Source organism: uncultured Sanguibacteroides sp. (assembly GCF_900543425.1).
Lineage (GTDB): Bacteria > Bacteroidota > Bacteroidia > Bacteroidales > Marinifilaceae > Gabonibacter.
Genome location: NZ_UQRQ01000008.1, coordinates 115,343 through 172,841, shown reverse-complemented (window position 1 = coordinate 172,841; position 57,499 = coordinate 115,343). Strand labels below are relative to the sequence as shown.

Below are 57,499 nucleotides of genomic sequence, written 5' to 3'. Positions count from 1 at the left end.
AATAGAGTACCGTCCCGGCACCCGGACACAGATCACGCTGGAAGGTTTCTACAAGACCTACGACAAGTATCCCGTGTCGCTCGCCGACAGCATCGTGCTTGCCAACAAGGGGACGGATTACGTTGCCGTGGGTGACGAACCCGTGAAGTCGCTCGGCGAGGGACGGGCATACGGGGTGGAGCTCATGATACGCACACAAGAATTTTTCGGCATCGTGGCTTCTGCCGCCTATACCTATTTTTACTCGGAATTCAAACAGATGGATCACAACTTGCGCCCGACATCCAAGTATATCCCCAGTAGCTGGGACAACCGTCATATCTTTTCGCTCACCGCTACCCGCAAACTGGGGCTTTGGGATGTCGGCATGAAATGGAGGTACACAAACGGGGCTCCCTTCACTCCCTACGACCGAGAAACGAGTTCACTGATCGTAGCGTGGGATGCCAAGAAGCAACCTTATCTCGATTACTCTCGTTTTAATAGCGAACGGGCATCCTCGTTCCATCAACTGGATATTCGGGTTGACCGGAGCTTCTATTTCAAGAAATGGTCGCTTATCTTGTATGCCGACATACAAAATATATACAACCACAAGACGAAAAGCCCCGATCTCCTTGTCCCGGAAGAGGACGCGAACGGAAGCTACCGGGTAGACCCCGATCGTCCGGGGCACTACCTGATGCGATATATAAAAAATGACACGGGGACATTACTTCCCTCTGTTGGCATAATTGTTGATTTCTAAAGTAAAATAAAATATAAGCCGATTATGAAAAACATTATTTTTGATTTAGGAGGAGTGGTAGTCGAATGGAACGGAGAACAAGTAATCGACTCATTTAAAGGGAATCCGACGTTGATCATGAACATCAAAAACAAGGGATTCTTCAAAGACTATTGGACTCAATTCGACAAAGGAATTCTCGGGCGAGAAGAACTCGTGAACAAAGTATCCGTGCTCACCGGAATATCCGCCAAAGAATGTGATGCTTTCGTGGAACACGTGAAACGCTCGCTGGTACCGATTCCCGAAACAGAAGCGTTAATCAGGCTATTGTCCGCGCAAGGCTACAAACTGTATTGTCTATCCAATATGTCGCTCGACTTTTACGAGTATCTCAAGACGCGGGAAGTGTTCAACTATTTCGACGGGCAGATTATCTCGGCGATAGAACACATGGTTAAACCGGACAGGGAGATTTACGAGTTGATATTGAAACGATATCACTTGAAACCGGAAGAATCACTATTCATAGATGATCTTGCCGCGAATGTCAAAGCCGCACAGGCTCTCGGCATTAACACGGTACATTTCTCGGATAAACAGAAAGGGTACAAGGAAATCAGGGAGAGGTTGGGGAAAAAGGTTTCAAATTTTTCTTCCTGATAAAGTAATAAAAACGACAACAGAGCATAATGCCGGTCAGGGTGAGCCCGAGAGGATAACCCGTCCAAACCCCTTCAATACCCCAATCCAGAACGAAGCCGCAAATGTAAGAAACGGGCAAAGCGACCACGAAGTAGCCGATAAAGGAAATGACAGCCATAGAAGTCACATCCGAAACGCCTCGCAGGGCATTGGCAAAGATAATTTGCAGACTGTCACCGAATTGGTAAAAAACGAGGATCACCATCAACACGGCAACCAAGTCTACCACCTCTCCCGATGAAGTATATACCAGTCCGATATGTCCCCGTACCGACAGGAAGAATATGGAAACGGTCAAAGCCAACAAAGCTAACAAGTGGATTCCCGCCATGGTTGCCCGTTTCACGCTCGCGATATCTCCCCTACCGTAAAAGTTACTTACCCGTATCGAAACCGCAGACCCGACACCATAATACACCATAAATCCAAGGGTGGATATAGAGGCTACCACCTGATGCGCCGCCAAAGCGACCGTGCCCAGCCAACCGATCATTACCCCGCTGATGCTGAATAACGCTGTTTCCATCCCCATTTGCAAACCGACCATGATTCCCATACGATTCAGCACCCGCAAGTCTCCCGAATTATACGCTGTCCGACGATACCCCACCAAATAACGACGATAGGACAAACGCCGGAAAAACAAGACGGCGAACGCGACAAACATGAATACCCGGGATGCCAGCGTGGATATTCCCGCTCCCGTTAAGCCGAGTGCCGGAAGCCCGAAAGTCCCGTAAATCAGAATCGTGTTCCCGATAATATTCAGCACGTTGGCGGAGAGCATGATCCACATGGAAGTCTTCGTGTCCGTGATGCCGTCGGCAAATTGCTTGAAGCTGTTGAACATCATCACGAAAACCAACGAGGCTAACTGTAACAGGAAATAAGGCCGAATGAGCGGCAGTAACTCTTCCGGCTGTCCCATGCGATGAACATTCAAGAAAACCACTCCCATGATCAACGAGAGCAACACCCCGATCATCAAATTAGCCAACAGACTGTTGCGCAAAAGACCGCCTACCCGGAACTTATTCCCCCGACCGAAAAATTGCCCGATCAAAGGAGTCAACCCGTATGAGAAACCCAAGCCGAAAAGAATCGGGATATTGAACACGCTATTCACGAACGAGGAAGCCGCCAGATCAGCCGTACTGAAATGTCCCACCATAATATTATCCACCAACCCGACCACGACAACCCCTAGCTGTCCCAACACGATAGGCACGCCTATCTTAACCGTTTCCGAGTAATGCCGCCCGTATTTCCGTAACCAATTGCTCATGCTGTCCGTTTGAAAACACAAAAATAGAGATATATCCCAAAATATTCTAACTTTGCCCCGAATGATTGTTTCAATTTATAAGGCAAGACTCTGACAGGCGATTTTGAAAAAAATATTTAACCGTTGTCACCCGCGGGTGAATATTATTTGTCTCAAATGTAGGGATGGTATGTGAACAATGAAGATTAAAAAGACAAAAAGAGATGGAGGAAGAGACTAACATGCATTTATTCTCGACAGATGAACGTAGCAAACAACTGTTTACCACGTTTTATCCCGCGTTATGTCTTTTTGCCAACCGCATCTTGAATAATTTTGACGAGGCCGAGGATATCGTTCAAAATGTTTTCATTACCTTGTTACATAAAAAGGTGAAAATAAACAAAATAAACTCACTCAAAGCCTACCTTTACAGTTCGGTACATAACGCTTGTATTAATCACTTGAAGCATCAAGCATATATCACTGAAAAAATGAAAGACTTCGAGCAAGAAGTCTATGAAGAAAACAGTTACCTGCTTCAGCGAATCGAAAGCGAGATTATGGAAGAAATATTCAGTACCATCGAGAAACTTCCGGAAGAATGCCGGAAGGTCTTCAAACTAAGCTACATCGACGGTATGGAGGTTTGTAAAGTTGCCGAAACCCTTCAGATCTCAGAAAACACGGTGAAAACCCAACGCCTGAGAGCACGCAAATTCTTGAAAGAAAATTTAAAAGACTTGTTCCCCTTATTAGTCATTATTTTTCCTTGTTTTTAAAAATCTTCGAAAAAATAATACCCTCTGTCACCCGCGGGTTCAATTCTTTTGTCTTAAGGATAAGAGACGCCATAAAATGAGAAAAGAATCCGACATACAGAAAATTTCCGAACTAATCTTGAAACAGATGAGGCAGGAAATCACGGAAGAAGAAAAACTCTTTCTCGCCAATTGGTTGAAACAATCGAATAAAAACCAAGAATTATACGTTCGTATACAAAACGAAAACTATATACTGGAACAATATCGATTGAAACAAACGATTGACACGGACAAGGCATGGAAACACGTGACTTCCTTTCCCCGAAGACGCGTATCCCGCTATTTCGGGTACGCGGCAACCATTCTCCTTCTTCTCGGTACCTATTTTATTTACCGGATAGAAAGCCGCACGGAAATAAAGCCAAAAGATGTAGTTGCCATGAAACCGATTCAACCGGGAGTGGGCAAAGCCACCCTCATCGTGTCGAACCGGGAAGAGATACAATTGCACAAGAACTGCCAACTTGAATTAACGGATAATTCCGGGACAAAATACCGGAATGATTCTGCCACGTTATATTACCAAACCGGAACACCCGAGAATACAACCGCCCAAACGGATAATATCCATACCTTGGTTATCGGCAGAGGGGGAGAATACAGCGTCATGCTGGCGGACGGGACGAAAGTACATCTAAATTCCGATTCCAAACTCCGGTATCCGGTTACTTTCACGCGATCCGAACGCCGGGTGTATCTCGAGGGAGAAGCCTATTTTGAAGTCAGTCGGGATGAGCGACACCCGTTTATCGTGGAAGGAAAAGATTTTGCCGTACAGGTACTCGGTACAAGTTTCAATATATCCAACTACAAGGATGATGACGTGTCGCGGGTCGTGTTGCTGGAAGGTAGTGTACAAGTTAAAAAAGCAAACAAAAACTATAAACTGAAACCCGACGAAGCCCTCGAAATAAGCGGGGACGACATCAGCATCAAAAAAACAAACGCCAGAAACGCCATATCGTGGAAAAATGATAAATTTTATTTCTCCAACGAACGGCTGGAAGTCGTCATGATGAAATTGGCAAGGTGGTATGATGTGAACCTGTTCTACACGAATCAAACCATTAAAGATTACCACTTCACGGGTTTCATTCCCAAATATGCCGATATCACAAAAGCATTCCGCGTGTTGGAACTGACCGCTGATGTAAAATTTGAGGTAAAAGATCGAACAGTGACTATTATGAGGATATAATAATACAAATTAAATAGCTTATTATTAATTATTTATTGATTCGAAACACGAATCAATTCGGGTGTTGTGTGCATAAATCACACGTATGTAAAAACTTAAAAAAATTACCATGAAGTACAAATTGTTATTATTGCTCTGTTTTTTCACAGTAGCGTTCTTAACTGAAACAGAGGCTTCTGCCAGAAAGAAAAAGAAAGAAACGGCAAAAACTCCTGTCAAAAAAGAAAGTGCTTACGACAAGCTCTTTAAAAAAGACCACACACAAGCAAAAGGACTCATCAATTTACATCGGGTCGATAATAAATTGTATTTTGAACTTCCCCTTCAACTTTTGGGAAAAGACATGTTACTGGGATCGACCGTAACGGAAATCAGTGATAACGGGGATGCCATCGTGGGACAAAAACCCAAAGAGCCGTTGCACATACAATTTACCATGATCGATTCCACGATTCAATTAAGGCAAATTTTCAATTACTCGATCACACGCTCTGAAGATAAAAACATAGCCAATGCCATCGAGAAAGCCAACATCGGGGCTATTATCGGGGTTTACAAGGTTGAAGCCTACAATCCGGACAGCACGGCGGTGGTCTTCGATATCACCAAATTGTTCGTGGGTGATAACAAAGACCTCGAACCGATCGATGATTACGGTGCCAATACTTACGGGGGATATCTGGTCAGAAGCAGCCGCTTCCAGCAAGACAAATCTTTCCTCGGGGAAATCAAGGCATTCGAGGATAATGTCCTCGTGAGGAGCCACCTCTCTTACGAGTGTGATATCCGCGGAGGACAGAACTATTACGAATACAAAAAACCGCTTACGGTAGTAGCAACCCGGAGTATCGTACTCTTGCCGGAAATCCCAGCGAGACCCCGTATCGCGGATCCGCGAGTGGGAATATTCCCGACCATTAAAATCCAATACACGAACACCGACAACAAGGCTGTTAATGTTTTTTACGCCAACCGTTGGAGACTGGAACCATCGGACGAGATCGCCTTCAAAAAAGGACAACTCGTGGAACCGAAAAAGCCGATTGTTTTCTACATCGACGATAATTTCCCGGATATGTGGAAAAAATACATCCACATGGCAGTAGAGGACTGGAATCTGGCATTTGAAAAAATCGGTTTTAAAAAAGCTATCATCGCCAAGGATTTCCCGAAAGACGATCCGGAATTTGACCCGGACAACTTGAAATATTCTTGTATCCGCTACGTGCCGATCGAGGTTGCCAACGCCATGGGTCCCTCTTGGGTTGATCCGAGAACGGGTGAGATTATTAACGCTACCGTACTGGTGTACAATGATGTTGTTAAACTGATCAATAACTGGCGTTTCGTTCAAACGGCTCAGATCGATCCTTCTGTTCGGACGAAAAAAATGCCGAAAGAAATTATGGATGAGTCGCTTACCTATGTATTTGCTCACGAAATCGGACATACGTTAGGTTTGATGCATAATATGGCCGCTTCTAACGCCTTCCCGGTAGACTCTTTGCGTTCTGCTTCTTTCACTCAGAAATACGGAACGACTCCTTCTATCATGGATTATGCTCGTTTCAACTATGTAGCTCAACCGAATGATAAGGGTGTTAGATTGACCCCTCCTGATATGGGTGTTTATGATCTGTATGCTATCAAATGGCTGTATTCTCCGATCCCCGGAAATAAATCAGTAAAAGAAGAAGCTAAAGTATTGGAAAGCTGGGTTGACGAAAAAGCCGGCGATCCGATGTATCGTTACGGAAGACAACAAATTTACAGTCGTTACGATCCGAGTGCTTTGGAAGAAGATTTAGGAGACGACGCTATGAAAGCCGGTGATTACGGTATCAAGAACTTGAAATATATTTTGAAGAACTTGAATAACTGGATTACGGATGATCCTTCAACCGCTCATCGTCAAGATTTGTACATGAGTATTGTGAATCAATATTTCCGTTATTTGAACAATGCATTGGTGAATGTCGGTGGTATCTACTTGTCTGACGTGAAAGACGGAACTCCCGGAAAACGTTATGAAGCCGTACCGAAAGAGATTCAAAAGAAAGCCATGAATTGGGCGATCAAACAAGTTCGTAATAGCGATTGGTTGAATGATAAGGAGTTGACCTCTAAATTCCCCTTGGCTTTGAATATGTCTATTACCCTGAGAGCTGCTGTTGCCAAGAAGTTATTCGGATTGAATAAGAATGTAATGGTTTCTTCTCATGTGGCCGATAAAGCTTATTCCTTGAAAGAGTTCTATGATGATTTGTATGCCGGAATCTGGGAGCCGACGATTCAGGGCCGTAAGTTGACCGAAGGCGATAAGTTGTTGCAAAGAAATTTGGCAGCAGAGGTTGCAGCCGCTGTTAACAAAGTAGTAGGTAAGAAGAGTGGAGGATTGTTCGGGTTACAAGGAGAAAACTTGGAACTTGATGCTTATGCACCTTCTGTAGATGAGATTGTTGCTTACGGATTGGATGAGTCGGGATCTGTTGCCCGTTTCCAAAAACGTTTACGTCATATTGAAAATGAGTACGGAGCCGGATGTGTTGCCGCTCAAATGCAAAAAAATCAATTCGGTGATGTATACGGATACGGATGGCAACGTGAAATCCGGATCGACAATATCGATGAGACCGGAGCTTACAATACGGTTTTGATGGAAAAAATGATCTCTTTGTTAAAGAGTAAAATCCCGTCAGCTAATGCTGCCGATAAAGCTCATTACCAGGCTATCCTGTTATCTTTGGAAGCTGTGAAGAAATAAGATAATGGTATGTATTTCATAAAAACGTGTTGAGGAAACTCAACACGTTTTTTTTGATTTATATCAAGTCAACCTGAGAGACTGACTCTTATTTTTGCATCGTTAAAATGAATGGCGATGGAAGATCAGAAGAGCTTACGGGTGCGATTGTTTAAATTGACAGGGCCTATTTTTATCGAGACCTTGTTGATCATGTTGTTGGGTGCGATGGATACCTTTATGTTGAGTCGTTATTCCGATGATACGGTTGCGGCCGTGGGGGTGGTCAATCAATTGTTGAATCTGGTCTTTTTGGTATTCGGCGTGAGTACTGTCGGTACTTCGGTACTTTGTTCACAATATTTGGGGGCAAAGCAGCATAAGAATGTCATACAGGTTGTGGGTGTTTCCTTGCTTTTTAACACGTTGATCGGTTTGTCTATCAGTGCCGTTTTATTCTTTCGGGCAGAATCCTTGTTGAAGATGATGAATCTTGATCCGGGCTTGGTTGCCGACGGTTTGGTTTATATGCGAATCGTGGGAGGTTTTGCTTTTTTGCAAGCGATTGCTTTAACTCTATCTGCCGTGTTGAGAAGCCATAACAAGGCTTTTTATCCGATGCGTGTGACCCTGCTGATGAATGTACTGAATATATTAGGTAACTATGCCTTGATTTTCGGAAAGTTCGGGTTACCTCAAATGGGTGTGGAAGGTGCGGCTATTTCGACTTCATTTTGCAGGATGATAGCTTTGGTTTTATTGACTTTTATTTTGTTTCGTAAAGTAGTGCGGGAATTTCCAATTGCTTACTTCCGTCCGTTTCCTTTTGATAAGTTAAAGAATTTATTACATATCGGTTTACCGGCTGCAGGGGAGCAGGTTTCGTACAGTTTATCGCAGGTCGTTATTACTTACTTTACGATTATGTTGGGCACGGGAGCTTTGACGGCCAGGACTTATGCCATGAATATTGTTTTATTCTCTTATGTTTTTTCGGTGGCCTTGGGGCAGGGTGCGGCTATTTGTGTAGGGCATTTGGTGGGGGCCGATCGTCCGCGTGCGGCTTTTGTGTTGCAACGTTATTGTTTGCGTCTTTCCGTTATTGTCTCCATCAGCGTGGCAATCGTCACGGCATTATTTAGTAAGACGATATTCAGCCTGTTGACCCGTAATCCGGAAATCGTTGGGATGGGAATAGTGATACTGTGTATCGATGTCGTGTTGGAGGTGGGGCGTGCCGTAAATATTCTTTCCGTAAATGTTTTGAATGCGGTAGGGGATGTGACTTATCCTTTTGTGACCGGTGTTATCGTAATGTGGGGTGTGGCTACTGCTTTAAGCTATGTTTTCGGTATTAGCTTGGGATGGGGATTAGCCGGCATGTGGATTGCCTTTACCCTGGATGAGGGTATCCGGGCTATTGTTTTTGTACGTCGTTGGAATAGCCGAAAATGGGTCGGGAAGAGTTTTGCCCGGGTAAAATCTCTGCCCAAAGACTCTTGTTCCCATGCAGCTTAATGCTTTATAGGAGACCTGCCCGTACCCGGCTAAGGGTTTCCGGGGTCATACCGAGACGGGAAGCAATATGGACGAGAGGGGCTCTTTTTATGATCTCCGGGTGTTCGTTTGCCAGCCGATGGTAACGCTCCCTGGCGGTTTCAAAACGGCATGCATCTGCTTTTTGCTGTGATTCGATAAGCGAGTTCTCTAATAATTTGCCGTAAAAGTGTTCAATCTCATGATTCTCTTTCATCAGGGAGTGTAACTTATCGTAAGGCATGGAGTAGATAACCGTGGGTTCTAACGCTTCTATGATTAGTCGGCTCGGTGTTTGCCTGAAAAAACTCTCGAGTGAAACAAATAGTCCGTTTTCATAGGCGAAGTGTTCGGTCAAATCCCGTCCTCCCTTGATGTAGTAAAGGCGGATCATTCCTTTCTCAACTAAGCTGTAGTACCGGCATACCTCTCCTTCCCGTAAAAATACCTCCTCCTTGTCCAATTCGAAGCGGACCAGAATATCGGCTAATGCTACCTGTGAGGCCGGGGATATATAGGCCGCCTGTGCGACCAACGATCGTATGATTTTAGACGTATCTTCCATGCGGGCAAAATAATGAAAAATTTCGGAAAATATCTGTTATATTTGCTCTATAAACTCCTACTAAGATGAAATTACTTATTATTGGACTGATTGTATTCTTGTTTTTGAATAGCTGCGAACATCCGCATTTTATTTCGGATCGTGATTATCGAATAGAGGTTCGGCGTGATTTCGATCGGAAAAGAGAGATGTTGATAAAATCTTCGGAAAATGTATTGGAAATTTTCGATACTCCCATGAATTGGGAAGAACGGGAAGCGATGGAGTTTCTGTATGCTTATTCTCCTTTGGTGGATATTTCCATGCAAAGCGGAACGTTTTTCTTAAAGAATATCAAAGCTTCACTACAGGCTAAAAAAGAGATGCCTTGGGGGAAACGTATACCGGAAGAGATATTTCGTCATTTTGTTCTTCCGATAAGGGGAGGGAAAGAGGCCTTGGATTCCTCTCGTTTGGTGTTTTATAAAGAGTTGAAGGGTAGGGTAATAGATTGTAAATCTATGGAAGAAGCGGCCTTAGAGGTAAATCACTGGTGCCATGAGAAGGTTATTTACAGGCCAACGGATGCGCGTACTTTTTCTCCTTTGGCAACCGTGAGCACGGCTTACGGACGTTGCGGGGAAGAGTCGGTGTTTACATTAGCGGCTTTGCGGGCTGTGGCTATTCCTGCCCGGCAAATTTATACACCCCGTTGGGCACATTGTGATGATAACCACGCCTGGATAGAAGTATGGGTGGATGGAGAATGGAAATATTTGGGAGCCTGTGAACCCGAACCCCGGTTAAATATGGCGTGGTTTACCGTTCCGGTACAGCGGGCCGTTTACGTGGAGGCGGATGTTTTCGGACGTTATAAAGGAGATGAAGAGGTGGTATATGCCACTCGGAACAGTACCGGCATTAACGTGACGGCTCATTATACGAAGACCAGACCGACGGTCGTGCAAGTTGTTGATTCTCTTCAACGACCTGTTGCCGGAGCAAAAGTGGAATATCGGTTGTTTAATTACGGAGAGTATTATTCGGTAGCAACCTTGTATTCGGATGAAGAGGGAAAAACCCGTTTGACGTTGGGATTGGGAGATCTGATTGTTTGGGGCTCTAAGGGAGAGAAATACGGGTTTGCAAAATACGATGTAAAGGAAGGGGATACCGTTCGCATTGTCTTAAATAAAGAGGTGAACAGTCATTACGCGGAAGAATATGTTTTGGTTCCTCCGGTAGCGGAACCTGTCGATGCTATTGCCAGTAGTGAGGAACGTGCTGTTAATGACAGAAGGTTTACGCGGGAAGATTCTATCCGAAATGCTTATGTCGCTTCCTTTATGCAGGAAAAGGAGGCTGAAGAGATAGCGAAAGAGTTGGGCGTTGATCCGGAACAATTCGTTCGGTTCGTAAAAATAAGCCGGGGAAATTACAAGGAGACTGTACGTTTTATCCGGGAGGTGCTTCCGGAACAAAGAGAAACAGCGATGGAGTTGCTGAGCGTGGTTCCGGAAAAAGATTTGCAGGATACCCCGGCTCGGGTATGGACGGCTCACTTGAATTCAGCCTGGAAGTACCGGGAGGCTCCGATGTTTAAGGAATATATCTTAAATCCGAGGATTCGTAACGAGTTTTTGACGGCTTATCGTCCGCTATTGACTGATTATCTGTCGAAGAGACGTATCTCTTCCGTGGCTGACCTGTTGGAAGAGATCAATAATATTCAGGTGATAGATTCGATCTATCCGGCTAAGATCATTACTCCGCCGGAGGGCGTTTTGCGTACGGGAATTACGGATTCCCGTTCAAGAGATATCTTTTTTGTTGCCGCTTGTCGTTCTTTGGGAGTTCCGGCACGGATCGAGCCTGTTTCGGGGAAACCGGAATACTATGATAATGGAAGTTGGAGATCACTTTCGGTTGCCGTATTAGATTTCGTCGGGCCGAAAGGGAGACTGATGATACGTTATAGGGGGGATGAGGTAAAGGACCCGAATTATTTTTTGAATTTCACAATAGCTCAATTGAGAGATCAAACGGTCCGTACCATAGATTTGGGAAGTAATGCCGCGGTTGATATGGGAGCCGGAGCTTCTCTGAAAACCATATTTGCAAAGCCGGTAACTTTGGAAGAGGGAAATTATCTTTTAATCACGGGTAATCGTAGGAGTGACGGTACCGTATTGTCGAATATGACCTCATTTCGGATAGATCCTGATGAAACAACTGTTTTGGACATGCATATCGCTCCGTGTAAAGAAGTGAACCGAATATTAGGATATATCGATCCTGATTTGGCTTGTGGTTTGGAGGAGAATGGTAACCGGGAATTTTTAGAATGGCCTTTGGCGGGTTATACGGCTTTGGCTTTGATAGAAGCGGATAAGGAGCCTACTAATCATCTGTTACGGGATGTTAGTAGCATGAAAATTGATTTTGAAGAGTTAGGAATACCGATGACATTTATTTTTCGGAATAAAGAACAGTGGAAAAAATTTGATCGATCGGCTTTCCGACCCTTCCCGACCGTTTTGAGTTTCGGTTATGATATCGAGGAGGAGGTGTGGCGTGCATGGGAAAAGGCCTTGGAATTAAAAACGAAACAATTGCCCTGTGTTATCGTGGTGAATCGAAAGGGAGAGGTCGTATTTATATCCCAAGGGTATAGAGTGGGCTTAGGTTCTCAATTATTAAAAATGATGCAATTAAAATGATGGGGTGGAATTTTGTGTATTATGAATAAAGGTTAAAAAGTAAAACAGATGATTAGAATTAATGTGGCTCTCCGGGTAAAATTAGAGAACAAGGAGAAATTGATAGAGATTTTGCGGGAACTTGCTGTTAAATCGCGGCAAGAGAACGGATGTATAGGGTACGATATTTTTTCAAATATGATGGAACCGGATCGGTTGGAGATTATCGAGACGTGGGCAAATGCCGATGTGCTGGAAACCCATCGCAATACGGAACATTTTACCCGCTTGGTACCTCAAATGCTGGCGTTAAGTGAGGAAAAGCGGACCGATAAATTTGCAATTCAAGTAAAAGACGAGTAGGAGATAGGGAAAAGAGGTTGTCCTCGATACTTCTTGCTTACCGTTCGCCGCTTTGAGGAGAACGAAGGTGAGGACGTGGACAACCTCTTTTCGGTTACAGGGGTTCTACAAGCATGTAGATCCGGGGATCGTTGTTTTGAATAAACCAATATTTGCCGTTTCGTTTTACCAGCGTAAACGCTTGGTCGGCGAAAACCCGGTAAAGATCGGGTGCGATATCGGTTGCATATTCGTCAGCTTCTTCCGATTGTGATTCTATAACGTTCATGGTCATAATGTCTTTATCGTATTGGAAGTCCATGTCCCATACCAGATACCCCCATTCTTCGCTATAGAAATTCAATTCGTTCATGTCCTCGTTTTTTCCGTAGTTCACGTAGAATTCAATATCGTAGAAATCGGGATCATTTTCATATACCAGATCGATAATATTCTGCATTTCCCCGCTGTATTCGATGACGACGAATCCGCCTACTTCCTTTAAAAATTCTTCCGTGGAATTTCCGAATCGACATGGTTTCTGCTCCGTGTAATCCAGGGAACCGACTTTTGTCTGTTCGCTCCAGATTTCAAAATTATCATCGGTTTCATTATAAACCAAGCGGGTGATATTAGTATTATTAACTTGAAAAGGTTTCCTGAACTCAAATCCGTCGTCGGTTATTTTTATCGGTAAATGCTGGGTGTAGAAAACATTGTTTTCTTCCCATTCTAAATTGATTCCGCATCCCCTCCAAAGGCAAAACTTCGTATTCGCTCCCTGAATATTCATTACACGATAAAAGGGTTTATTCGGATCGGGAAGCAATCGATTGTACATGGCTAATAGTTTTTCATAGGTAAGAGTACCCGTATTGGGTTCAAACTCAATGTAACTCTCCGGTTCAAATGTACTGCTGCGGCTTTTGAAATAGAGTAAACCGTTTTCTTTCCGATCAAATTCGAAACGGAAATCACCTTTGTTCAGACTATTTACTAATGTGGCAAAAACGGAGTAGGTGTCGAAAATCAAATCTACTTGCTGGGAATAACGAATGGCATAACTGCTCTCTTCTGTTATGATTTTTCCCTTCTTTGAATAAGTGATCTCTGCCCGGTTATTCTCTTTAAAAATAATTTTAAGGTAGATGTCGTCAGCCGATTCGTTGTAAATATAGTGTGTAATCCATCCCTCTTTGGCGGTGACCAATTCGTTTTGAATTTCGCTGATGCGTTGAGCGATTCTTGCCTCCGGGGAGAGTTCAAAAAGGTCGTCTACTTCGTTGTCTCGGCAAGAGACAACGAAGGCCGTACATATCAGTAGTAAAAAAGTAATTGTTTTCATAATTATTTCTTTTTTAGATTTAGCAATAGTCTTATTTCTCATGCCCCAGACGATGTTGTAAATCATTTCGGATATTTTGCAAATCGACACCGATCCGTTGCAGGTATTTTTCCAGGGTTAGTAATTTTTTCTGAATAATTCTTCTGCCTGCATTCATTTCTACAACATCTTGTACCTGAGATGGTTTAAGGCCGCTTGTCGATTGTTCGTTAAATACATACTCCAAATCTGCATACGGGCTGACGATCCAGAAATAGAAGAGTTCCGCAAAATCCTCTTCCGGAGCAGAGCAGGCATAATTGGAGACCATACCCAGTTTTATGGCGTCTTTTAGTTTCAATGATTTCCATCCTCCTTTCGTATAACTATTAGGAGTGATGTTACGGAAATCATCTGGAAAACCGAAAGTCTGATGAAGAATATGGGCATATTCGTGAAAAGCTGTTTCCAATTGTCCCGATATCCATTTCTCTTTTTGGATGTTGTAATCATTTACTTCCGTGAAGCGGATAAGGGTTCCCCCTTCGGCTTGTCCGGTGACTCTTGTTCCGTCCATGTTATAGGCCGGCGATCCGATAAGAAGAATCATGCGCGGAAAGTTTTTTACGACAAACTCACGCGAAGATCCGGCTTCCAGCGGACCAACCCAATACTCTTTTAAAAATTCGGCCATCGGTAATACTAACTCTTCTTTGACCGGATAGATATAATACCAGTCGTCCGGGATCAGGTTTTTTATATACCGGTATTCGACGATCGTGTTATAAGGTCGGAATAGTTCATTTAATTGTTTATCCAGTTCCGTGTTTGATTTTGTTGGAAAAAGGTCTTCTTCGGAGGGGAGTAACGAATCGTTGTCGGAACATCCGGTTAGCCCCAAGCTAGCAAAGAGTAAGGTAAAAAATATTATCGTTTTCATATGTTCATTTATTTATTGGGTTCAAGACCAGCTTCGATCGCATAGCTGGGGATTTGATAATCTTTGTTCGGTGCGATCTCCGATAAACGAATGGTGGTACCGTCTTGTAACAGATGTTCTACATCCAGGTTGTAACGTTTGATGTCGAACCACCTCATACCTTTCATCAGAAATTGAACTCGTCTTTCAAAAAGAATATATCGGATCATAGATTCCTGTTCCGTATCGGCAGGGTAGGCTTTTTGTATTGTAGCTCTGCTTACTTTAGAGCTATTATAGTTGTAATAGACTTTTTTACCCAAGGCGTGTAACATATCCAAAGCTTTGTCGAAATTTTCTTCTCGGGCATACCCTTCGGCTGCATTGAGTAGGGCTTCCGACATAGGGAATAGATCGTATGCCGAATAGAGGGTGTTCTTTTTTTCCGGCACAAAAAAGTACATGGGAGTATATATATTTCCGGAAGTAAGGTATTTTGCTTTCAAACGGAGGTCGTTTTGTTTGAACGGATTTTTCAATTCCGTATCTCGAATTTCCTCTGTTAATTGATAGATAAAAGCATAATTGACCATGGTGGCTGAAATTTGTACCAGCCCCACTTCATTCTGGGTGATATCGATAGGCCCTTCTTGGTCTTTGCTGTATTCGCTCCAGGAGCGCATTACCAGTAATCCGCCGAAATGTTGAATGGCTTGGTTGGCGTACTCGATGGCCTGTTTTACATCTTTTTTGTCCCTGTTGCGGAAAGTGTAGAAACGGGAGGCATATAAGTATATCGTCGGGAACGTAAAATGGTATTTACTCGGATTAAATAGTTTGGGATGTTTTTCCAATAAGCGGATTCCTTCCTGTAAATCTTTTTCTGCCAGTTGATATACTTCTTCCACGGAAGCTCTTTTGTAACGAATCACCAATTTGTCCTCGGGTTTGACAACGTAAGGAACACCTGGATCTGTCGGGGCCGTAGCCTTATCGTAATGTTTAGCAAATAGGTTGACTAACATAAAATGACTATAGGAACGGATAATTAAGGCCTCACCCCGGATGACTTCCGCTTTGGCGGACTCTTCCGGGAGGATTTTCAATTGATCCATGGCCTCGAGGGCATGGTTGATGTTGGCTATGGAACTGTAAGTAACTGTCCAATAAGATGCTGGGGCATCCTGATGTGTCTGGTTCTGGAAATTGCGACTCCATTTATACAAATCTTCTATCGTTTCCTGTGTACGGTTTACTCCCTTTACGGCAGTCACATCGTCGGAAGACATATGGGTAAACCTGAAGCCGTATTTGTTCTGGTAGGCTCCGGTAATCATTTGATAGACCTTGTCGAGGTTATCGATTTCCATGCGCTCGTCTGGTGAAACATCCAGAAAAGCGTTACATCCCGTGAAGCAAAGAACGGCGGACAAGAACATAGTATATAGATGTAAATAATATTTTTTCATCGTTTTAAATTTTAGTTCTGTTGATTCGTTTATTGTTTTCTTACTACATTTATCGTGGACTTAGAATCCTATATTCAAGGTGAATACATATTGGCGGCTAATCGGCATAATAGTACCTCCCGACCAGGAAAATTCCGGATCTTCACCTCCCAGTTTTTCTTTATCTGCCAGCCACAATAAGCCCACGTTTGTAGCTGAAAAACCGAGATTCACATGATCTATCGAGAGTTTTTGCATCCATTTTTGAGGTAAGGAATAGGATAGGGATAAGTTTTTTAGCCGGATAAAGGAAGCATCGGCTATCCATAGATCCGACATGCCATAAAGGTTGTAGGCAGTAGAAATATCCGTTTCATTGGAACGGTTATAGTAATCTTTATCCAAAATAGCAGGGATATGAGTGATTTTTTCATCTCCTGCAACCCGCCAACGATTTTTTAATTTGGAAGGTAAAGCTTCCGAATCATAATAACCGTAGCTGTAATTTTGCATAACCCGTTTTTTATGTCCGAATTGTCCGGTAAACAGGGCCGAGAACGAGAGATTTCCAAAGGTGAAAGTATGTCGCATACCGGCATTTGTGGTCGGTTCCAGATTTCCGCTGTAAACGAAATCGCTCCAGTCGTAGCTCTGTAATTTCAGGTAGTATACCTTTTCATTATTTTTATTGAAAAACATAGGTACTCCGTGGTCATCCAATCCGGCAAACCGGGAGGAGTAAATACCTCTTACCGGCCCGTTCAATACCGGAACTCCGTATGTACTTACAGCTCTTCCCACCCAGTCCTGACTGATTAATTTCACAATTTTGCTATGATGATAGGCATAGTTGATATTAAAGTTCCATCGGAATTTTTTAGATTGTATCGGAGTATAGGTTAGTGTGAATTCTATACCGTGTGAATTCATGTCTGCAATATTTCCCAGTTTCAGACGTTCTCCGCCCACTCCTGACGAGGGATAGGCTCCTATCAGGTCGAAGGCCTTTCGGTTGTAATAATCTATGACCAGATTTAACCGATCTTCCCATAATCCTACATCTATTCCGGTGTTGAATTCATGTTGTTTTTCCCAGGTAAGATCCCGGTTTCCCAAGCTAACAATGTCGATCTCCAGTTCGGAGAACGAGGGATGGAATGGATGACTGTTCACACGTGTACGGGCTAATAGAGTGGAATTTGTCGCATTACCGAGGGAGGCGTTCAATCCATAGGTCAAGCGCAGATTCAGTAGGCTTAACCATTCTATGCGATTCATAAAATCTTCTTCCTTTACGGCCCATTTGCCACTAATATTCCAGGTGGGTAACCAACGGGCGGAGCGGGCATGTCCCAAGCGGTTGGAACCGTCATAGCGAATTGTCCCATTAAAGGTATATTTTCCCTTGTATGAATATCCGTAATTTAGGAAAAAGGCGGCAAAACGGTCAAAGCCTTTGGCTTTTCCAAAATAGGAACCACCGACTGATTCCAGGTATTCCATGTAATTGGCCGAAGGTTTGGATACATTTCCTGCATCGAAAAAATGACCAAAACCATAATTCCAGTCTTTATCCCGATTAATGTAACGAATTTCTGCCCCGAGCAGGAAGGTAAACATGTGGTTTGAACCTATCCGAGGGTTCCAGTTTACGTTTGCATTCAAATAATAATTGAGCATTTCATCATAAAAGGCTTCGTATATACCTCCTTCTGGCAGGATACTGTACTTGATTCCGGAATTGTCTCCTGGCTTCTGGAATAGTAGGCCGTTGTTTGCTTGGATCAGGCCGGAATCATCCGGCCCGGTTCCGGCCCGATAAGCTTTTGCTTCGTTGGAATTTTCGTGTACTTTTCTATCCAGCTTGGACATATAATACCGAGCCGATACTTTTCCGGATAGGGATAAACTACTCGTGATTTTGTAATTAATATCGGCTGCGAAGGACATGTCCCTGACAGTTGCTTCAATCTTATTTTTAGATAATTCGTCCACGATGTTGTAATCGGCATAATTTTTTCTAAAAAATTCCAGATTCCCGTTTTCATCCCGGCAACGGATGGCGCGGCTGGTTTGTAAAGCATAGAGGAAAGGGTTATTGTCAAAATTGCGTTCGATGCGTCCCGTGTAGCGATCCACACCATTGACGTCATCCGTACTTTGTGAAGCACCGGATAATCGTTGCTTGCGAAAAGACATATTGGTGGAGGCTGTTAGCGTCAATTGCTTCGTGATATCGAATGTCCCCTTTAATAAGGCGGTGTAGCGGTCTACCTTATCGGCAATTGTCCATCCGTTGTCATGCAGATAACTGATGGAAGTATAGAAGGTATTTTGGGAACCTCCGCCGGAAATACTTAGTGTGTGTTGTTGTTGTACTCCTGTCTGAAATAACTCTTTGAACCAGTTGGTATTTGCCGCTTCATATTTTCGTAAAAAAGCGTTGGCTTCGTCGCTGTTATCGACCCAGTTGATCTCGTTTTTGGCAATTAAATCGAACATCTTTCCATAGGGACCGTGGTCTATTGCGGATTGAGTTTGAGCTACATTAATCCAGCCTTTTTCATAGAGTTCCCGGTTTACGGACATTTGCTCTTTGGAGTTCAAAATATTGTAATCGTTATACGAGGGAATGGGTTTGATGCTGATATTGGTTGAATAGTTCACGGACATTTTACCTTGTCGTCCTTTCTTGGTTGTGACCACGATAACTCCATTCATTGCTCTTGCACCGTATAATGCCGTTGCCGATACGTCTTTCAGTATTTGTAAGGAGGCAATATCGTCCGTGTTTAATCCTGCTACTCCGGAGCTGATGATGGTCGAAATATTCCCGGAATTCAAATCATCCATGGATACATTTACCGCATCCTCCAGTATGACACCGTCAATCACCCATAACGGTTTTTGGTTCCCGTAAATAGAAGAAGCTCCGCGAATTCGTAATTTCGGTGCACTACCGAAGGTACTTGATACGTTTTGAATCGACACTCCGGCAACTTGACCTTCCAGTGCTTTGGTGATATCCGGTTCGCCCGGTAGATAAATGTCTTTCATTTCTACTTTCGAAGCGGCTCCCGTGAAGAGCTTGCGGTCGATTTTTTGATAACCGGTTATCACGACTTCCTCCATACTTTGTACATCTTCTTTTAAAACAATCGTCATCGGTTTTTCCTTGTACATGACTTCTTGGGTTTTCATTCCCACGAAGGAGAAGATCAACACGATGGAGTCCTGTTTCGGGACATTCAGCTGGAATTCTCCTTTTATATTGGTTGTACTTCCCGTGTGACTTCCTTTTAAAATAACCGATACCCCCGGCAATGGTTCTCCTGTTTCGTCTTTTACGATACCCTTGATCATGATCATGGTTATTTTTTTCTCATCTTCTCTTTTTTTTATGATGACAAGTTGGTGATTTATTTCGTATGTTAAATCGGTTTTAGCCAGACAAATAGTTAGTATCTCTTTTAGTTCGGCCTGTTTTACATTGATTTTAACAGGAGCTATTTTGTCTATATCGTCAATGGAGTAGAGAAAGGTATATTCTCCTTTCTGTTCGATGGTTTTAAAAATTTCCTCCAATGTTCCCTTTTCCAATGAAATGTCGTATTTCACGGATTGAGAATATACCCCACCGAAGCTTTGACATATATTGATCAAAAGAAGCAGGATCGTTACTTTCATTTTTACAAAATTAATAGGCATATCTCCTCTGGAGCCTGAGCCGGGTTCTCGTTTTTTTTTCATAGATTTGTAATATTAAAAGTTAAACTTGATTGTCCCTTTGCTGGAGCAAGCGGACAACGATTAAATTTTAGTCGGGGAGGTGTTGGAGCATCTCCCTGTTTTATTTGTTTTTTACTGTAATAACAGTTCCGTCGATCGAGAATTTTACTTTTCCCGTTTTTTCTATCATAGACAACGTCTCTGAGATTTTTTCGTAACGATTCATAATGCCGGAAAACAGGATATCTTTCGTACCTTCTTCATATCGGATTTTTACGTTATACCATCGGGCCATATCGTTCATGATGGATTCCAATCGTTCCCTTCTGAATACAAAATTTCCTTTTGTCCATGCCCGGTAGGCTTCTGCATCTACCTGTTTCACGGTCAACTCTTCTCCGACTAAATCGGCTTGCATGTCAGGAGTTAATACAAGATTCCGGCTTCCTACATTTACTTCCACTTTCCCGCTTATTAAGGTGACGGTCGTGCGTGCTTCTTCGGAAAAGGATTTTAGATTGAAAGAGGTTCCTAATACCTTAATCGTTGTTTCATTCATTTCTACGATGAAAGGATGGATTTCGTCCCGGAAAACCTCGAAATAACCTTCGCCTTCTAATCGGACAATTCGTGTCTTTCCGACGAAACTTACGGGATAAATCAAACGAGATTGGGCGTTTAGCCATACATTGGTTCCATCGGATAAGGTTACCTGGAATTCACAACTGTTCGGGGTTTCCAGGGTATCCCATTTTTCTTCCGATTTGTTTTTGTTCGTAGTGTAGATAAGATTGTTTTTTATTTTTTTAATGCTACCTCGAGTACTGTCTGCTGTAATAATAAGGTCGGAATTCGTTAATAGAATGTTTTCACCGTTGGCCCGGCGGAGAACGGCCTGACGCTTACCCGGTACAAATTCAGAAATTGAGTACGTGTTATTTCTGTTTTCCCGCGTTGATATAAATTGTTGAAAGTAGAATCCCGCCCCCAATAATAAAATAATGCCAGCTGCATAACCGATTTGCTTTAATCTGATGAATCGTTTTCGGGGTTTTATCTGTCGTTTCAAGTTGTGCCATATGTTTGTCGAAGAAATCTGTTTGTATTGTTTATATCTTTGTTCCCACCCGGATTCTTTTAATAATCTGTCGGAAATGGTTTGATGAAAGGTCTTTTCTTTTTCCCATTTGTCCAACTCTTTTTGTTCTTGATCGGAAATGATACCGATCTTTTGTTTGTAGATCAACTCTGCTATTTTAATGTATTTCCGAGTCATTTTTTTCTTTTATTGTTTTATTAAAACAACTGAAAAGGAAAAACGGGTAGTCAAAATTCAATTTTTTTTTAATGAGATAAGTTATAGATCGATGGTGGTGTCTCTGATGATAATTGTGTCGTTTCAGGGGATGCAGGGAATTATTTTAAACAAAGAAGAGAAGGTAAAAGTAGTCTTGTAATTTTTCCCGAAGGAGTTTGTAGGCATTTTTTTTATGAAATTTTACGGTATTCAGAGAGATGTTTAATTGATAAGCGATTTCCGAATTGTCCAATCCGTCTAAATGAAGCAAACAAATATTACGACATTGTTCGGGTAGAGAGTCTATAGCTGTAAAGATCATTCTTCGGGTCTCTTCTTCAATAACCGATCTCATATAGTAGTGCTCGGTATCTATTTCTTGTAATGATTCCAAATTGTATTCGTTTACGATTCTTTGATGCTTTAGAATATTCAGGGCTTTGTTTCTTACGGTAGAATACAAATAAGCCTTGATAGATATTTCATCTGGAAAAATGGATCGATTTTCCCATAAAGCCATAAAGGCATCTTGAGTGACGGATTCACTCTCTTCCGAATTATTCAGATGGCGTTCTGCAAAAAGAACCAATGACTTGAAATATTGATCGAATACCTTTTGAAAGTTTATTCGAGAGCCATTATTTAGTATTATATTATAATCTTGATTCACGTATTGCCCTATTTGTTAAGATATCGTGACAAATATGCATATAATTTTTATATTATAAATACTTTTCATTTGAAAAACTAAGTGTAATCATCGAATCAATTCGAGCGTGGTGAGAAATGAATAAAAGCGAGAAATTTTTCTCGCTTTTATTCATCAGGATAGCAGTACGTTAAAGGATTCTGTCATGCTGGGATGCGTGTATATGAAATCCCGGAGCACCCTGTAGTCTTGTCCGGTTTTAATAGCCAAAGCAATCGTGTTGATCATCTCGTGGGAATCTGTACAGAAAAGGGTACATCCGAGAATCTGATTTGTTTTGGCATCTATAATAGCTTTTAGTACTCCCTCTGTTTCCCCTATTGTCAGGGTGCGAGGAATGCTGGCAACAGCTAATTTTTTTACCACTATTTCGATTTTGTTCTTTCGGGCTTCCTCTTCACTTATGCCTACCCGGGAAAGGGGAGGATCAATGAATACGGAGTAGCTCACCGGATTCCGGTCTGACGTGTTTCGTTTTTGATCTCCAAACAGATCATCACTAACGATCCGCGAGTCATCCAATGAGATATAAGTGAACTGTAGACCTCCGGTCACATCTCCCATGGCATATATATGCGGTATATTGGTTCTTAAATGTTCATCCGTTACAATAGCTCCTCGTTCATTGGTTTTTATTCCGGTACTTTCCAGATTTAATCCGGCCGTATTGGGTTTACGACCTGTGGCTAAGAGAACTGCATCTGCTTTTATCTCGGTCCGGGAGGTGTTTTCTGTGGTTTGATAGCTGACGATAGCTGTCTCTCCTTTGTCTTGAATCGAGGTTACTTTTACACCCATGTAGAATCGTATGCCTTTCTTTTCCAAGACCTCTTTTACATTTGCCGCAATATCCCTGTCTTCTTTGGGAATCAATTCGTTGAATCCTTCGAGAACAGTTACTTCGGAACCGAAAGAGGCGTACATGGAGGCGAATTCCAACCCGATATAACCACCTCCCACGATAACCAGATGACGGGGAAGTTCCGGTAAATCCATGATAGAAGTGCTGGTATATACTCTTTTGTTGTTTGCTATTCCTTCTATCGGAGGGACAACCGTTTCGGCTCCCGTGTTAATGAAGATATATTTTGCTTTCAGTTGAACATTACCTTCCGGTATTTGCACGGAAACCACTTCGGGGGATACGAACGAACCCGTACCGGTATAAACGGTGATATTCTTTTCATCCGTGAGGTTATGGTAATTTTTTTTCCGAAGTAAAGCGGTTACCTCATTTTTCTTTTGGACGGCCTGACGATAAAATGCCCGTTTTTCTTCAAAAGAAGCGAAATCTTTGTATTCAGCGATTTTAGCCTGATGTACTAATGTTTTGGTCGGAATACATCCGATATTGATACAGGTTCCCCCGTACATTTGTGCCGAACGTTCGATCATGGCTACCGTCCAGTTGCGTTTGGCTAATCCTGCGGCAAGTGTTTTACCTCCTTTGCCAAAACCGATAATGATTGCATCGTACTGTTTCATAATGAATTATTTTTGCGTTGATTTTTTAATACTCTTTGTGCAGATTCTGAAAGTAAGATGATCGCTCCCGCGAGAATGGCCGTGTCCTTAATTACTAAACGTCCGGCCCCGCTAAGTAAGGGAAATCCATATTCCCCACTTCCTAAGTCGGGAACCCATACTTCGGGAGTGGTGACGAGGAAAGAGAGGGTCCCAAGGGTCATGACAATGGCCAATAGAGCTCCGATAACTCCTATTTTCGGAAAAAACATGCCTAAAAATACCAATATGCCGATACTCATGATCAGGATTCCCAGCCCGTGAGAAAATCCATAAGTGTTATTTCCCTTATGCCAATTTTGTTTTAATTCGTTTCGCTCTCCTTCTTTCATCTTGTAGTTTTTATATTCCGGAGCCTGTTTGTTATAGAAGAAACTCATGAAAGGACTGTTGGCCACAAAGGGTACGATCCCTTCCGCTTCGTAGTTCCAGAATTTTAATCCTCCTATCCAAACAAAAATAATCAGAATAGCTATACGTGTTAGGTTGATTCCAAGTTGTTGAATCGAGGAAGCAATTTGAAGAAAGGTGTAAAATAGGTTGTTTAATTTTGTTGTCATGTTATTTCCGATTTTGATAGTTAAACTTACGATACAAAAGTCGGATGTTTTATCACGGAAATAAATGGCTATTTTGCCGGATATATTGTCAATTTTTCCCGATCTCTCTTTGTCGGTAGGTAGATATACTCTCTCCTGTCATGTGCTTAAAGAAACGGCTAAAAGCGGAAAGATCTTCAAATCCCAGAATATCGGCGATCTCCTTTGCACTTTTAGAGGTGTATAGTAACAGGCGTTTTGCTTCGGCTTCTATTCTTTCGTGAATAATACGCAGGGGGGTAGGCATATGATATACTGCAAAAAGATTGGAGAGGGTTTTGGGTGAGCGGAATAAAAGTTCCGCGTAATCCTGTACTCGTTTCTTTTCTTTAAAGTGTTGGTCCACCAATACATAAAATTGCCGAATCAGATTAAAATTTTTCTCTTTTTCCGAACTTATCTCGTATTTGTTCTTTGCTATCCGCGTGCAGGTGATGATGAAGCGTTTCAGGAGAATGCGTAACATCTCCTCCTGAAGATTATCGTGTATCCCGTATTCTCCGGCAAACTTTTCGGTAATATCCCGTAAAACGGAGGATTGTTCTTTGGTTAACTGTAATTTCATGATGTTGGAAGTCCCGTTGAACAAAAAGCCGTTACACGAAACTTCATTATCGTGTCCGTGTATGCAATAAAAATTACTGTTGAACAGTAAAGTTAAATACTCTCCGTCGACCTCCTTTATTTCTATATGATGTAATGGAGTCAAAGAGATGATCTCGTTCGGTTGCAGGGTGACGGTAATATGGTCGATTTCCAGTGTTAACGTTCCGTTTTGGATCCAGATAAATTTATAGAGACTGTTGTTTTTTTGAAGGGAAGAATCGGCATGGAAAGCATGAGTTAAACTCATATTTCCGTTTAAACGGGTACTGAAATGATATTCCATGATGCTTGATCAATTTTTTGTAAATATATGAATTTTTGAATACGGATTGAGAATTAGGGTTATAATTCTTATATCTCGGATCATTTTTGGATGGAAAGTATTACTTTTACGACTTGTTTTTAATAAAAATGAGACATGCGTCAAAATAAACCGACATCTTCAGAGAAAAAAAGAAGAGGAATGTTCTCCGATGTTTCTGCTCGAAAGCGTTATTTGGCAGCCTTACTATTAATTTTGGCGATGGTTGGAATCTCTGAGTTTTGGGGTGAAAAAGAGATCATTTTCCCGGAACTGGCGGCACTTGCCATTGGTATGTGGATTGTTGATAAAAGGGTATGGCGGGTAAGCCGGGTAGGCATGGTTTTATTGATGACTTTAGGTGCTGTTTGGGGTGTATGTCTCGTGCGTTACTCCGTCTTGCCTTTCCTGGTTAACCTTGCTTTTGCCTTCACGTTTGCCGCCATCGGTTTAATGGTAACACGTTCCAGTTTAATCCCGCTGATTTCTGCTTGTATGTTACCCGTGTTGTTGAAAACGGAAAGTTGGATCTATCCCGTGGCGGTTTTTGTGATGTCGTTAACCCTTGTATTGGGACAGATTATGATGGAAAAGTGTGGACTTCGGCGGAAAATTGTTTATGTGCCTCCCATGAGAGATCGTAAAAAAGAGGTGTTTAGATGGGGGTTGCTGTTATGTACTTTGCTGATGATTGCCGTTATACCGGTATATACTTCGCGTATATATTGTATATTACCGCCTTTGGTTGTGACCTACGTGGAGTTTGCCAATTCAAAGGCCGGTTTCAGGAATCGTCCGGTTCAAATTTTTTTATTACTGGTCATTGCCGCCACTCTGGGAGCTGTATTTCAGCTTGTCGGACACCTTTATTGGGGGTGGCCGGAGTGTATTGTGGCTTGTATCCTTTTTCTTTGTTTGTTTTTCCTTTTCGAGTGGTCCGGTAAATTTTTTGCCCCCGTCGGAGCGGTTGCATTGATTCCGATGATTATTCCACCGGAAGATTTGTGGTGGTTTCCTTTACAGGTGGCTTTGGGGGCAGCTTTGTTTATAACTGTTGCCATGTTACTCTTTCTGAAATGCTATAAATGGCCGAAACCTTATCTGATCGTGTGTTTATTACCCGCGTTTATCCGCCGTTCGCATCGGCGGAAGATAAAAGTGGTGGTGAGTAAATGAACATATAATAAAGTAAAAAAGCGGGATGGTTGTTTTTGACAAAATCATTTTATAGTATTTGTTCTCGAAAAATGTTATCGGTGTGTTCACCGGAGTCTTAAAACCGTAAATATCCGATAAATAAAGTGGAGGGTAAATTCCAAATCCCTCAAGAGACAGAAATTCACCCTCGTCAAAAATTTTATAAAATCGGTCGATCATTTACTACCCGGACGTTCCGGACGGGCCCATCTTTGTATCACTTTATTTCTATCTCTTTCTTTTTTAGGGATAGGTAGCGTGTAAGCGGCATCATTTTTTTCCAACACGTAAGTTAATTTATCCGTCGGATCCAAATCGGAAGTATACGTATGAACGATTCTCGGACACCCCCAACGGCGAAGATCAAACCATCTGAATCCTTCGAAACAAAACTCCACTCTCCGTTCGTTTCGAATTGCTTCTATCGCCAATGCCTGAGTTCCCATAGGAATTTCGATTCCATCTGCCATTCGATTTTTACGAATCGTTCGAATGTCTGCGGCTGCCTCCGACAATTTATTTTTCTCGGCATAAGCTTCGGCCCGATTTAAATAAGCTTCGGATAGGCGGAATGCTTGTTGAAATAAAGTACTTCTGTAAAATTTACGTGGTACTTGATTATTATCAAACCAAAAATCCAACCGTTTATCATTTTCTCCAAACAATTTCATAAGCGAGGCGGAGCGTACGTAGAAAGCTCTGTTTGCATTTGCCCGCCCGTAACCCCTTACCAACTCGTTACCGAAAGAAAATAATACTTCTGTATTTTTAGGATCATAAAAAGAGACAGCGTTATACGTGTTCAAATCGACCATTTTTGCTTCTGTATGCTTGAATACGGAATCAGCAAATGCGATTGTTTCGTCGTACTTCTTTTGGAATAACATGATCCGGGAAGCAAGAAGATAGGCTGTAGGCAGGTTGGGTCTGAAAATTGTTTTTTTGATGCCGCTCCGTTTGAACATGGCAATGGATAAGATTATATCCGATTCCATTTGATCGTACACTTGGCGTACCGTGGCCCGTGAAGCTGTGTTATCCTCTATGCCGACTTCAAAATTCAAAGGTACGCACATATCGGTTTGGGCACGCTCTTCATCTACATAAGGTAGTCCGTATAAATTGGCTAACATGAAATACGACCAGGCCCGTAAGAAATAGGCTTCTCCCATTAAATCGATCTTTTCATTCTCATCTCCTTTCATATCCGGAATATGATCCAGAATAACGTTAGCGATCAAAGTCCGATGATAGTATTCTCCCCACTCTTTCCCTTCTGCAAAAGTATTGTCTTTTTTTATTTCCGGATCCTGTTGCCAGGTATAGTAAGCCCAAAAATCCAATCGCCAGTCTCTCGAACCGTTCGTAACGATCATTTCATCCGTATCGTCCGTCATAATATCCAAAAATTGACAAAAGGATCCACCATTGTTTAATCCTTCTCCGAACAAAAATTCTTTAAAGGCCGTTACTGTTTTCGGAACGATCAGATCTTGAGAGCTCTCTTCTAAGAAATCATTGCATGCTGATAACATGACGATTCCCCAAACTAAAAATATATTTTTTATCGTTTTCATCTATTCGTTTTTTTAGTTTTCTATTTCAATTCTTATTAAAACGACACTCGAAGCGTTAAGGCATAATTCCTTTGCGGGGGAACGGTTCCTGCTCCCATTGTTACTTGTTCAGGATCTCTACCCTTTAATGCTTTGTCTTTGATGACAAAAGGATTGGATATATCTAAACTTAGACTGGCGGAACTCATTCTCATCATTTTTAAAAATAGGGTATTGAAATCATACCGTAAGGATAATGAACGGCAGCGTAAAAAGTCTCCCGAAACAACCCGTAAATCACTTTTGTTGTACATCTCCCATTTATTATCTCCGATCTCGAATTTTCTATCGGTTAAATAGATAACTAAATTATCATCCGATAAAACAGGTATATTCGTGTGTGTTTGATCTCCGGGTTTGCGCCAGCGATGAACCAATTCACTCGATAAATTTTGTTGAGGGTAGGGTAGCGATTGGCCGCTTGATTTATACAGGTCGTTCAAACGGATTTTACTACCCATGCTAAATGAGAATAATCCGTTTAACGTGAATCCTTTATAAGATATCGAGGTGGAAAATCCACCGGAGAGATCGGGAGTTCTTTGTCCGGAATAAGTTAAAGCTCTTTCTATGGCTTCCTTTTGACTGGACACGATCATTTCTCCCTTGTCATTTGTCTCTTCCTGTCCGTTGAATGTCGGGAAGCCATTATTATCCAATTCTTTGAATTGATACGAATAAAAACTGTCTAACGCTTTTCCGTTAACAACCAAGGAACCGTTGATATAATCTTCTACCGTGGTATTTTTCTTTTCTCCGGCTCGGCTTACTTTGTTGTAGTTTTTGCTCGTGTTAAAAGAGAGGCTCCATGTCACTTCTTTTGTCCTTATTGGAACAAGCGAGAAACTCAGCTCCCATCCTTTGTTTTCAACGTCTCCGTCATTGATCGAAACATAATCTGCTCCGGTGGAAGGGGCCAATGTTTTATGCACGACTTGGTCTATCCCTTTCTTTTTGTAAAATTCAACCGTTCCGAAAAGCCGATCCCGAAACAATGAAAAATCCATCCCGAGATTGAATGCTTTTGTCTTTTCCCATTTCAATTTTTTATTGGGAAATTTATTTAACCGGGAAGCATACTCGTTTGCTCCGGACCACAATGTTCCCATTTCTACGATAAGATTCGGCGTTTGATCCGGATGCACGTTACCCTGTATACCGTAAGATGCCCTTATGGCCAGGTTATTGAGCCATTTTACGTTTGTCATGAATTTTTCGTTCTTTATGTTCCACCTGCCGGATAAAGACCAAACCGGTAAAAAACGTACGCTTTTATCCTGGCCGAATTTATTGGAACCATCCGCCCGGATGTTGAAATTAGCGATATACCGGTCATCGTATCCGTACGTGAAAGTTCCGTAAAAAGAGAGGTAATTGTTCAGGTTATCCGTGATGATATCCGGATTATCTTGAACCTTATAGGCATATTGTTTCCAGGTTTCGAAACTTGTATTCACAAACTTTTTCCCTCGATCCGGGAGATATCCCCATTGGACGGAGTTCAATCCGTTATATTTTATAGAACGGATCTCATTACCACCGAGGAATAGAAAATCGTGAGAACCGAATTGTTTGGCGACCTGAATGCTATTTCTTATCGTGTAGGCAAAATTGCGGGTATCGTTGCTTCTCAATTCGCCTCCATAGGGAAGTTCGCAAAACATTTCGGTAAACATCCAATCGTCTTCAGGTAACGGCTGTCCGTAATCGAGTTGCCTTAAGTCCGCCACGTAATAGCTCTTTTCTCCCGCCCATGAGGTTTGGTAATTATTATTCGTCGAAATGTTTATGAGCGAACTGAATCTCAACCAGGAAGTAATATCCCAATCCAACGTGAAATCCATTCCGAATGTTTGATTTTTTACTTTCGAGCCGGTATTTTCCAATTCATTGAGGATATTGTAACTCAACGGATAACCACTGGCAAGGGCATATTCCTTGAAATAGAACATATAATTTCCTTGCTTGTCATAAGCCGGAATCGCCCTGGATGTTTGGTAAGCATATTCATAAAGATCTACGGAAGAGTGAGGTCTCTGGGTTTGGGTTAATGAGCCGCTAAGCGTGAATCCTACCCGGAGTGACTCTAACAGACGAGTGTTTATTCGCATTCTCACGTTGTATTGGTTTTGCTTCTCTTTCCTTGTCACCCCTTCGTCATTTCCGAAGCCGATAGAAAAATAGTAGTCCGTATCATTATTTCCACCCGAAATGGAGAGTGTATGCTTATGGCTGACGGCCGTTCTGAATAACAAATCATACCAATCCGTATTTATGTTTTTCAATTCTTCTACGGTTGCATCAAATTGATTTTGATCAATAAGGTTGTTCTCTAAGTCTTGGACGGCCTTTTCGTATCCGATCGTCGGTCTGAAGGAGGAAAACTTCAATCCTCTTTCTCTCATCTCTTCGGATAATTCTATCCTCTCTCTCGAATTCATTCGAAACATCTTGTTATAGGATGGAGCGGAGGTAATAGACATTCCCGTACTTAAACTTACCTTGGGTTTTCCGCTTCGTCCCCGTTTTGTCGTGATCACGATTACCCCGTTGGCAGCCTTTACTCCATAAATAGCCGTGGCCGAGGCATCCTTCAGAATATCGATTCGTTCGATATCTTCCGGGTTCAGGCTTGAGATGGCATTGCCGATTAAATTTACCTTATCCAGGCTGTTTAATTCCTCTGCCGTTATGGCTACCGGATCTTCCAGTATAATACCATCGATCACCCAAACCGGCTCCCGGTTTCCCGTGATGGAAGAGGAACCTCTGATTCTGATTTTAGGAGCGGCCCCGGGAGTGGAGGTTTGATTCATTACTAAAACACCTAATAATCTTCCTTGAAGCATTTGATCAATAGATAAACCTGTTCCGACCAGTACATCGGCACCGTTTATGGACACGATGGAGCTGGATAACTTTCTTTTCTCTATCGTCTGATAACCGGTTACAACGACTTCGTTTATTTCACTCACCTCAGGTTTTAATTGGACGGTTAAAATCTTCCGGGTCTCACCCTCTTTCAGTTTTTTTATTTCGACTTCTTTCGTTTCCATTCCGATAAACGAGAATATCAAGGTAGCCGTGTCTCGGGGCAATTTAATTTTAAATAAGCCGTTGTTATCCGTTGCCACACCTAAGGCCGTTCCTTTTATTACCACGGCAACACCCGGTAGCGGTATATTATTGATGTCTTTTACAATTCCTTCTATAAATAGATTTTCGTGTTTTGATGAATCTTGTTCCATCTCGGTAATGGGTATTAAGACAATATAATCATCCACGAACTTGTATCCCAACTTGCTTCCTTTTAAGATTTGACTCAATAATACCGTTAACTCCACCTCCTTAAAATTGGCCTTTACTTGTTGGTCTGCCATTAATTTGTCATCATTATAAATGACAATGAGATTGGTCTGTTTCCGAATCTCTTCGAATACCCGCTTGATATTCGTTGTTCCTAAACTCATGCTTAATTTTTGTTGAGACATCACGTTAGCCGACAATGTCCCGAAAAAAATAAGACACATCAAAAAAGTAAGTTTCATACGTCTACAAATTTTTGATAACTCGTTTTCTGACATAATGAGCCATCGAATCTTGTTTTTTTTCATAGCTTTGTTGTTTGAATGTAACATAAATTTCCTTTTGGAAGTTTAGAAGCCGGAAAGTGCGACCAACACTTTCCGGTATTTCATAGTCTCTTCCGGATGTTAAAATTGTTTTTCCTGAACAGTAATCATATTTCCTCGTATTTCGAATTTGACTTCTGTTGTGGCTTCGATCAATGATAAAATATATCGAATATCATCGTATTTCCTGACGGCTCCTGAAAACTTCAACTCTTTCAACTTTTTGTTGTGAAATACGAATCTGACTTTATACCAACGACTCAGTTTTATAGCTAATTGCTCCAGGGGCAGCGCATCGAAGTTCAGTATCCCATCCTTCCAATCTGTATAAATATGTGCATTTACTTCCCGAACCACGGACAATAAATTTTTTTTATTCAACACGTATTGCTCGTTCGGTTTCAAAACGGTTTCCTCTTGTCCGTTGCTGACATTCACTTTACCGTGAACTAACGTGATTTCAGCTTGTTTGTCGTTTCGGTAGGCCATCACATTGAACCCGGTTCCCAGTACGTTCACCGTGAATTCATTTGTTCGGACTAAAAATGGATGTAATGAATCGGACGCTACTTCAAAATAGGCTTCTCCTTCTAAGAAAACTTCGCGCTTCTCTCCGTTGAAAATAACCGGATATCTCAATTTGGATTCGGAATTTAAATACACGATGGAATTATCGGCCAGGCGCAAACAGAACTCTCCACCGGACGGAACAAGTAATTCATTATATACTGTTTCTTCATGCATGTCCTCTCCGGGAGTTTGATAAGTAATCGTAGAGGAGTCGGTATTAATTTGAACACCGTTTTCCGTCAGTTTACCGGCGGAGTGTTGTCCCAATTTTATTTGTCCACCGGAAGAGAGTACCAGTATGGCTTTCGCTTCTCCCGGCAATATGGTGGCCATCTCCTTTCCTGCATATTGTTTTTCCTGGTTTTTTTCCCGAAATATAAAAATAGAAACTCCTGACAATAGAAGAATGGAAGCGGCTACGGAGATGCTGAGCCAACTTTTTCGCTTCCGACGTCGATGAATGATCCCTTGCTCAATCCGATCCCAGGCTTTTTGTAGGCATAAACGATCCCACTTTCCGGAATATTTTCCCAGGTACCAGGTCCGGCATATTGCCTCGTACTCTTTTTGATTCTCTTTCCCTTCGATAAGCCATTTCCGTAAAATATCCAATTCTTCTGTCCGGATATTTTTTTCCAAAAAACGATAAATAATCTCTTCTATTGCTTCCGGTAAAACCATATTATCTATTAAATTTTACCAATAAGACTAAATTGAGACTAAAATGGGTGAATTAAAAATGATATTTTTTTAAGAAAAATAAAAATAACAGCGCTTGTTCGTTTTTTATTTGCTCTCTTAACGTCTTCATGCCGTTCTTTAATAAGGTTTTAACCGTATTCACGGATATGCTTAAAAATTCTGCGGTCTCTTTGTATTTCATGTCCTGCATCAATATGCAATCTACCACCGAACGAGTTTGATTCGGCAATTTATCAATTTCCTCTTTTACCCGTGTTACGATTTCATCCCCGATCCTGCTCGCTGTTTCTGCCGCAATATCCAAATTCGTATACTCTATGTGTCTTCTTAATACATCCCGCTTATGTACATGCGTGTAGCAAGCATTTCGGATTGCAGTAAACAGATAAGAAGAGAGAACTACGGGTGAAATTTTCGATAAATAATCATCTTCCAGTAGACGCATAAAAAATTCTTGGACAATATCTTCCGCCACGGGTATATCGTCCGTAAATTGTTCCGCATAAAGTACTAACGGTTTGTAGTATCTATTAAACAGTACTTTAGCTCCGTTTTGTCGATCTTCTTTAAAGGCTTGTAAATTTCTTTATCTGCAATCTCCATTTAATATATAAATACATATTGTTGATTGTTGCAAATTTATTCATTTTCATGAACGAAAACTAAAGATTTATCAAAATTGTTAATGTGTTATTTTAATATGTTGATTACAAGTGAATTTTGATCGTTTGAATAAAAATATTGAAAAAAGTGGTTCAAAGTGGTTTAAAGTGGGAAATATTTTCATAACTTTACGTCATAAACTGGAAAAACTATATGTTGTCGTTTATAGGAGATTATACATGCAAATTGGATAACAAGGGACGAGTTGTCGTACCGTCGGCGTTTCGCAAAGGAATGGCGGCCGTGGGGGAGGGTTCTTTTGTCTTGCGTCGTAATATTTTCGAAAAATGTATTGATCTTTATCCGAAAGGGGAATGGTTGAATCTGATTGATGATTTACGAAACCGGATTAGTTTATTTGATCAAGAGGAGTCTTGCTTTAAGAGGGAATTTTTTCGGGGAGTTTTCGAAGTGGATCTGGATGGAAACGGTCGAATCTTAATCCCCAAGAAGATGTTGGATGAGATTGAGGTAGAGGGAGATATTGTAATGGTGGGACAGGATTCAAAAATAGAGATATGGGATAAAATAAACTACGAAGAAAGTGCTATGAATACGGAGGATTTTGTAAATTTGACAACTCGAGTTTTTGGAAAGCAGGAAAAATAAACGTGCCGCATGGCTTGTGATTTCTGAGCGTGGAAGTGATTGTAAATCATAAATAAAAGTTATGGAATATCATGTACCTGTATTATTGGAAGAGTCTGTGGCGGGATTAAATATTGATCCTGAAGGTGTTTATCTGGATTTGACTTTTGGAGGAGGAGGTCATTCGAGAGAGATTCTGAAGCACCTGTCCGAGGGGTGTTTGATTGGATTTGACCAGGATTCTGATGCATTGGAAAATGTTCCGAAAGATGATCGGTTTATTTTCGTAAATCATAACTTTCGTTATTTGCGTAATTTCTTGCGTTATTGTGGTTTTGACCATGCCGATGGTATATTGGCGGACTTAGGGGTCTCCTCGCATGAATTTGACGAAGCCGGAAGAGGCTTTTCTTTTCGTTTTGATGCGACCTTGGATATGCGGATGAATAGAAGAAATCAGTTAAAAGCTACCGATGTATTGAATACTTACACCGAAGAATCTTTAATACGTGTGTTTCGGAATTACGGTGAAGTGGAAAACGCTCGGCGTCTGGTCGGTTTGATTCTAAAGGCACGTGAAGAAAAGGAAATCATTCGTTCGGATGAATTTTTACAAGTTATAGCTCCTTGTGTTCCTAAATTGAAAGAGAAAAAGTATTTGGCTCAGGTCTTTCAAGCGTTGCGTATAGAGGTCAATGGAGAGTTGGAGGCATTGGAAGATATGTTGCAGCAGGCGGAGATGGCATTGCGTCCCGGAGGGCGTTTGGTGATTATTACATACCATTCGCTGGAAGATCGCATAGTGAAGAATTTTTTGAAGTCCGGAAATTTTGAGGGAAAAGTCGAAAAGGATTTTTACGGTCAGGTAAAAAAGAGTTTTGAGTTGGTGAATCGAAAAGTGATTGTGCCGACGGAGGAAGAAGTCGATCGCAACCCGAGAGCCCGGAGTGCCAAGTTAAGAATTGCAGAGAAGTTGTAGTATGAGGTGGTTTAAGAAAAAAAAATATAAAGATTTTGTTTCTCCTTCAGAAGAGAAGAAAGAGGTATTGGGAGAGTCCATGAAAGAACTTTTGGATGGGCGTATTTTGGCAGACACCGTGTTGCGGAAAAATATTCTATTCATTCTTTTTCTGACGGTTTTGGGGATATTGTATATTGCGAACGGGTATAATACGGAGAAATTGTATATGAAAAAGGTGAAGTTGGAAAAGGAGCTGAGTGAATTACGATTCGAGTCGATAACAACAGCATCGGAATTGATGAAAATCAGTACGCAATCGGAAGTGATAAAACAGATTCGTAAAGAAGGACTGAATTTGGTGGAGAGCAAGGAACCACCGACAAAGATATACGAAAATTAACGGGTGTCGATAGGGATATGTCAATAAAGCATGAGTTAGCCGGACGTTTGGGGTTTGTGTACATCTGCGTGATGGGGATAGCCGCATTAATTGTGGTAAAGGCTTTGCATGTCCAGATTTGGGAAGGAGAAAAATGGCGGAGTAAATCCAGGGATGTTTCCGTGAAAGACTTCGTTGTCGCTCCCAACCGGGGGGATATTTGTGCGGCGGACGGAAGAATATTGGCCAGTTCTATACCCTATTATTCACTGCGTTTCGATTGCAAGGCTGTTCCGGATGACATTTTTAAAAAGAAGATAGACAGTTTAGCCTTAAAGTTATCCCGTTTTTTTAAGGATGCGCCTGCTGTAGAATACAGAAGTAAGTTGTGGAAGGGGAAATACGGGGCTAAACCGAATCAGTATCTGCTGATCAATCGGAGGAAGGTCTCTTATAATGAGTTGAAAGAGTTGAAGACGTTTCCTATTTTTCGGGAAAAAGGGAGTAGAAGCGGGCTGATTCCGGAACGGGAAAATGTGCGTTTGCAACCTCATGGAAATTTGGCTGTTCGAACCATTGGTTATTTAAATGAGGGTAACGACGGGACGTTTGAAGGACGCGTCGGCTTGGAGGAGGCTTACGAGAATGAATTGAAGGGAGAATTAGGACGTAGTATACGGCAAATGATGTCCGGACGATGGGTTTCGGTAACCGTTGAAGATCCCGTGGATGGAAATGATGTGATTACTACAATAGATGTTGATTTTCAGGATATTGTGCAGAATGCGTTGGACCGGCAGATGGAGCTTTACGATGCGGATGCCGGGACTGCTATCCTGATGGAAGTAAAAACGGGAGATATTAAGGCTATTGCCAATCTGACCAAAACATCTAAAGGGTATCGGGAAATGTTGAATAATGCAATCGGGGATGCCGCAGAACCGGGTTCTGTGTTTAAGGCGGCAGTTATGATGGCCATACTGGAGGATGGGTATGTACACCCGGAGGATACAATTGATTTGGGTGACGGATGTTATACTTATTATGGAAAAACATTGCGGGAATCGAATGGTAAGCCGGTCGGCAAGATAACCGTGAAGCAGATATTTGAACGTTCCTCTAACGGAATTTCGAGGTTGGTATATGAAAATTACAAGAATCAACCCGAAAAATTTATTAACCGTCTTTACGCGATGCAATTGAATAAAAAGGTGGGGATTGAATTATTGGGAGAGGGAGAACCTTATATTAAATATCCGACGGATAAGGATTGGAGCGGCATTTCTTTGCCATGGATGAGTATCGGTTATGAAGTGAAACTGACCCCTTTACAGGTGTTGGCATTTTATAATGCCATTGCGAATGATGGAAAAAGAATGAAGCCCCGATTAGTTAAAGAGATACGTAACCGGGGAGATGTTATTAAACGGTTTGGTACGGAAGTGATGGATCGACATATTTGTAGCGATAAAACTTTGGCTGCCTTACGGGATATGATGGAGGGGGTCGTGGAAAACGGAACGGCAAAAAACTTGAGTCGTGCTCCGTATAAAATTGCGGGAAAAACTGGAACGGCAAGGGTTGCCGATCGTTCCAAAGGATATGGGGTAAGAAAATACCGGGCCAGCTTTGTCGGATACTTCCCGGCGGATAATCCTCTTTACTCCTGTATTGTAGTGGTAGAAAATCCGTCGTTAACCAAAGGATATTACGGGAATGTCGTTTCCGGAAATGTATTTCGGGAAATAGCGGATAAAGTGTATGCGAAAGCTTCTTTAGAATTTGAGGAGTCGGAGGAGTTTCCGGAGGAGTTTGTATTGCCTATCAGTAAAAACGGTTTGAGATCGGATTTTTTAAGTATATATGATGAGTTTGGTTTTCATGTAAACGATAAACCCGCGGAGGAAGCCAAATGGGTCATGACGACTCGGGATGATGAAGGATTTGTATTAAAACCCAGAAGTGTTTCCGAAACATTGGTTCCTAACGTGAAAGGTATGGGGTTAAGGGATGCTTTATATCTTCTGGAGAATAGCGGTTTGAAAGTAGGGGTGAGTGGTTCGGGAACCGTAAGTAAACAATCGTTACAGCCGGGTAGTCGGGTGCAGCGAGGTAGTTATGTCAGTATAGAACTAAAATAAAAGAGATGAAATTAGGAGATCTATTGGATGGAGTAGCCTGTTTGTCCGTGGAAGGGGATTTGAACGTAGATATTCGTTCTATTCATTTCGATTCCAGAAAAGTGGATAAGAACGATCTTTTCGTGGCCCAACGGGGAGTGAGTGTTGACGGGCATGTGTTTATTGATAAGGCCGTTACCGCTGGAGCCGTTGCTGTCGTTTGCGAGCAATTGCCCGAAAAGCTGGCAGGGCATGTGACTTATGTCGTGACGGAAGATTCTTCCGATGCATTAGGACGGATGGCTGCCAATTATTACGGTAATCCTTCGGAGAAAATGAAATTGGTGGGGGTAACCGGGACCAATGGAAAGACGACGACGGCTACCTTGTTGTATGAATTGATACGTCTTTTAGGAGGGAAGGCAGGACTCCTGTCTACTGTCTGTAATTATATCGGGGATGAAAAGGTGGCGGCTACACATACCACACCCGATGCTTTGGAAATTAACGCGTTGATGCGGAGAATGGTGGATGCCGGATGTGAGTATTGTTTTATGGAGGTGAGTTCGCATGCTATCGATCAGAAACGAATCAGCGGCTTGGATTTTGACGGGGCTATTTTTTCAAATATAACGCACGATCATTTGGATTATCACAAAACATTCAGAGCGTATATTGAAGCTAAAAAGGCGTTTTTCGACGGGTTATCTCCCCGGGCTTTTGCTTTGACTAACTTGGATGATAAGAACGGAATGGTGATGTTGCAGAATACCGTTGCTCAAAAATATACTTATTCGTGTAAAAGAATGGCCGATTTTAACGCCAAGGTTATTGAACGGCATTTGGATGGAACCTTGCTGACCTTGAATGGCCGGGAGGTATGGACTAAATTCACGGGTGATTTTAATGCTTATAATTTATTGGCTGTTTATTCTTCAGCCTGTTTGCTGGGATTGAAGAATGAAGAGGTTTTGCAGGCGATGAGCTTGTTGGTTCCGGTATCGGGACGTTTTGAAACCGTGTTGTCTTCGGCGGGAGTGATGGCGATCGTGGATTATGCCCATACGCCGGATGCTTTAGAGAATGTTTTGTCGACGATACAAAACCTGAAAGGAAAGGATAACCAGGTTATTACTGTCGTCGGAGCCGGAGGGGATCGGGATCGTACCAAGCGGCCGGAAATGGCAGAGGTCGCTTGCCGGTTGAGTGATAAGGTGATATTGACTTCGGATAATCCGCGAAGTGAGGAGCCTTCGGCCATTATTGAAGAGATGCGTGTCGGAATACCCCGGAATGAAGAGAGAAAGGTTCTGGCTATTACGGATCGGAAAGAAGCTATTCGTACGGCTTTGATGTTGGCCCAAAAAGGAGATCTGGTATTGGTAGCCGGAAAAGGACACGAGAATTATCAGGAAATAAAAGGGGTGAAGTATCATTTTGACGATAAAGAAATTATTCAAGAAATATTTAATCGATAACCATGTTTTATCACATTTTTGATTACTTAGAACAGTTAAATTTTCCGGGAGCGGGCATGTTTCATTACATTACTTTTCGCTCTGCCTGTGCGATTATCTTATCGTTGCTTATAGCCACGGTAGTAGGAAAACGTATCATTCGTATGTTACAGCGTCAGCAAGTCGGAGAAGAGATCCGGGATTTGGGGTTAGAAGGACAAATGCAGAAAAGAGGGACTCCGACGATGGGAGGAGTTATTATTCTGTTGGCCATATTGCTTCCGGTTATTCTTTTTGCCCGATTGGATAATGTCTATATTCAATTGATGATTATTTCAACGATCTGGTTGGGATTAATCGGTTTCTTGGATGACTACATCAAAGTATTCAGGAAACATAAGGAGGGACTAAAAGGGCGTTTTAAGGTAATCGGTCAGGTCGGGTTGGGATTAATCGTAGGGTTAACTCTTTATTTGAATGACGATGTCGTGATTCGTGAAAAGGTTTCTTTTTCGGAAGTCGGAGAGTTAGTGAGTACGGTAGATGAGGGGTTTTCCACTAAAGATTCGGCTAAAGCGTTGGTAAAAGATATCAAATCGACCAAAACGACTATTCCTTTCTTTAAAAATAACGAGTTTAATTACGCTTGGTTCGGGGTTTTTGCAGGTAAATATGCTGAAGAAGTGGGATGGATTGTCTTTATCATCATTACCATTTTAATTGTAACTGCCGTGTCGAACGGTGCGAATCTAACGGATGGATTGGATGGCCTGGCGACGGGCACGTCGGCCATTGTTGGGGCCACCTTGGGGATATTGGCTTACGTGTCTGGTAATATGGTGTATGCCGATTATCTGAACATCATGTATATTCCGCATTCCGGTGAGCTGGTGGTTTTCGTGGCGGCCTTTATTGGTGCTACTATCGGCTTTTTGTGGTATAACTCTTTTCCTGCTCAGGTATTTATGGGAGATACGGGTAGTTTATCATTGGGCGGGATTATTGCCGTGTTTGCCATTATCATCCATAAGGAGTTATTGATTCCTATTTTATGTGGGATTTTTTTGATGGAAAATCTTTCCGTCGTCATGCAGGTAAGTTATTTTAAATATACGAAAAAGAAATACGGGGAGGGACGTCGCATATTTTTGATGTCTCCGTTACATCATCATTTTCAGAAAAAGGGTATTCCGGAACCTAAAATTGTTACCCGGTTCTGGATCGTGGGAATAGCTTTGGCCGTATTAACTATTGTGACTTTAAAAATAAGATAACGTGGGAGTTATGGAAACAAAATTGATAATATTGGGAGGTGGCGAAAGCGGTGTGGGTGCTGCTTTGTTAGGGAAAAAATTGGGATATCGGGTTTTTCTTTCTGACAAAGGAAAACTGGCGGATAAATATAAAGATATACTGGAAAAGGAAGGGATTCCTTTTGAGGAAGGTCATCATACGGAAGAAGCGATTTTTGCGGCGGATCTGGTCGTGAAGAGTCCTGGAATTCCGGATCACCTTCCGATGATTCTGGCTCTTAGAAAAAAGGGGATTGAGGTTATATCGGAGATCGAGTTTGCCGGACGTCATAGCGATGCAAAGATGTATTGTATTACGGGAAGTAACGGAAAAACAACAACGACCTTGTTGTTGTACCATATCTTGAAACAGGCGGGAATGGATGTCGGATTGGCGGGGAATGTGGGAAATAGTTTGGCCGCACAAGTGGCAGAGAACAGACATAAAATATACGTGGTCGAGTTGTCGAGTTTTCAGTTGGACGGGATGTTCCGTTTTAAATGCGATACGGCGATATTAACGAATATTACTCCGGATCATTTGGATCGGTATGATTATAAATTCGAGAATTATGCCGATTCGAAATTTCGGATTGTAAATAATATGAAGCCGGCGGATCTGTTTATATATGGATATGATTGTGATGTTGTCCGGGAGCGAGTGGAAAAAGAGGAAATAGAGCCTGAAACGATCGGATTTACCTATACTTCCGATTCTCGTTTAAATGCTTATATGGAGGGTGATACGATTGTTGCTCGTCTGGGAAACCGGATGTTTCGAATAGAGAAACAAGCTGTTACGATTCAGGGACGCCATAATGTGTATAACGCTATGGCCGCAATTTTGGCTGCTATGAAAGCCGGTGTAAGCGATGAGGATTTAAGAGGGGGATTGACGACTTTCCCGCAGGTGGAACACCGTTTGGAGACGGTAGCCGTAATAGGAGGAGTAACTTATATCAACGACTCGAAGGCTACCAATGTGGATTCTACCTGGTATGCGTTGGATAGTATGCATGCACCGGTAGTCTGGATCGCCGGAGGAACGGATAAAGGAAATGATTACAGTGTACTGAATGATCTGGTGAAAGAAAAAGTGAAGCTGTTGATCTGTATGGGGGTAGATAATAAGAAATTGATAGATAGTTTCTCCGGTATATGTGAAGTAGTCGATACGCATTCGTTGGACGAGACGATATCCGTGGCTTCCAGAAGAGCTGTTGCCGGGGATGTGGTTTTGCTTTCTCCTTGTTGTGCCAGTTTTGATTTGTTTAAAAATTATGAGCATAGGGGAGAGTTGTTTAAAGAGAAGGTAAAAGCCCTAAAATGATATAGAACGATATGAACTGGTTTAATTTAAGGAAAAAACTCTCTTTTAAAGGTGATAAGATACTTTGGTATGTTATTATCGGTTTGATGCTTGCTTCCGTTATGGTCGTTTACTCTTCGACAGGTAGTTTGGCCTATCGTGTCCGTAGCGGTAATACCAGCTATTTCCTGATTAAACAGGTTATTTTGATGTCGGGATGCCTGGTCGTTATTTTGACCTTACAGTCTATTCATTACAAGTATTTTCTTTCTTTTGCAAAGATTGTTTTGGGTATGTCGTTCATTTTTTTGTTATGGGCTAAATTTGCCGGGACAACTTTGAATGATGCCGGTCGTTGGGTAACTATCCCGGGAATAGGTTTTACCTTCCAGCCTTCGGAAATGGCAAAACTGGGTGTTATTATGTACTGTGCCAGGGTCATTGCTTTTTATCAAAATGAACGTTGTTGTGACGATGAAGCCTTAAAGAAGATATTGTTTGTCGCGGGGCCGGTTATTTTTTTGATTTTTTTGGATAATTTCTCGACCTCTCTATTAATGGGCTTAGTTTGTCTGGCTATGCTATTTGTCGGTAGGTTGAGGTTAAAATTAATAGCTATATCGGTCGGTACTCTTGTTGCGGCAATATTGGTATTGCTGGTATTGGCTTTTACCGTACCTAAGGTGGCAGAGATCGGTCGTATCGCTACCGTGAAAAGCCGTATCGTGAATTTTTTTAACCCGGAATCGGTCAAGAGCGATGACTCTTATCAGTCGGATCAAGCAAAAATTGCCGTGGCAAAAGGGGGACTGGTCGGTTTGGGACCGGGAAATAGTGTACAGCGTAATTTCTTACCGCATCCGTATTCGGATTTTATCTTTGCTATTATTATCGAGGAATATGGTTTGTTGGGAGCGGGAGTCGTTATGCTTTTGTATCTGATTATCCTGTACCGGATCGGGGTAATCGTACGTCGGTGTACCCGGACTTTTCCCGCTATTCTGGTGACGGGTTTGGGACTTAGTATTGTTTTTCAGGCGCTTGTCAATATGGGAGTATGCGTGGGCTTGATGCCCGTTACCGGTCAACCTTTACCTTTAATGAGTATGGGGGGAACTTCTCTTATTTTTACGAGTGCGGCCTTTGGAATGATTTTAAGTGTGAGTCATACGTTCTCGGAGGAAGGGGAACGGGAAGAGAGGGAGAAACAGAAATTGAAAAGTGAGAAGCTGAGAAAAAGAGCGAAAGACATAGAGGATGATATAGAAGAGGAGTATGGGGAACAAGAGCCTGTTTATCAGGATTAATATGAAATAGAGGTTTAAATTGGATTTGAAATGGCAAAAAAAGTAATTGTGAGCGGAGGAGGAACGGGAGGACATATATTCCCGGCGCTTTCTATTGCGAATGCGTTGAAACGTTTGGATCATGAGATCGAGATCTTGTTTGTCGGAGCAGAAGGAAAGATGGAAATGGAAAAGGTTCCGGAAGCCGGGTATAAAATTGTAGGCTTGCCGGTACGCGGCTTGCAAAGACGGTTGACTCTCGAAAACGTGAAGGTTTTGCTAAATCTTTGGAAGAGTTTGCGTAAGGCTAAAAAGATATTGAAAGAGTTTAAGCCGGATGTCGTTGTCGGTGTCGGGGGATATGCAAGCGGTCCTATCGGGCGGGTTGCTGCCAATGCCGGAATCCCTTTGGTACTTCAAGAGCAAAACTCGTATGCCGGAGTTACGAATAAGATTTTGGCTAAAAAGGCGAAGAAAATATGTGTCGCTTATGAAGGAATGGAGCGTTTCTTTGAAAAAGATAAGATTATATTTACAGGAAATCCGGTACGTAAAGATTTATTAAAAGTATCGGAAGAACGGGAAGAGGGAATACATTTTTATGGCTTGGAGACTTCCAGAATAACGGTTCTTGTTACTGGTGGCAGCTTGGGAGCCGGTAGTATCAACAAAGCTATGGTGAAACACTTGGAAGAGATCTCCAATTGGGACAATGTACAGGTGCTATGGCAATGCGGCGGATATTATTACGAAACTTTGAAGAGACAATTGGAAGAAAACTTACCGGCTAACGTAAAATTGTTACCGTTTTTGAAACGGATGGATCTGGCTTATGCCTGTGCTGATCTGGTGGTGGCGCGTGCCGGGGCTGGAACGATATCCGAGTTATGTTTACTGGGGAAGGCTGCCGTATTGGTACCCTCCCCCAATGTTGCAGAAGATCACCAGACCAAGAATGCTATGGCTTTGGTAAACAAAGAGGCGGCCGTGATGATAAAGGATGCGGAAGTAGAGGATCGTCTGGGAAACATTTTATCTGGTTTGTTGAATAGGGAAGAGCAGAGAAGACAGTTGTCTTCCAATATATTGAAGTTAGCGGTAAAAGATTCGGATGAGATCATAGCGAAGGAAATTATAAAATTGTTTTAATTCAAGCGTATGAAAAACGTTTATTTTGTAGGGATCGGGGGAATTGGAATGAGTGCATTGGCCCGTTATTTTAAGACCATGGGTTACGTGGTTGCAGGTTATGATAAAACCTCTTCCCCTTTGACCCGGAAAATGAGTGAAGAGGAGGGTTTTTCCATTACCTACACGGACGATGTCCGGGAAATTGCACCTTTTTTCAAAGATAAAGAGAATACGTTGGTGGTGTATACTCCGGCGGTTCCCGGGGAGAATCAAATACTTTCCTATTTCCGAAATAACGGTTACTCTTTACATAAACGGGCAGAGGTTTTAGGTTTGATCTCGAAAGATAAAAAAGCGTTATGTATTGCCGGGACTCATGGAAAAACGACAACAACGACGATGGTAGCTTTCTTGTTAAATCATTCTCATGTGGGGTGTAATGCTTTTTTAGGAGGAATATCCGCCAATTTCGGGACGAATTTGTTGGTTGACAGAAATTCGGATTACGTGGTCATTGAAGCGGATGAGTTTGATCGTTCGTTCTTACACCTTCATCCGGAAGTCGCCGTTATCACAGCGATGGATGCCGATCATTTGGATATATACGGAACGCATGAAAATCTGTTGGAGGCTTTTGAGGCTTTTGCTCTTCAGACGAAAGGTCCTCTGTTTTTGAGGAAAGGGTTAACCTTGAAGCAAAGGGTGACCGGTTTTTATGCGGCAGGAGAGGAAACGGATTATTACGCGGATCGTTTACGGGTGGATAACGGTAGTTATTTGTTTGATTATGTGTTTCCGGAGGGAGCGATAAAAGAACTGAGGCTTTGTTTTCCGGGACGGGTGAATGTTGAAAATGCAACGGCTGCCATTACGGTGGCTTTACAGGCGGGAGTGACCCCGGAGGAGATTCGGATGGCTTTACCTCTTTTTAAAGGGGTTGCCCGGCGTTTTGACGTGCACGTCAAAAATCGGGATATGATTTATATTGATGATTACGCCCACCATCCCAGAGAGATCGAGGCTGCCTTGTCTTCTGTTCGGGAGATGTGGCCGGATAAGCGATTGACGGTTGCTTTTCAACCTCATCTCTATTCCCGTACGAACGATTTTTATCCTGACTTTGCCCGTAGCTTGAGTTTGGCGGATGAGGTGATTTTATTGGATATATATCCGGCACGGGAAGAACCGATACCCGGTGTGACTTCTGCATTAATAGCAGATCGGATAACCGTACCCGTGACGGGGGTCACCAAAGAAGAATTTCCGGAATACGTGAAAAAAAAGGTGAAAGAAGGAGTATTTATGACGATGGGTGCAGGTGATATCGATCGTTTTATACCGATTTTCACTAAAATCTTTAACGATAGGAAAGAATCGACGTATAGTGTTTAGATTATAAAGAAAAATGTAGCATGAAACGTGTTGTACCTTACATAATATTTATCATATTGCTTGCATACCTGATAATTGTGTTTACCTTTGCAGCGACAAAAATGGGGGAGGTAACATGTAGAGGGGTGCGGGTTACTGTCAAAGATACCACGGTGAATGCATTTATCGATGAAGAGGATATTTTGGGAATGATAAAGAAGGGGTACGGAAATATTCTGAATCAGGGTATTAAGACGGTAAATAAAGATAGTTTGGAAAGAATACTTGTCAGAAATCCGATGATAAAATCGGTTCAGGTTTACTACAGTTTAGATGGTTATTTTCATGTAGATATTGAACAACGTGAACCTGTTTTAAGAGTATTGACAGGTGAGGGTTATTACGTTGATGCGGACGGGAAAGTGATGCCGTTGTCTTCTAAGTTTACTTCCAGGGTTATTGTTGCTACTGGTAACATTACTAAAAAATTTGCTTGCGAAAAATTATGTCCTTTCGTGGAAAAACTGAGGGATCATTCGTTTTGGAATGCTTACATAGAACAGATTGTGGTGCTTCAAAATGAAGATATTATAATGATACCCAAGGTGGGAGATTTTAAGATTATTCTCGGAAAAGTGGATAATTGTGAGGAGAGAATGGACAAATTGCTGCTTTTTTTAAAACAAGGAATTGCTAAAAAAGGGTGGAATCGCTATAAAGAGGTGAATTTGAAATTTAAAGATCAGGTAGTTTGTGTTAGAAAATAAAATAAAAGGATATGGGATACGTAGCTTCTTTGGATATGGGATCTGAGACCATGGTGATGGCTTTGGCAGAGAGGACAGGAGATGATTGTCGTCTTGTCGGTGTTATGAGTGTTGCGTCTCAAGGCATAAAACGGGGAAAGATAACCGATAAACTCAGGGCCAAAGTTTGCATCCAACAATTGTTGGATGGATTCGAAAGCGAACATTCCGTGCATATTGATTCCTTGAATATTACGCTTTCGGGGAGCTGGGTGAAGTTGTTGGAGGATAGGGAGAGTCTGAAATATTCTAAATTGCAGGGTGTGACTCAGCACGATTTGCTGGAGTTGGAGAAGAGGTGTAAAAGTTCTTTGGAAAATGGGGATGAGGTTGTCGTGGATGTCGTTCCGATGGCTTATTTCGTGGATAAAGAGGTGGTAAGCGATCCGATCGGGTGTTCTGCCAGGCGTTTGGATGTACGTTATCAGGTTTTTGTGGTATCGAAGGAGACGCTCGAGGAGCTGAAAATATTATTCTCAAGTTTGGGTGTCGAACATTTGGAAATTTATTCGGTCGTTCGGGCGATGACGAATGCTTTGATTGCCAAACAAGGGGAGAATCAGGATTTTGCTCTTGTAGACTTAGGAGCTGAAAGTACGAAAATCCTTGTTTTCCAGAGTGGAATGGCTGTATTTTATTCGGAATTGCCATTAGGATGTCGCACGATCGAAGCGGATTTGAACGTTGCTTTTTCTATTCGGGATTTGGAAAAGGCTAAAAAATTAAAACATGAATACGGGATGGCTCTTCGGGCTGAATGTAAAAATCGGAAAGTTATTATCCCTGAAACAAAATATTGTATAGAGAGTCATAATTTGGCTTATGTGGAGCAATGCCGTTTGGAGGAGATTTTGGAAGGAGCCATATTCCAGATGCAGCAGAGCGGTTGTTACGAGAGTCTTGATGAAGGCATTTTATTGACCGGAGGTGGAAGTCGTGTTGTCGGTATAAATACCCTACTGGCAAAATTATCGGGCCATACCGTGGGACTTGCCCGGGCCGTAAACGTGTTGTCGGAGAAAGGTGCTTTATTGAAAATGCCGGAGTATTTGACGGCGTTGGGTTTATTACGGTGTGAGCGGAGAGAACAGAAAAAGTCCGGAAATCGGATGAAGAGGTGGTTCGGAGAGCTTTTTAATGATTAACGAATTAATGGTTTCAGTTATGTTTAGTGAAGGTACCTTACTGGAGTTAAATGCCCCGATACAAGAGGAGTCGATCATCAAGGTGTTCGGAGTGGGTGGTGGCGGAAGCAATGCCGTAAATCATATGTGTAGGCAAGGAATTCGAGGCGTTGAATTTGTAATTTGCAACACGGACATTCAGGCGTTACGGATTAGCCCTGTCAAAAATCGGATACAGATCGGAAAGGAGTTGACGGAAGGACGCGGAGCCGGAAGCTTACCGGAACGCGGACGTCAGTCGGCGGAGGAGAGTTTGGATTATATAAAGACGATTTTGGAACGTAATACGAAGATGATTTTTATTACGGCAGGCATGGGAGGAGGTACCGGAACGGGAGCAGCCCCCATTATTGCCAAACAGGCCAAAGAGCTGGGAATATTGACCATCGGAATCGTCACGATACCTTTTAATTTCGAAGGAAAAAGGAGAGTCGAGCAGGCCATGGCCGGAGTAGACGAACTGGTAGAATATGTAGACGCCTTGTTGATTATCTGTAATGAGAAATTGCGGGATATGTATGGTGATTTGAAGTTATCGAAGGCTTTTGAAATGGCTGATAATGTTTTAACTATTGCGGCTAAGAGTATAGCTGAGATCATCACTTTGAAAGGTTTTGTTAACGTGGATTTTGCCGATGTGGAAGTGGTCATGAGAAATAGCGGAGTGGCATTGATGGGAGCGGGGGAAGCTGAAGGTGAGAATCGGGCATTGGATGCCGTTAAAATGGCGCTGGAATCCCCTTTGTTGAATAGTAATGATATACGAGGAGCCTCCAATATATTGTTGAATATGTTATACGGGAACAAGGAGATCACGATGGATGAAATTACCTTGATAACCGATTATTTAAAAGAGTTGGTCGGATATGATGTAAATGTAATTTGGGGAGCCGGAAAGGACGATTCGTTAGGAGACGAATTACGGGTGGCCGTTATAGCCACCGGTTTCAACGGTGTTCCTGTGGATACGAAGCGTTCGCCTATCTCTTTTAAAGTAGAGGAGGTCGAAGACCTTGAGTTGAAGGTGGTAGACCCGAAGAAGTTGGAAGAGGAAGAGCGGCAGCGTAAACAGAAACAAGAGGAAAACCGAATGCGGCGTTTGCAACGGGAACGACAACGTAAGGAGATAGAAACCAGGGAGAAAGAAGAAGAGGATGATTTGGAAGAGGAGAGTCGGGAAAAACGACATCCGGATCGAGATCGGAAACGGGGAATAAACGAGGTACCTGATGTGGACAGCTGGTTTAAGCGTAAGCTCGGAACAATGTTTAGTGAAGATATGAGTAGAGATACTGAATTGTAATAGCGGATGATCATGGTAGATGGATTGATAAATTTTAACCAGAACGAAATTTCCCCCACGATTATTAAGGTAATTGGGGTAGGTGGCGGAGGCGGTAATGCCGTCGAATACATGCATAAACAAGGGATTTGTGATGTGGATTTCGTGTTGTGTAATACCGATTATCAGATATTGGAACATAGTCAGGTTCCCATAAAAATTCAGTTGGGTAAGGCTTTGACGGAAGGACGAGGGGCGGGAAATCGTCCGGAAGTGGGAGAGGCTGCCGCTAACGAAAGTTTTAAGGAGATAGAGGAGTTATTGCGGAACAACACAAAAATGGTGTTCATTACGGCAGCCATGGGTGGTGGTACCGGAACGGGAGCTGCACCGGTAATTGCTAAGATTGCCAAAGAGATGGGGATTCTTACCGTGGGGATCGTTACCATTCCTTCCCGGTTTGAAGGCCCGAAACGTCTGGAACAAGCAAGAGAAGGAGTGCGGAGGCTGAAAGGTTATGTGGATTCGTTAATCATTATCGATAATGAAAAGATTCAGCGAATATATGCTTCGCAGACCTTGTCCACGGCTTTTGCTAAGGCCAATGATGTATTGAATACGGCCGTAAAGGGGATAGCTGAAATCATCACCTTGCCGGGATATATAAATGTGGATTTTGCCGACGTGAGAACCGTCATGACGGATAGTGGTATTGCTATCATGGGGGCAGCCCAAGCCTCCGGTGAAGACCGGGCCAAAAGGGTTATTGTCGATGCTTTAAACAGCCCCTTGTTGAACAAGAGCGATATTCTGGGGGCCAGTAATATTTTATTGAATATTACTTCCGGTACAGATGAAATTACGATGGATGAGATGAGCGAGATAACCTCCTATATTATTAAAGAAGTGGGAGATAATGCCGCTGTTATCTGGGGTGTCGGTACGGATGAAACATTAGGAGAAGCCATATCCGTAACAATAATAGCTACCGGTTTCTCTACCAATGATGTGGAAAATACATTTACCGCTCCTATCAAAGGAGGAATTCCTGTAACGATGTCTGAAACGGAAGAAGATCCGGAACGGATAAAGAAAATAAAGGATGGTGTGAAAGATTACGTTCAGGTCATATTGAAAGAGTCGGATGTGACTTTGCTGCCGGACTTGCCACAAGAGAAGATAAAAGAATTGGAAACGACTCCGGCGTATACCCGGAGACAAATAAAAATAGATAGAGTATGATGCGGAAGAATAACCGTAATCTGTCATTTATGATTGGAGATTATGGACAAAAATGACAAGAGGCATCATGAATTAATTTAATTACGTTAATGGAAAAATTTAGAGAATTAGGTTTAGACGGGGAAATTCTTAAGGGAGTTGCAGATTTAGGTTTTGAGACACCGAGTCCTGTACAAGAGAAGACGATCCCTGTAATTTTGGGCGAAGAAAATGATTTAGTAGTTTTAGCCCAGACTGGAACGGGGAAAACGGCAGCGTTCGGATTACCTTTATTGCAAAAGATCGAACCGGAATGGAAAAATACTCAGGTTCTGGTTTTGAGTCCTACACGAGAATTATGCGTGCAGATCGGAAATGATTTAAAAAACTACTCCAAGTATCGTAAGGATATTCGAATCGCGTGTGTTTATGGAGGTACGGATATCCGCAGACAGATTAAGGAGATTGAACGGGGAGTTCATGTTATTGTGGCTACACCGGGACGGTTGGTAGACCTGTTAAAACGTAAGGTTGTGGATATCGAATCCGTGGTTGCCGTGGTTTTGGACGAAGCGGACGAGATGTTGAATATGGGATTTCAGGAAGACCTGAATTTTATTTTAGAGGAGACTCCTAAAGAAAAGAATACCTACCTGTTTTCAGCGACAATGCCGAAAGAGGTGGAGCGGATTGCCAGAAATTACCTGATCAATCCGAAGGAGATATCCGTGGGTAAGAAGAATCAGGGAGCTGATACCGTCTCTCATCACTATTATATGGTACGGGCGAAGGATTGTTATGAGACATTACGTCGGGTGATCGATTGTGCCCCGGATATGTATGCCATTATTTTTACGCGGACTAAAAATGATGCAAGTGAGATCGCCAAGCACTTGCAGCGGGACGGGATCGATTGCGATGCGCTTCACGGGGATCTGAGTCAGGCTCAACGTGATAATGTGATGGCCGCTTTTCGTTCCAAGAGACTGAAAGTATTGGTCGCTACGGATGTGGCAGCCAGGGGATTGGATGTGGATTGTCTGACCCATGTTATTAATTACAATTTACCTGATGATGTTGAAAGTTACACCCACCGGAGCGGTAGGACGGGACGTGCGGGAAAAGAGGGTATATCTATTGCTATTATTCACTCCAAAGAGAAGGGTAAGTTGCGTCGTATCGAAAACATGTTGAAGAAAACGTTTGTATACCAACAGGTTCCCGGGGGAGAACAGATTTGTAAGGCTCAATTGGCTTTTTATGCAGATCAGATTCTTGCGGCAGAGCAACAGGATAACCTGGAAAATTTCGAGCAGACCGTGTTTGATAAGTTTGCCGATTATACGAAAGAGGAGTTGATTCAACATTTGGTCTCTTTTGAATTCGGTAAATTGTTGAAAAAGTATAAGAATACGGATGACCTTAATTTGTCGGAAAAAGAACGTAGTGAGCGTGGCGGTCGGGAAGGCAGAGGCGAGCGTCGGGGACGTGGCGGTGATACTGTTTTTAGTGCTTTTTCGTTGAATATCGGCCGGGAAGACGGATTAACGCCCAAAGATTTGATGGCTTTGATTAACAAGCATTCGCGTCGTCGGGGAGTAGAAGTAGGGGGAATACGGATTTACGATACGGATACGAAGTTTGAAATAGACGAGGAGAGTGCGACGGATTTCGCATCGGATTTCAGCAGGGCGGTGTTCAATGGAATTCCTTTAACCATTAGGGCGATTTCCAATCGCAATCAGGGAGGTCGTGGTCGAGGCGGCGATAGAGATAGAGGAGGAAGCCGGAGCGGTCGTGGCGGAAAATCCGGGAGAGATCGTTTTGAACGTCGGGATAGCGGAAAGAGAGAAAAAGAGGTAGAGGGAAAGCGGAGAGGAAAACCGGGAAGTAATCCGAAGAAACCGAGGAATTTCAGACGTTCTTCTGCTGGAAACTAATAGGGAACGAAGAGTCTTTATTTCATATGGAAAAAGAGAGAGCTGGAAATTTATTTTATGGACAGCTCTTTTTTTTGTATTTTTGAAATTTAAAATAGAAGATTATGGAAGTATATAACGCAAAATTTGTAATGAGTAACACGGAGGTAGATAAATGCCCCGTTCCGGATAGGCATGAATATGCTTTTATCGGTAGATCTAACGTGGGGAAATCTTCTTTAATCAATATGCTTACGAATCATAGTAAGTTGGCCAAGACTTCCGGTACTCCGGGAAAAACACAGTTGATCAATCATTTCTTAATTAATAATGAGTGGTATCTGGTCGATTTGCCGGGGTACGGTTACGCGAAGGCTTCAAAATCGGTGCGGAATAAGTTTGAGCCTATGATTAAAAACTATATACTGAAACGGGAAAATATGGTTTGTCTGTTTGTCCTGATCGACAGTCGTCATGAACCTCAAAAGATTGATTTGGAGTTTATGGCTTGGTTGGGAGAAAACGGGGTCCCTTTTGTCATGGTATTTACAAAAGCCGATAAGTTAAACGTAACCCGTCAAAAAACTTGTATAGAGGAGTACGGAAAAGTCATGTCCGAACAATGGGAGAGTCTTCCTAAGGCTTTTTTGACCTCGTCGGAAAAAGGGCTCGGTCGGAAAGAGATTTTGGATTACATCGGGGAATTGAATAAAACTGTAGAGTTGGAGTAGAGAAATTATGGAACCTATAGGGCTATATCAGCTGAATAATTTGGTGAAACAGACGTTGAAGGAGAGTTTCACCGAGGGGGTGCTGATTGTGGCAGAGATCGCCGATGTCAAAGAGAATCGTTCGGGCCATTGTTACCTGGAATTGGTGGAGAAACGGGAGGAGGATGATTCGATTATTGCTACGGCCAGGGCGACGATATGGGCGTTCACGTATCGCCTGTTGAAACCTTATTTCGAAACGACTACGGGAAAATCTTTGCAGCGGGGGATGAAGGTATTGATTCGTGTGGAGGTCGTGTTTCATGAGGTTTACGGGTATTCTTTGAATATCCGGGATATCGATCCTACCTTTACCATAGGAGATCTGGAGCGGAAGCGAAAAGAGATATTGGATCGCTTGGAACAAGAGGGGGTTATCAATATGAATCGGGAATTGGAACTTTCGCCCTTACCTAAGGTTGTTGCCGTCATATCTTCTCCGACTGCTGCAGGATACGGTGATTTTGTAGATCAGTTACACCGGAATCCGTTTGGTTATGTTTTTCACACAAAATTATTTCCGGCTGTCATGCAGGGTGATAGTACGACGGAGTCTGTGATTGCGGCTTTGGAGCGAATATATGAATACGAGTCTTTATTTGATGTGGTCGTGATTATTCGAGGCGGAGGTTCTCAAACCGATCTGGGGAGTTTTGATTCTTACGAATTAGCGGCTAATGTAGCTCAGTTTCCTCTGCCTGTTATTGCCGGAATCGGTCATGAACGGGATGAAACGATAGTGGATAGGGTTGCTTTTAAAAGCGTGAAGACTCCGACGGCTGCTGCCGCCTTTTTGATTGAACGATTTCAGGTAGGGGAAGCCGGAATAGAGGATTTACGGGAACGATGGATGGCGAATGTAAACCGACGTTTGGCAGAGGAGAAAAATAAACAGTACGTGTTGGTCGCCAATTTCAGGCAATCTACTCGTGCTCTCTTGGATAACCGGAAGAATAGTCTGGTATTTCAATTACAGAAAGTGGAACACCGCTCTAAATTGTTTGTTAGGAGTCAGTTGAGCGGATTCGAACAGTGGAAGACACGTGTGGAGGGAAAGGTGCGGTTGAGTTTGGATCGTCAAACCATGTTGCTTGAGAATTACGGTAAGCAGTTGGGACAACGGGTGGGTAATTGCTTTTCTTACCAAGCTCACCGGTTGGAGATGGCAGAAGCCAAAATGAGGTTTATGAATCCGAAGAATGTATTGGAACGTGGATTTTCGATTACCCGGATAAATGGAAAATCGGTAAGGGATATTACCGATTTGCAGGTTGGAGACGTAATCGAGACGGAATTGTTGCATGGTAAAATAACAAGTGAAATAAAAGATAAAAAAGAAGAGTATGGAAGAGAAACTGAACTATAAAATGGCTATGGCTGAAATTGAAAGTATCGTCAGTAAGCTGGAAGATAATAAATTAGATATAGATGAATTGGGAGAAAAGGTAAAACGGGTTTCTCAATTGATTGCTTTTTGTAAAGCCAAATTACACGAGACGGAGGAAGAGGTAGAGAATATCCTGAAATCGATGGAAGTTTAGATTTATAGGATGTTGAAACGGATTTTATATACCTTGTTATTCTGCGGGCTGATCGTTTTTCCGCTTTCGGCTCAGGTCGATAGTGCATTGCAAAAACTACTTTCCATACCCGGCTTAAAACATGCTGCTGTCGGAATATCCGTGAAGCGGGTGAAGGATCAAAAAATCATAAGTGAATATCGTTCGGAAACAGCCTTAATACCTGCATCCGTGACAAAGTTGTTTAGTACGGCTTTGAGTTTGCAAAAAGTCGGTCCGGCTTATACTTTTTCGACTTCCGTTGCCTATACGGGAGAGATAGTGGATGGAATTCTGAAAGGAGATATTGTGATTGAGGCAGGGGGAGATCCTTGTTTGGATTCCCGTTACTTCCCTTCCCGGCGTTTTGTAGATACGGTTATTCACGTCATAAAGGTATTGGGGATTCATCAGGTGGAGGGAACTGTTGTGATTCGTGGAGCGGATAAGGAAGAGGGGATTCCGGGATCTTGGTTGTGGGAGGATATAGCCAATTATTACGGGGCGCTTTATCATCCTTTTAATTACCGGGACAATCTATATACTGTTACGTTAAAACCGGAAAGAACCACGGGAATGGCAAAAATTGTTTCCGTTATTCCTTCGATAGAGGTGGAATTTATAAATCGGGTAACGGTTTCCGATCTGAAAAAAGAGGATGTTTGGATTTACGGTGGCCCTTACGCGGAGAAGTTATTGCTAAAAGGAAATATCACCACGAAATCTTTTTCTTATGAAGTGAAAGGAGCCATACATCATCCTGCAGAAATTGCTTGCAATGAATTAAAGAGGCGACTGAGAAGGCAGGGAATAACGATAGGTGATACGTCTGTGTCCGGAGACTCCTTACACTCTCTGCATACGTTTATTTCTCCGACCGTAGAGGAGATTGTTTTTTATACGAATAAGAGAAGCATAAATCTATTTGCGGAAGCTTTGGGAAAGTTGGTTAGTCCTGATCGTTTCGAACAGGAAGTGAAGAGACGTTTGGCGGGTATGGCGATTGATACGTCCGGAATTATTTTAAAGGACGCTTCCGGGCTCTCCATGCAGAATGCCGCTCCCGCGGAAGTATTTACCGATCTTTTGTTGTGGTGTCGCCGGCATTTGGGAAGGCCTTTCTGGGCTTCTTTGCCTGAAGGGGGAGTTGACGGCGGATTGACGATTTATGCCGATCACCCTGTCTTACGAAACAACCTGCGGGCAAAAACCGGTTCCTTTACCGGAGTACGTACCCTTTCCGGATTTTTGACGACAAGGGACGGGCAGGAATTGGCTTTTACCATACTGATTAATCATTATACCTGTACTCCGAAAGAGCTGCAGGAAGCCGTCCGGGATTTTTTAGTGGATATGAGCAAAGGTTCGGAGTAATCCGATTTAATATCTTTTTACTTATTAAATAGCTCCGTAGTAGGTTCTTCAAGGCGTTAACAAGAAAGATGTGAACGTATCCGGTTGGACGGAAATATGTCCGTAATGCCTTTTATCGGGATATTTCGTCAATAGGAAAAGTAGAGTAAAAAAAACTATTTTTTATCGTAATTCGGATCGCTTGCTTTGAGGTGACCAAAGCCATCGATCTCTCGAATGATTTTAATCGTATCTGTTTTATATAAAATAAAATAATTACGTTTATCATCTTCCATGATTGCATACATTCCCGTTTCCAATCTTGTGTTTTCCTGTTTCCATGCTCGAATAATATAGTTATAAATATTTTCAGAAACCTTAATTTGTGCTCCGTTTTTTAAATTCCAGGTTAATCGGTTGTTTTTTACTTTAAGATGCCTTTTCATGCGTTCGAGAGCCTTTTGACGTATGCTGTCGTTTTGTAAATCTCCTTTGCAACCCAAAAAGGTGGAATCTTTATAACATACTTCCTCTCCGCTCCAAAACTTTAGCTTTGGATAAGAAGAACTTAATGTGATCTGATCTGAATCGGATATCTCTGTTTTACTTTGATCTTTTGTATAATTTGGATCGGTTAATTTCATGTTGGAGAGATGACCTTTTATCCTTCTCACTGTATCTCTTTTGTACATTATTATATAATATCGGTCTTTATTTTCCATAATTACGAAATCTCCTGTCTCCAATCTTTTATTTTGTTTTTTCCATAGTCGGGTAATAAAATCGTATATATTTTCGGAAATTTTGATTTCAGCCCCGTTCTTGACATTCCAGATCAACCGGTTATTTTCCACTTTCAGGTGTCCTCTCAATCGTTCAAAGGCCGGTATATATATATTCCGATGATTTGACAAAAGAGTATCGTTATTTAAATTACCTTCGAAACCTAAGAATACGGAATCCTTATAACATACTTCCTCGCCATTCCAAAGCTTTAGTTTCGGACAGGAACAACTCATCAGGATAATGACGAATATACTGATAGATAATAGATGTCTTGTTTTCATTATACTTGATTTTAATTAATGAAATCCATAACGGATTACCTTTTCGTAATTCATTAAAGATACTATGGTTCCACCAAATATGTTTCTGACTTTTTGAAAATATTCACCAGGATAAACATCATCATCTTTATACCCGATTATATTATGTTCACATCTTAATCCTCTCGGGCCATAATAAAAACAGGCGTTTTCACAGAAATAGGTCCACCGAATATTATTGGTTTTTCCAACATGAGAATGACTAGGCCTAAAAACGTTATAATCTAAAAGATTTTCAATATATTCTGATAAATAACGATCTGTTGCTGCATATTTATACAATTGATATAAAGTTATTGCGTTATGTGTATGAGATCCTGGAATAATAAATTGACCTGTTTTTGATTTGGGATATTCTGGTTCTATTTTAGCTATTACACAAAACCCATATTCTGTTGCTTTAAGGATATAGTCTCCGCTTTCTAATCTTTTATTTTGGCCTTTCCAAAGCCAACTAATGAAATCGTATATATTTTCTGAGATTTTAATTTCTGCACCATTTTCAAAATCCCAAGTATAACGATTATCTTTAATTTTTAAATGGCGTTGCATTCGTTCAAATGCCGGAAGATAAATTTCTAGATTATTTGAAAGTATGCTGTCAACACGCAAATTGCCTTCGAAACCTAAAAATGCGGAATCACGGTATACTTCCCGAAGAGAAAATTCTTGTTCGGGAGTAAAATTCATTTTTTCACATCCGAGGAGAAAAGTGAGGATGCTTAATAACATCAATCCGATTCTTTGATAATACTTTTTTGTTTTCATAATATTGTTGTTTAGATTTATAAATGTGAAATTTGTATTATTTTTCTATATATCCTTTAATAGTAAGCTTGATCATGGGGTGTTCGGGATCGTTAGTGAATAACCTGATTGTTCGATATTGTAATCCGGTATGTCCCATACTTACAAATGTTGCACTTAATGTCGTTGTTTGACCGGGAGAAATGATATGTTGTTGCAGAGTTGAATTAATGCAGCTAC

Annotated in this window: 46 protein-coding genes (1 of these 46 only partly in view); 28 read left to right on the top strand and 18 right to left on the bottom strand. The window is 42.0% G+C overall.

What is annotated here, in order from left to right; all coding sequences use genetic code 11:
* Both QZR76_RS06445 and QZR76_RS06440 read left to right on the top strand, forming a co-directional pair.
* The coding region (locus QZR76_RS06445) for a TonB-dependent receptor (RefSeq protein WP_363664719.1) at nucleotides 1-748 on the top strand (748 nt) is incomplete at its 5' end.
* Nucleotides 749-772: 24 nt separating this feature from the next.
* Complete coding sequence (locus QZR76_RS06440; protein ID WP_294141471.1) at nucleotides 773-1,390, top strand: HAD family phosphatase; 618 nt, start codon at nucleotides 773-775, stop codon at nucleotides 1,388-1,390.
* On the opposite strand, the gene QZR76_RS06435 is transcribed toward QZR76_RS06440, so the two are convergent.
* Nucleotides 1,347-2,717, bottom strand: coding sequence for an MATE family efflux transporter (locus tag QZR76_RS06435; protein WP_227216877.1), 1,371 nt, complete (start codon nucleotides 2,715-2,717; stop codon nucleotides 1,347-1,349). The two genes, QZR76_RS06440 and QZR76_RS06435, sit on opposite strands and share 44 nt — an antisense overlap.
* 203 nt (nucleotides 2,718-2,920) lie before the next feature.
* On the opposite strand from QZR76_RS06435, the gene QZR76_RS06430 reads away from it, so the two are divergent.
* From QZR76_RS06430 to QZR76_RS06415, 4 genes are all read left to right on the top strand, one after another.
* Nucleotides 2,921-3,478 carry an RNA polymerase sigma-70 factor gene (locus QZR76_RS06430; RefSeq protein WP_099291132.1) on the top strand — a complete coding sequence of 186 codons (558 nt, stop codon included), beginning with the start codon at nucleotides 2,921-2,923 and terminating at the stop codon, nucleotides 3,476-3,478.
* Nucleotides 3,479-3,554: 76 nt separating this feature from the next.
* Nucleotides 3,555-4,718 carry a FecR family protein gene (locus tag QZR76_RS06425; protein ID WP_099291133.1) on the top strand — a complete coding sequence of 388 codons (1,164 nt, stop codon included), beginning with the start codon at nucleotides 3,555-3,557 and terminating at the stop codon, nucleotides 4,716-4,718.
* Nucleotides 4,719-4,827: 109 nt separating this feature from the next.
* Nucleotides 4,828-7,482 carry a zinc-dependent metalloprotease gene (locus QZR76_RS06420; protein ID WP_294141469.1) on the top strand — a complete coding sequence of 885 codons (2,655 nt, stop codon included), beginning with the start codon at nucleotides 4,828-4,830 and terminating at the stop codon, nucleotides 7,480-7,482.
* 117 nt (nucleotides 7,483-7,599) lie between these two features.
* The gene (locus QZR76_RS06415) at nucleotides 7,600-8,979 is read left to right on the top strand and encodes an MATE family efflux transporter (protein ID WP_294141467.1); all 1,380 of its coding nucleotides are present in this window, start codon (nucleotides 7,600-7,602) and stop codon (nucleotides 8,977-8,979) included.
* A 4-nt stretch (nucleotides 8,980-8,983) separates the two neighbouring features.
* Here the strand turns inward: QZR76_RS06415 and QZR76_RS06410 are convergent, their stop codons facing one another.
* Entirely contained in the window at nucleotides 8,984-9,562 is a 579-nt protein-coding gene (locus QZR76_RS06410; RefSeq protein WP_294141465.1) for a Crp/Fnr family transcriptional regulator, read from the bottom strand.
* Nucleotides 9,563-9,627: 65 nt separating this feature from the next.
* Between QZR76_RS06410 and QZR76_RS06405 the strand changes: the two genes are divergently transcribed.
* Both QZR76_RS06405 and QZR76_RS06400 read left to right on the top strand, forming a co-directional pair.
* Nucleotides 9,628-12,261 carry a transglutaminase-like domain-containing protein gene (locus QZR76_RS06405; protein ID WP_294141463.1) on the top strand — a complete coding sequence of 878 codons (2,634 nt, stop codon included), beginning with the start codon at nucleotides 9,628-9,630 and terminating at the stop codon, nucleotides 12,259-12,261.
* A 48-nt stretch (nucleotides 12,262-12,309) separates the two neighbouring features.
* Complete coding sequence (locus QZR76_RS06400; protein WP_294141461.1) at nucleotides 12,310-12,603, top strand: putative quinol monooxygenase; 294 nt, start codon at nucleotides 12,310-12,312, stop codon at nucleotides 12,601-12,603.
* 94 nt (nucleotides 12,604-12,697) lie between these two features.
* Here the strand turns inward: QZR76_RS06400 and QZR76_RS06395 are convergent, their stop codons facing one another.
* From QZR76_RS06395 to QZR76_RS06355, 9 genes are all read right to left on the bottom strand, one after another.
* Nucleotides 12,698-13,927: a DUF4302 domain-containing protein gene (locus QZR76_RS06395; RefSeq protein WP_294141459.1), complete on the bottom strand. Its 1,230-nt coding sequence runs from the start codon at nucleotides 13,925-13,927 to the stop codon at nucleotides 12,698-12,700.
* A gap of 31 nt (nucleotides 13,928-13,958) precedes the next feature.
* Complete coding sequence (locus QZR76_RS06390) at nucleotides 13,959-14,846, bottom strand: substrate import-associated zinc metallohydrolase lipoprotein (RefSeq protein ID WP_294141457.1); 888 nt, start codon at nucleotides 14,844-14,846, stop codon at nucleotides 13,959-13,961.
* Between the two features lie 8 nt (nucleotides 14,847-14,854).
* Nucleotides 14,855-16,294, bottom strand: coding sequence for a RagB/SusD family nutrient uptake outer membrane protein (locus QZR76_RS06385; RefSeq protein WP_294141455.1), 1,440 nt, complete (start codon nucleotides 16,292-16,294; stop codon nucleotides 14,855-14,857).
* A 60-nt stretch (nucleotides 16,295-16,354) separates the two neighbouring features.
* Nucleotides 16,355-20,023: a SusC/RagA family TonB-linked outer membrane protein gene (locus tag QZR76_RS06380; RefSeq protein ID WP_294141453.1), complete on the bottom strand. Its 3,669-nt coding sequence runs from the start codon at nucleotides 20,021-20,023 to the stop codon at nucleotides 16,355-16,357.
* A gap of 100 nt (nucleotides 20,024-20,123) precedes the next feature.
* Nucleotides 20,124-21,278 (bottom strand): FecR family protein, encoded by a 1,155-nt coding sequence (locus tag QZR76_RS06375; RefSeq protein WP_294141451.1) that lies wholly within the window; start codon nucleotides 21,276-21,278, stop codon nucleotides 20,124-20,126.
* A 145-nt stretch (nucleotides 21,279-21,423) separates the two neighbouring features.
* The gene (locus QZR76_RS06370) at nucleotides 21,424-21,969 is read right to left on the bottom strand and encodes an RNA polymerase sigma-70 factor (RefSeq protein WP_294141449.1); all 546 of its coding nucleotides are present in this window, start codon (nucleotides 21,967-21,969) and stop codon (nucleotides 21,424-21,426) included.
* A gap of 153 nt (nucleotides 21,970-22,122) precedes the next feature.
* Nucleotides 22,123-23,493: an FAD-dependent oxidoreductase gene (locus tag QZR76_RS06365; protein WP_294141447.1), complete on the bottom strand. Its 1,371-nt coding sequence runs from the start codon at nucleotides 23,491-23,493 to the stop codon at nucleotides 22,123-22,125.
* On the bottom strand, nucleotides 23,490-24,092 hold the full coding sequence (locus tag QZR76_RS06360) for a DUF417 family protein (RefSeq protein ID WP_294141445.1): 603 nt from the start codon (nucleotides 24,090-24,092) through the stop codon (nucleotides 23,490-23,492). The genes QZR76_RS06365 and QZR76_RS06360 overlap by 4 nt, the downstream gene beginning before the upstream one ends.
* A gap of 88 nt (nucleotides 24,093-24,180) precedes the next feature.
* A complete protein-coding gene (locus QZR76_RS06355; RefSeq protein WP_294141444.1) occupies nucleotides 24,181-25,020 on the bottom strand; it encodes a helix-turn-helix domain-containing protein in 840 nt (279 codons plus the stop codon).
* 135 nt (nucleotides 25,021-25,155) lie between these two features.
* On the opposite strand from QZR76_RS06355, the gene QZR76_RS06350 reads away from it, so the two are divergent.
* Nucleotides 25,156-26,214: an HPP family protein gene (locus tag QZR76_RS06350; RefSeq protein WP_294141442.1), complete on the top strand. Its 1,059-nt coding sequence runs from the start codon at nucleotides 25,156-25,158 to the stop codon at nucleotides 26,212-26,214.
* Between the two features lie 197 nt (nucleotides 26,215-26,411).
* On the opposite strand, the gene QZR76_RS06345 is transcribed toward QZR76_RS06350, so the two are convergent.
* The 4 genes from QZR76_RS06345 to QZR76_RS06330 form a co-directional block, all read right to left on the bottom strand.
* Complete coding sequence (locus QZR76_RS06345) at nucleotides 26,412-27,812, bottom strand: RagB/SusD family nutrient uptake outer membrane protein (protein WP_294141440.1); 1,401 nt, start codon at nucleotides 27,810-27,812, stop codon at nucleotides 26,412-26,414.
* Between the two features lie 35 nt (nucleotides 27,813-27,847).
* Complete coding sequence (locus QZR76_RS06340; protein ID WP_294141438.1) at nucleotides 27,848-31,399, bottom strand: SusC/RagA family TonB-linked outer membrane protein; 3,552 nt, start codon at nucleotides 31,397-31,399, stop codon at nucleotides 27,848-27,850.
* A gap of 165 nt (nucleotides 31,400-31,564) precedes the next feature.
* Entirely contained in the window at nucleotides 31,565-32,734 is a 1,170-nt protein-coding gene (locus QZR76_RS06335; protein WP_294141436.1) for a FecR domain-containing protein, read from the bottom strand.
* Between the two features lie 52 nt (nucleotides 32,735-32,786).
* Entirely contained in the window at nucleotides 32,787-33,293 is a 507-nt protein-coding gene (locus QZR76_RS06330) for a sigma-70 family RNA polymerase sigma factor (protein WP_294141478.1), read from the bottom strand.
* 278 nt (nucleotides 33,294-33,571) lie between these two features.
* Between QZR76_RS06330 and mraZ the strand changes: the two genes are divergently transcribed.
* From mraZ to dacB, 19 genes are all read left to right on the top strand, one after another.
* Nucleotides 33,572-34,027 (top strand): division/cell wall cluster transcriptional repressor MraZ, encoded by a 456-nt coding sequence (gene mraZ, locus QZR76_RS06325; RefSeq protein WP_294141434.1) that lies wholly within the window; start codon nucleotides 33,572-33,574, stop codon nucleotides 34,025-34,027.
* Between the two features lie 61 nt (nucleotides 34,028-34,088).
* Entirely contained in the window at nucleotides 34,089-34,985 is an 897-nt protein-coding gene (gene rsmH / locus QZR76_RS06320) for a 16S rRNA (cytosine(1402)-N(4))-methyltransferase RsmH (protein WP_294141432.1), read from the top strand.
* A 1-nt stretch (nucleotide 34,986) separates the two neighbouring features.
* On the top strand, nucleotides 34,987-35,367 hold the full coding sequence (locus tag QZR76_RS06315) for an FtsL-like putative cell division protein (protein ID WP_286358535.1): 381 nt from the start codon (nucleotides 34,987-34,989) through the stop codon (nucleotides 35,365-35,367).
* Between the two features lie 17 nt (nucleotides 35,368-35,384).
* Nucleotides 35,385-37,487, top strand: a complete 2,103-nt coding sequence (locus QZR76_RS06310) for a penicillin-binding protein (RefSeq protein ID WP_294141430.1) — start codon at nucleotides 35,385-35,387, stop codon at nucleotides 37,485-37,487.
* Nucleotides 37,488-37,492: 5 nt separating this feature from the next.
* Nucleotides 37,493-38,944, top strand: coding sequence for a UDP-N-acetylmuramoyl-L-alanyl-D-glutamate--2,6-diaminopimelate ligase (locus tag QZR76_RS06305; protein WP_294141428.1), 1,452 nt, complete (start codon nucleotides 37,493-37,495; stop codon nucleotides 38,942-38,944).
* 2 nt (nucleotides 38,945-38,946) lie between these two features.
* On the top strand, nucleotides 38,947-40,197 hold the full coding sequence (mraY, locus tag QZR76_RS06300) for a phospho-N-acetylmuramoyl-pentapeptide-transferase (RefSeq protein ID WP_294141426.1): 1,251 nt from the start codon (nucleotides 38,947-38,949) through the stop codon (nucleotides 40,195-40,197).
* A gap of 10 nt (nucleotides 40,198-40,207) precedes the next feature.
* Complete coding sequence (gene murD, locus QZR76_RS06295; RefSeq protein WP_294141424.1) at nucleotides 40,208-41,545, top strand: UDP-N-acetylmuramoyl-L-alanine--D-glutamate ligase; 1,338 nt, start codon at nucleotides 40,208-40,210, stop codon at nucleotides 41,543-41,545.
* Between the two features lie 11 nt (nucleotides 41,546-41,556).
* Entirely contained in the window at nucleotides 41,557-42,831 is a 1,275-nt protein-coding gene (locus tag QZR76_RS06290) for a putative peptidoglycan glycosyltransferase FtsW (protein WP_294141422.1), read from the top strand.
* Between the two features lie 30 nt (nucleotides 42,832-42,861).
* On the top strand, nucleotides 42,862-43,959 hold the full coding sequence (murG, locus tag QZR76_RS06285; protein ID WP_294141420.1) for an undecaprenyldiphospho-muramoylpentapeptide beta-N-acetylglucosaminyltransferase: 1,098 nt from the start codon (nucleotides 42,862-42,864) through the stop codon (nucleotides 43,957-43,959).
* Between the two features lie 9 nt (nucleotides 43,960-43,968).
* Entirely contained in the window at nucleotides 43,969-45,333 is a 1,365-nt protein-coding gene (murC, locus tag QZR76_RS06280) for a UDP-N-acetylmuramate--L-alanine ligase (RefSeq protein ID WP_294141418.1), read from the top strand.
* Nucleotides 45,334-45,353: 20 nt separating this feature from the next.
* The gene (locus QZR76_RS06275; protein WP_294141416.1) at nucleotides 45,354-46,079 is read left to right on the top strand and encodes a cell division protein FtsQ; all 726 of its coding nucleotides are present in this window, start codon (nucleotides 45,354-45,356) and stop codon (nucleotides 46,077-46,079) included.
* An 11-nt stretch (nucleotides 46,080-46,090) separates the two neighbouring features.
* Nucleotides 46,091-47,263 carry a cell division FtsA domain-containing protein gene (locus QZR76_RS06270; protein WP_294141414.1) on the top strand — a complete coding sequence of 391 codons (1,173 nt, stop codon included), beginning with the start codon at nucleotides 46,091-46,093 and terminating at the stop codon, nucleotides 47,261-47,263.
* A 19-nt stretch (nucleotides 47,264-47,282) separates the two neighbouring features.
* On the top strand, nucleotides 47,283-48,605 hold the full coding sequence (gene ftsZ, locus QZR76_RS06265) for a cell division protein FtsZ (RefSeq protein ID WP_294141412.1): 1,323 nt from the start codon (nucleotides 47,283-47,285) through the stop codon (nucleotides 48,603-48,605).
* Nucleotides 48,606-48,617: 12 nt separating this feature from the next.
* Nucleotides 48,618-49,826 (top strand): cell division protein FtsZ, encoded by a 1,209-nt coding sequence (gene ftsZ / locus QZR76_RS06260; RefSeq protein WP_294141409.1) that lies wholly within the window; start codon nucleotides 48,618-48,620, stop codon nucleotides 49,824-49,826.
* Between the two features lie 89 nt (nucleotides 49,827-49,915).
* Entirely contained in the window at nucleotides 49,916-51,745 is a 1,830-nt protein-coding gene (locus QZR76_RS06255) for a DEAD/DEAH box helicase (RefSeq protein WP_294141408.1), read from the top strand.
* A gap of 104 nt (nucleotides 51,746-51,849) precedes the next feature.
* Entirely contained in the window at nucleotides 51,850-52,455 is a 606-nt protein-coding gene (gene yihA, locus QZR76_RS06250) for a ribosome biogenesis GTP-binding protein YihA/YsxC (RefSeq protein ID WP_294141406.1), read from the top strand.
* Between the two features lie 7 nt (nucleotides 52,456-52,462).
* The gene (gene xseA / locus QZR76_RS06245; protein ID WP_294141404.1) at nucleotides 52,463-53,860 is read left to right on the top strand and encodes an exodeoxyribonuclease VII large subunit; all 1,398 of its coding nucleotides are present in this window, start codon (nucleotides 52,463-52,465) and stop codon (nucleotides 53,858-53,860) included.
* On the top strand, nucleotides 53,838-54,035 hold the full coding sequence (xseB, locus tag QZR76_RS06240) for an exodeoxyribonuclease VII small subunit (protein WP_041503975.1): 198 nt from the start codon (nucleotides 53,838-53,840) through the stop codon (nucleotides 54,033-54,035). The genes xseA and xseB overlap by 23 nt, the downstream gene beginning before the upstream one ends.
* A gap of 9 nt (nucleotides 54,036-54,044) precedes the next feature.
* Nucleotides 54,045-55,427 carry a D-alanyl-D-alanine carboxypeptidase/D-alanyl-D-alanine-endopeptidase gene (dacB, locus tag QZR76_RS06235; RefSeq protein ID WP_294141402.1) on the top strand — a complete coding sequence of 461 codons (1,383 nt, stop codon included), beginning with the start codon at nucleotides 54,045-54,047 and terminating at the stop codon, nucleotides 55,425-55,427.
* A 155-nt stretch (nucleotides 55,428-55,582) separates the two neighbouring features.
* On the opposite strand, the gene QZR76_RS06230 is transcribed toward dacB, so the two are convergent.
* The 3 genes in view from QZR76_RS06230 to QZR76_RS06220 are tightly spaced (at most 37 nt apart) and all read right to left on the bottom strand, a layout consistent with a single transcriptional unit that may run on beyond the window.
* On the bottom strand, nucleotides 55,583-56,473 hold the full coding sequence (locus tag QZR76_RS06230) for a hypothetical protein (RefSeq protein ID WP_294141401.1): 891 nt from the start codon (nucleotides 56,471-56,473) through the stop codon (nucleotides 55,583-55,585).
* Nucleotides 56,474-56,488: 15 nt separating this feature from the next.
* Nucleotides 56,489-57,280 (bottom strand): hypothetical protein, encoded by a 792-nt coding sequence (locus tag QZR76_RS06225; protein WP_294141399.1) that lies wholly within the window; start codon nucleotides 57,278-57,280, stop codon nucleotides 56,489-56,491.
* A gap of 37 nt (nucleotides 57,281-57,317) precedes the next feature.
* A protein-coding gene (locus tag QZR76_RS06220; protein ID WP_294141397.1) for a DUF1573 domain-containing protein crosses the window boundary here: on the bottom strand, nucleotides 57,318-57,499 show its 3' portion. 592 nt of this gene lie beyond the right edge of the window; the window shows 182 of its 774 coding nt (coding positions 593-774); its start codon lies off the right edge, out of view; its stop codon occupies nucleotides 57,318-57,320.

What these genes read in the sequence shown, in the direction of transcription:
- QZR76_RS06400 (WP_294141461.1), top strand. Translation starts at nt 12,310, where the DNA reads ATGATTAGAATTAATGTGGCTCTCCGGGTAAAATTAGAGAACAAGGAG.
- QZR76_RS06360 (WP_294141445.1), bottom strand. Translation starts at nt 24,092, where the DNA reads ATGACAACAAAATTAAACAACCTATTTTACACCTTTCTTCAAATTGCT.
- ftsZ (WP_294141409.1), top strand. Translation starts at nt 48,618, where the DNA reads ATGGTAGATGGATTGATAAATTTTAACCAGAACGAAATTTCCCCCACG.
- mraZ (WP_294141434.1), top strand. Translation starts at nt 33,572, where the DNA reads ATGTTGTCGTTTATAGGAGATTATACATGCAAATTGGATAACAAGGGA.
- QZR76_RS06440 (WP_294141471.1), top strand. Translation starts at nt 773, where the DNA reads ATGAAAAACATTATTTTTGATTTAGGAGGAGTGGTAGTCGAATGGAAC.
- murC (WP_294141418.1), top strand. Translation starts at nt 43,969, where the DNA reads ATGAAAAACGTTTATTTTGTAGGGATCGGGGGAATTGGAATGAGTGCA.
- xseB (WP_041503975.1), top strand. Translation starts at nt 53,838, where the DNA reads ATGGAAGAGAAACTGAACTATAAAATGGCTATGGCTGAAATTGAAAGT.
- rsmH (WP_294141432.1), top strand. Translation starts at nt 34,089, where the DNA reads ATGGAATATCATGTACCTGTATTATTGGAAGAGTCTGTGGCGGGATTA.
- mraY (WP_294141426.1), top strand. Translation starts at nt 38,947, where the DNA reads ATGTTTTATCACATTTTTGATTACTTAGAACAGTTAAATTTTCCGGGA.
- QZR76_RS06355 (WP_294141444.1), bottom strand. Translation starts at nt 25,020, where the DNA reads ATGGAATATCATTTCAGTACCCGTTTAAACGGAAATATGAGTTTAACT.
- QZR76_RS06365 (WP_294141447.1), bottom strand. Translation starts at nt 23,493, where the DNA reads ATGAAACAGTACGATGCAATCATTATCGGTTTTGGCAAAGGAGGTAAA.
- QZR76_RS06435 (WP_227216877.1), bottom strand. Translation starts at nt 2,717, where the DNA reads ATGAGCAATTGGTTACGGAAATACGGGCGGCATTACTCGGAAACGGTT.
- QZR76_RS06305 (WP_294141428.1), top strand. Translation starts at nt 37,493, where the DNA reads ATGAAATTAGGAGATCTATTGGATGGAGTAGCCTGTTTGTCCGTGGAA.
- QZR76_RS06270 (WP_294141414.1), top strand. Translation starts at nt 46,091, where the DNA reads ATGGGATACGTAGCTTCTTTGGATATGGGATCTGAGACCATGGTGATG.
- QZR76_RS06335 (WP_294141436.1), bottom strand. Translation starts at nt 32,734, where the DNA reads ATGGTTTTACCGGAAGCAATAGAAGAGATTATTTATCGTTTTTTGGAA.
- QZR76_RS06380 (WP_294141453.1), bottom strand. Translation starts at nt 20,023, where the DNA reads ATGAAAAAAAAACGAGAACCCGGCTCAGGCTCCAGAGGAGATATGCCT.
- QZR76_RS06340 (WP_294141438.1), bottom strand. Translation starts at nt 31,399, where the DNA reads ATGAAACTTACTTTTTTGATGTGTCTTATTTTTTTCGGGACATTGTCG.
- QZR76_RS06290 (WP_294141422.1), top strand. Translation starts at nt 41,557, where the DNA reads ATGAACTGGTTTAATTTAAGGAAAAAACTCTCTTTTAAAGGTGATAAG.
- QZR76_RS06225 (WP_294141399.1), bottom strand. Translation starts at nt 57,280, where the DNA reads ATGAAAACAAAAAAGTATTATCAAAGAATCGGATTGATGTTATTAAGC.
- QZR76_RS06395 (WP_294141459.1), bottom strand. Translation starts at nt 13,927, where the DNA reads ATGAAAACAATTACTTTTTTACTACTGATATGTACGGCCTTCGTTGTC.
- QZR76_RS06415 (WP_294141467.1), top strand. Translation starts at nt 7,600, where the DNA reads ATGGAAGATCAGAAGAGCTTACGGGTGCGATTGTTTAAATTGACAGGG.
- QZR76_RS06425 (WP_099291133.1), top strand. Translation starts at nt 3,555, where the DNA reads ATGAGAAAAGAATCCGACATACAGAAAATTTCCGAACTAATCTTGAAA.
- QZR76_RS06310 (WP_294141430.1), top strand. Translation starts at nt 35,385, where the DNA reads ATGTCAATAAAGCATGAGTTAGCCGGACGTTTGGGGTTTGTGTACATC.
- murG (WP_294141420.1), top strand. Translation starts at nt 42,862, where the DNA reads ATGGCAAAAAAAGTAATTGTGAGCGGAGGAGGAACGGGAGGACATATA.
- QZR76_RS06230 (WP_294141401.1), bottom strand. Translation starts at nt 56,473, where the DNA reads ATGAAAACAAGACATCTATTATCTATCAGTATATTCGTCATTATCCTG.
- QZR76_RS06375 (WP_294141451.1), bottom strand. Translation starts at nt 21,278, where the DNA reads ATGACTCGGAAATACATTAAAATAGCAGAGTTGATCTACAAACAAAAG.
- ftsZ (WP_294141412.1), top strand. Translation starts at nt 47,283, where the DNA reads ATGTTTAGTGAAGGTACCTTACTGGAGTTAAATGCCCCGATACAAGAG.
- QZR76_RS06275 (WP_294141416.1), top strand. Translation starts at nt 45,354, where the DNA reads ATGAAACGTGTTGTACCTTACATAATATTTATCATATTGCTTGCATAC.
- yihA (WP_294141406.1), top strand. Translation starts at nt 51,850, where the DNA reads ATGGAAGTATATAACGCAAAATTTGTAATGAGTAACACGGAGGTAGAT.
- xseA (WP_294141404.1), top strand. Translation starts at nt 52,463, where the DNA reads ATGGAACCTATAGGGCTATATCAGCTGAATAATTTGGTGAAACAGACG.
- murD (WP_294141424.1), top strand. Translation starts at nt 40,208, where the DNA reads ATGGAAACAAAATTGATAATATTGGGAGGTGGCGAAAGCGGTGTGGGT.
- QZR76_RS06405 (WP_294141463.1), top strand. Translation starts at nt 9,628, where the DNA reads ATGAAATTACTTATTATTGGACTGATTGTATTCTTGTTTTTGAATAGC.
- QZR76_RS06410 (WP_294141465.1), bottom strand. Translation starts at nt 9,562, where the DNA reads ATGGAAGATACGTCTAAAATCATACGATCGTTGGTCGCACAGGCGGCC.
- QZR76_RS06255 (WP_294141408.1), top strand. Translation starts at nt 49,916, where the DNA reads ATGGAAAAATTTAGAGAATTAGGTTTAGACGGGGAAATTCTTAAGGGA.
- QZR76_RS06345 (WP_294141440.1), bottom strand. Translation starts at nt 27,812, where the DNA reads ATGAAAACGATAAAAAATATATTTTTAGTTTGGGGAATCGTCATGTTA.
- QZR76_RS06430 (WP_099291132.1), top strand. Translation starts at nt 2,921, where the DNA reads ATGGAGGAAGAGACTAACATGCATTTATTCTCGACAGATGAACGTAGC.
- QZR76_RS06315 (WP_286358535.1), top strand. Translation starts at nt 34,987, where the DNA reads ATGAGGTGGTTTAAGAAAAAAAAATATAAAGATTTTGTTTCTCCTTCA.
- QZR76_RS06385 (WP_294141455.1), bottom strand. Translation starts at nt 16,294, where the DNA reads ATGAAAAAATATTATTTACATCTATATACTATGTTCTTGTCCGCCGTT.
- QZR76_RS06350 (WP_294141442.1), top strand. Translation starts at nt 25,156, where the DNA reads ATGCGTCAAAATAAACCGACATCTTCAGAGAAAAAAAGAAGAGGAATG.
- dacB (WP_294141402.1), top strand. Translation starts at nt 54,045, where the DNA reads ATGTTGAAACGGATTTTATATACCTTGTTATTCTGCGGGCTGATCGTT.
- QZR76_RS06420 (WP_294141469.1), top strand. Translation starts at nt 4,828, where the DNA reads ATGAAGTACAAATTGTTATTATTGCTCTGTTTTTTCACAGTAGCGTTC.
- QZR76_RS06390 (WP_294141457.1), bottom strand. Translation starts at nt 14,846, where the DNA reads ATGAAAACGATAATATTTTTTACCTTACTCTTTGCTAGCTTGGGGCTA.